The organism is Mucilaginibacter sp. (assembly GCF_028288205.1).
Lineage (GTDB): Bacteria > Bacteroidota > Bacteroidia > Sphingobacteriales > Sphingobacteriaceae > Mucilaginibacter.
On record NZ_JAQBOD010000041.1, the window covers coordinates 1 to 50,562 of the forward strand.

At 40.4% G+C, this 50,562-nt stretch carries 49 protein-coding genes; 28 read left to right on the plus strand and 21 right to left on the minus strand.

The window, feature by feature from the left end:
* The 3 genes from JWR23_RS09120 to JWR23_RS09130 all read left to right on the plus strand — a co-directional run.
* Positions 1-2,129 (plus strand): gliding motility-associated C-terminal domain-containing protein (locus tag JWR23_RS09120; RefSeq protein ID WP_299515485.1); only part of this gene is annotated, 2,129 nt, incomplete at its 5' end.
* A gap of 39 nt (positions 2,130-2,168) precedes the next feature.
* Positions 2,169-3,080, plus strand: a complete 912-nt coding sequence (locus JWR23_RS09125) for a PorP/SprF family type IX secretion system membrane protein (RefSeq protein WP_299515486.1) — start codon at positions 2,169-2,171, stop codon at positions 3,078-3,080.
* Positions 3,081-3,201: 121 nt separating this feature from the next.
* On the plus strand, positions 3,202-3,423 hold the full coding sequence (locus JWR23_RS09130) for a hypothetical protein (RefSeq protein WP_299515487.1): 222 nt from the start codon (positions 3,202-3,204) through the stop codon (positions 3,421-3,423).
* 44 nt (positions 3,424-3,467) lie between these two features.
* On the opposite strand, the gene JWR23_RS09135 is transcribed toward JWR23_RS09130, so the two are convergent.
* On the minus strand, positions 3,468-3,812 hold the full coding sequence (locus JWR23_RS09135; protein ID WP_299515488.1) for a four-helix bundle copper-binding protein: 345 nt from the start codon (positions 3,810-3,812) through the stop codon (positions 3,468-3,470).
* A gap of 159 nt (positions 3,813-3,971) precedes the next feature.
* On the opposite strand from JWR23_RS09135, the gene JWR23_RS09140 reads away from it, so the two are divergent.
* Both JWR23_RS09140 and JWR23_RS09145 read left to right on the plus strand, forming a co-directional pair.
* Positions 3,972-4,859, plus strand: a complete 888-nt coding sequence (locus tag JWR23_RS09140; protein ID WP_299515490.1) for an AraC family transcriptional regulator — start codon at positions 3,972-3,974, stop codon at positions 4,857-4,859.
* On the plus strand, positions 4,840-5,265 hold the full coding sequence (locus JWR23_RS09145; protein ID WP_299515492.1) for a DUF983 domain-containing protein: 426 nt from the start codon (positions 4,840-4,842) through the stop codon (positions 5,263-5,265). The genes JWR23_RS09140 and JWR23_RS09145 overlap by 20 nt, the downstream gene beginning before the upstream one ends.
* A gap of 191 nt (positions 5,266-5,456) precedes the next feature.
* On the opposite strand, the gene JWR23_RS09150 is transcribed toward JWR23_RS09145, so the two are convergent.
* The 3 genes from JWR23_RS09150 to JWR23_RS09160 are packed head-to-tail and all read right to left on the minus strand — an operon-like array spanning position 5,457 to position 6,878.
* Positions 5,457-6,362, minus strand: coding sequence for a prohibitin family protein (locus JWR23_RS09150; protein WP_299515493.1), 906 nt, complete (start codon positions 6,360-6,362; stop codon positions 5,457-5,459).
* Between the two features lie 12 nt (positions 6,363-6,374).
* Positions 6,375-6,560 (minus strand): DUF6358 family protein, encoded by a 186-nt coding sequence (locus JWR23_RS09155; RefSeq protein WP_299515494.1) that lies wholly within the window; start codon positions 6,558-6,560, stop codon positions 6,375-6,377.
* A gap of 3 nt (positions 6,561-6,563) precedes the next feature.
* Positions 6,564-6,878, minus strand: coding sequence for a rhodanese-like domain-containing protein (locus JWR23_RS09160; RefSeq protein ID WP_299515496.1), 315 nt, complete (start codon positions 6,876-6,878; stop codon positions 6,564-6,566).
* A gap of 273 nt (positions 6,879-7,151) precedes the next feature.
* Here JWR23_RS09160 and JWR23_RS09165 point away from each other — a divergent pair, with 273 nt between their 5' ends.
* Together JWR23_RS09165 and JWR23_RS09170 are read left to right on the plus strand one after the other, a co-directional pair.
* Positions 7,152-8,270: a DUF4407 domain-containing protein gene (locus tag JWR23_RS09165; RefSeq protein WP_299515498.1), complete on the plus strand. Its 1,119-nt coding sequence runs from the start codon at positions 7,152-7,154 to the stop codon at positions 8,268-8,270.
* A gap of 109 nt (positions 8,271-8,379) precedes the next feature.
* Positions 8,380-10,248, plus strand: a complete 1,869-nt coding sequence (locus tag JWR23_RS09170; protein WP_299515499.1) for a M61 family metallopeptidase — start codon at positions 8,380-8,382, stop codon at positions 10,246-10,248.
* A 193-nt stretch (positions 10,249-10,441) separates the two neighbouring features.
* Here the strand turns inward: JWR23_RS09170 and JWR23_RS09175 are convergent, their stop codons facing one another.
* From JWR23_RS09175 to JWR23_RS09190, 4 genes are all read right to left on the minus strand, one after another.
* Entirely contained in the window at positions 10,442-10,936 is a 495-nt protein-coding gene (locus tag JWR23_RS09175; protein ID WP_299515502.1) for a GNAT family N-acetyltransferase, read from the minus strand.
* 58 nt (positions 10,937-10,994) lie between these two features.
* A complete protein-coding gene (locus JWR23_RS09180) occupies positions 10,995-11,747 on the minus strand; it encodes an ATP-binding cassette domain-containing protein (RefSeq protein ID WP_299515504.1) in 753 nt (250 codons plus the stop codon).
* 2 nt (positions 11,748-11,749) lie between these two features.
* Positions 11,750-13,228 carry a DUF5687 family protein gene (locus JWR23_RS09185; protein ID WP_299515505.1) on the minus strand — a complete coding sequence of 493 codons (1,479 nt, stop codon included), beginning with the start codon at positions 13,226-13,228 and terminating at the stop codon, positions 11,750-11,752.
* Between the two features lie 123 nt (positions 13,229-13,351).
* The gene (locus JWR23_RS09190) at positions 13,352-14,632 is read right to left on the minus strand and encodes a replication-associated recombination protein A (protein ID WP_299515507.1); all 1,281 of its coding nucleotides are present in this window, start codon (positions 14,630-14,632) and stop codon (positions 13,352-13,354) included.
* Between the two features lie 152 nt (positions 14,633-14,784).
* On the opposite strand from JWR23_RS09190, the gene JWR23_RS09195 reads away from it, so the two are divergent.
* Positions 14,785-15,699, plus strand: a complete 915-nt coding sequence (locus tag JWR23_RS09195; protein ID WP_299515509.1) for an IS1595 family transposase — start codon at positions 14,785-14,787, stop codon at positions 15,697-15,699.
* On the plus strand, positions 15,696-16,622 hold the full coding sequence (locus tag JWR23_RS09200; RefSeq protein WP_299515511.1) for a KilA-N domain-containing protein: 927 nt from the start codon (positions 15,696-15,698) through the stop codon (positions 16,620-16,622). Before JWR23_RS09195 ends, JWR23_RS09200 begins: the two co-directional genes overlap by 4 nt.
* Here JWR23_RS09200 and JWR23_RS09205 read toward each other — a convergent pair whose 3' ends face one another.
* On the minus strand, positions 16,623-17,192 hold the full coding sequence (locus tag JWR23_RS09205) for a hypothetical protein (RefSeq protein ID WP_299515513.1): 570 nt from the start codon (positions 17,190-17,192) through the stop codon (positions 16,623-16,625).
* A 70-nt stretch (positions 17,193-17,262) separates the two neighbouring features.
* Here JWR23_RS09205 and JWR23_RS09210 point away from each other — a divergent pair, with 70 nt between their 5' ends.
* Both JWR23_RS09210 and JWR23_RS09215 read left to right on the plus strand, forming a co-directional pair.
* Positions 17,263-17,898 (plus strand): DNA-3-methyladenine glycosylase 2 family protein, encoded by a 636-nt coding sequence (locus JWR23_RS09210; RefSeq protein WP_299515515.1) that lies wholly within the window; start codon positions 17,263-17,265, stop codon positions 17,896-17,898.
* A 151-nt stretch (positions 17,899-18,049) separates the two neighbouring features.
* Positions 18,050-18,268, plus strand: coding sequence for a zinc ribbon domain-containing protein YjdM (locus JWR23_RS09215; RefSeq protein ID WP_299515516.1), 219 nt, complete (start codon positions 18,050-18,052; stop codon positions 18,266-18,268).
* 108 nt (positions 18,269-18,376) lie between these two features.
* On the opposite strand, the gene JWR23_RS09220 is transcribed toward JWR23_RS09215, so the two are convergent.
* Positions 18,377-21,742 carry a methylmalonyl-CoA mutase family protein gene (locus JWR23_RS09220; protein WP_299515518.1) on the minus strand — a complete coding sequence of 1,122 codons (3,366 nt, stop codon included), beginning with the start codon at positions 21,740-21,742 and terminating at the stop codon, positions 18,377-18,379.
* Between the two features lie 636 nt (positions 21,743-22,378).
* On the opposite strand from JWR23_RS09220, the gene JWR23_RS09225 reads away from it, so the two are divergent.
* The 5 genes from JWR23_RS09225 (at position 22,379) to JWR23_RS09245 (ending at position 28,112) form a co-directional block, all read left to right on the plus strand.
* Complete coding sequence (locus tag JWR23_RS09225; RefSeq protein WP_299515519.1) at positions 22,379-24,016, plus strand: PAS domain S-box protein; 1,638 nt, start codon at positions 22,379-22,381, stop codon at positions 24,014-24,016.
* 337 nt (positions 24,017-24,353) lie between these two features.
* Positions 24,354-24,752 carry a VOC family protein gene (locus JWR23_RS09230; protein ID WP_299515520.1) on the plus strand — a complete coding sequence of 133 codons (399 nt, stop codon included), beginning with the start codon at positions 24,354-24,356 and terminating at the stop codon, positions 24,750-24,752.
* 291 nt (positions 24,753-25,043) lie between these two features.
* Positions 25,044-25,373 (plus strand): hypothetical protein, encoded by a 330-nt coding sequence (locus JWR23_RS09235; protein WP_299515521.1) that lies wholly within the window; start codon positions 25,044-25,046, stop codon positions 25,371-25,373.
* Positions 25,374-25,732: 359 nt separating this feature from the next.
* Positions 25,733-26,689 carry a TIGR01212 family radical SAM protein gene (locus JWR23_RS09240; RefSeq protein ID WP_299515523.1) on the plus strand — a complete coding sequence of 319 codons (957 nt, stop codon included), beginning with the start codon at positions 25,733-25,735 and terminating at the stop codon, positions 26,687-26,689.
* A gap of 172 nt (positions 26,690-26,861) precedes the next feature.
* Positions 26,862-28,112, plus strand: coding sequence for an acyltransferase (locus JWR23_RS09245; protein WP_299515525.1), 1,251 nt, complete (start codon positions 26,862-26,864; stop codon positions 28,110-28,112).
* A 41-nt stretch (positions 28,113-28,153) separates the two neighbouring features.
* Here the strand turns inward: JWR23_RS09245 and JWR23_RS09250 are convergent, their stop codons facing one another.
* The gene (locus JWR23_RS09250; protein WP_299515526.1) at positions 28,154-28,627 is read right to left on the minus strand and encodes a ribonuclease H-like YkuK family protein; all 474 of its coding nucleotides are present in this window, start codon (positions 28,625-28,627) and stop codon (positions 28,154-28,156) included.
* 250 nt (positions 28,628-28,877) lie between these two features.
* Between JWR23_RS09250 and JWR23_RS09255 the strand changes: the two genes are divergently transcribed.
* Positions 28,878-29,999, plus strand: a complete 1,122-nt coding sequence (locus JWR23_RS09255; protein ID WP_299515528.1) for a mannonate dehydratase — start codon at positions 28,878-28,880, stop codon at positions 29,997-29,999.
* Positions 30,000-30,007: 8 nt separating this feature from the next.
* Here JWR23_RS09255 and JWR23_RS09260 read toward each other — a convergent pair whose 3' ends face one another.
* The 6 genes from JWR23_RS09260 to JWR23_RS09285 form a co-directional block, all read right to left on the minus strand.
* A complete protein-coding gene (locus tag JWR23_RS09260; RefSeq protein WP_299515529.1) occupies positions 30,008-30,454 on the minus strand; it encodes a KTSC domain-containing protein in 447 nt (148 codons plus the stop codon).
* 185 nt (positions 30,455-30,639) lie between these two features.
* Entirely contained in the window at positions 30,640-31,092 is a 453-nt protein-coding gene (locus JWR23_RS09265; protein ID WP_299515531.1) for a ubiquinol-cytochrome c reductase iron-sulfur subunit, read from the minus strand.
* Positions 31,093-31,135: 43 nt separating this feature from the next.
* Complete coding sequence (locus tag JWR23_RS09270; protein ID WP_299515533.1) at positions 31,136-32,068, minus strand: DUF5777 family beta-barrel protein; 933 nt, start codon at positions 32,066-32,068, stop codon at positions 31,136-31,138.
* 28 nt (positions 32,069-32,096) lie between these two features.
* On the minus strand, positions 32,097-32,639 hold the full coding sequence (locus JWR23_RS09275) for a YceI family protein (RefSeq protein ID WP_299515534.1): 543 nt from the start codon (positions 32,637-32,639) through the stop codon (positions 32,097-32,099).
* A 2-nt stretch (positions 32,640-32,641) separates the two neighbouring features.
* On the minus strand, positions 32,642-34,006 hold the full coding sequence (locus JWR23_RS09280) for a hypothetical protein (protein WP_299515535.1): 1,365 nt from the start codon (positions 34,004-34,006) through the stop codon (positions 32,642-32,644).
* Positions 34,006-34,644 (minus strand): RNA polymerase sigma factor, encoded by a 639-nt coding sequence (locus JWR23_RS09285; protein WP_299515536.1) that lies wholly within the window; start codon positions 34,642-34,644, stop codon positions 34,006-34,008. The genes JWR23_RS09280 and JWR23_RS09285 overlap by 1 nt, the downstream gene beginning before the upstream one ends.
* Positions 34,645-34,912: 268 nt before the next feature.
* Between JWR23_RS09285 and JWR23_RS09290 the strand changes: the two genes are divergently transcribed.
* From JWR23_RS09290 to JWR23_RS09320, 7 genes are all read left to right on the plus strand, one after another.
* Complete coding sequence (locus JWR23_RS09290) at positions 34,913-35,710, plus strand: glycosyltransferase family 2 protein (protein ID WP_299515537.1); 798 nt, start codon at positions 34,913-34,915, stop codon at positions 35,708-35,710.
* Positions 35,711-35,726: 16 nt separating this feature from the next.
* Positions 35,727-37,139 carry an oligosaccharide flippase family protein gene (locus tag JWR23_RS09295; protein ID WP_299515539.1) on the plus strand — a complete coding sequence of 471 codons (1,413 nt, stop codon included), beginning with the start codon at positions 35,727-35,729 and terminating at the stop codon, positions 37,137-37,139.
* A gap of 125 nt (positions 37,140-37,264) precedes the next feature.
* Positions 37,265-38,929 (plus strand): hypothetical protein, encoded by a 1,665-nt coding sequence (locus JWR23_RS09300; RefSeq protein WP_299515541.1) that lies wholly within the window; start codon positions 37,265-37,267, stop codon positions 38,927-38,929.
* On the plus strand, positions 38,919-39,878 hold the full coding sequence (locus JWR23_RS09305) for a glycosyltransferase (protein ID WP_299515543.1): 960 nt from the start codon (positions 38,919-38,921) through the stop codon (positions 39,876-39,878). The genes JWR23_RS09300 and JWR23_RS09305 overlap by 11 nt, the downstream gene beginning before the upstream one ends.
* 5 nt (positions 39,879-39,883) lie before the next feature.
* The gene (locus JWR23_RS09310) at positions 39,884-40,960 is read left to right on the plus strand and encodes a glycosyltransferase family 4 protein (RefSeq protein WP_299515545.1); all 1,077 of its coding nucleotides are present in this window, start codon (positions 39,884-39,886) and stop codon (positions 40,958-40,960) included.
* Positions 40,957-42,081: a DUF1972 domain-containing protein gene (locus JWR23_RS09315; RefSeq protein ID WP_299515546.1), complete on the plus strand. Its 1,125-nt coding sequence runs from the start codon at positions 40,957-40,959 to the stop codon at positions 42,079-42,081. The genes JWR23_RS09310 and JWR23_RS09315 overlap by 4 nt, the downstream gene beginning before the upstream one ends.
* Positions 42,062-43,321: an O-antigen ligase family protein gene (locus JWR23_RS09320; protein ID WP_299515548.1), complete on the plus strand. Its 1,260-nt coding sequence runs from the start codon at positions 42,062-42,064 to the stop codon at positions 43,319-43,321. Before JWR23_RS09315 ends, JWR23_RS09320 begins: the two co-directional genes overlap by 20 nt.
* A gap of 8 nt (positions 43,322-43,329) precedes the next feature.
* On the opposite strand, the gene JWR23_RS09325 is transcribed toward JWR23_RS09320, so the two are convergent.
* The 3 genes from JWR23_RS09325 to JWR23_RS09335 all read right to left on the minus strand — a co-directional run bounded on the left by JWR23_RS09325 (position 43,330) and on the right by JWR23_RS09335 (position 45,493).
* Positions 43,330-43,722, minus strand: a complete 393-nt coding sequence (locus JWR23_RS09325) for an HIT family protein (RefSeq protein ID WP_299515550.1) — start codon at positions 43,720-43,722, stop codon at positions 43,330-43,332.
* 107 nt (positions 43,723-43,829) lie between these two features.
* Positions 43,830-44,303 carry a transcription elongation factor GreA gene (gene greA, locus JWR23_RS09330; RefSeq protein ID WP_299515552.1) on the minus strand — a complete coding sequence of 158 codons (474 nt, stop codon included), beginning with the start codon at positions 44,301-44,303 and terminating at the stop codon, positions 43,830-43,832.
* Between the two features lie 251 nt (positions 44,304-44,554).
* Positions 44,555-45,493: a 2-hydroxyacid dehydrogenase gene (locus tag JWR23_RS09335; RefSeq protein ID WP_299515554.1), complete on the minus strand. Its 939-nt coding sequence runs from the start codon at positions 45,491-45,493 to the stop codon at positions 44,555-44,557.
* Between the two features lie 222 nt (positions 45,494-45,715).
* Here JWR23_RS09335 and JWR23_RS09340 point away from each other — a divergent pair, with 222 nt between their 5' ends.
* The gene (locus tag JWR23_RS09340; RefSeq protein ID WP_299515556.1) at positions 45,716-46,303 is read left to right on the plus strand and encodes a hypothetical protein; all 588 of its coding nucleotides are present in this window, start codon (positions 45,716-45,718) and stop codon (positions 46,301-46,303) included.
* 4 nt (positions 46,304-46,307) lie between these two features.
* Here the strand turns inward: JWR23_RS09340 and rsmA are convergent, their stop codons facing one another.
* Positions 46,308-47,087 carry a 16S rRNA (adenine(1518)-N(6)/adenine(1519)-N(6))-dimethyltransferase RsmA gene (gene rsmA, locus JWR23_RS09345; RefSeq protein ID WP_299515558.1) on the minus strand — a complete coding sequence of 260 codons (780 nt, stop codon included), beginning with the start codon at positions 47,085-47,087 and terminating at the stop codon, positions 46,308-46,310.
* A 145-nt stretch (positions 47,088-47,232) separates the two neighbouring features.
* Here rsmA and pdxA point away from each other — a divergent pair, with 145 nt between their 5' ends.
* From pdxA to JWR23_RS09360, 3 genes are all read left to right on the plus strand, one after another.
* Entirely contained in the window at positions 47,233-48,288 is a 1,056-nt protein-coding gene (pdxA, locus tag JWR23_RS09350; RefSeq protein ID WP_299515560.1) for a 4-hydroxythreonine-4-phosphate dehydrogenase PdxA, read from the plus strand.
* A 100-nt stretch (positions 48,289-48,388) separates the two neighbouring features.
* Positions 48,389-48,817, plus strand: coding sequence for a CBS domain-containing protein (locus tag JWR23_RS09355; protein WP_299515561.1), 429 nt, complete (start codon positions 48,389-48,391; stop codon positions 48,815-48,817).
* Between the two features lie 262 nt (positions 48,818-49,079).
* Positions 49,080-50,285, plus strand: coding sequence for a DEAD/DEAH box helicase (locus tag JWR23_RS09360; RefSeq protein ID WP_299515563.1), 1,206 nt, complete (start codon positions 49,080-49,082; stop codon positions 50,283-50,285).
* Positions 50,286-50,562 lie beyond the last annotated feature (277 nt).

The following is a 50,562-nucleotide window of genomic DNA, read 5'->3' on the forward strand; positions in this document are numbered from 1 at the left end:
CACCATATCAGTATAAAATCGGCAGCGGCAGCTTACAAAGCAGTCCTGCCTTTAGCAGCCTTGCAGCAGGAACGTATACCATTACAGTAAGCGATGCCAACGCAATAACTTCAACAGTAAGCGTAACCATTACCCAGCCGTCACCACCGACGACCTTAGCAGTAATCATCAGTTCACAAACCAATGTAACCGCCTTTGGTGTATCGAACGGTTCAGTAACCGTAGCGGGCTCAGGCGGCACAGGTCCATATCAATATAAAATAGGAACAGGAACTCTGCAAAGCAGCCCTACTTTCAGCAGCCTTGCAGCAGGTCCTTATACTATTACGGTAAGCGATGTAAATTCAATAACTTCAACGGTAAGTGTAACGATCACTCAGCCAGCAACGCTAGCGGTAACGATCAGCTCACAAACCAATGTGATCGCCTTCAGTGGATCAACAGGTGCAGTGACGGTAATCGGTACTGGTGGAGCTTCACCTTACCAGTATAAAATGGGAACAGGAGCTCTGCAAAGCAGCTCTACTTTCAGCAGTCTTTCCGCAGGTACTTATACGATTACGGTAAGCGATGCAAATTCAATAACTTCAACAGTAAGCGTAACGATCACCCAGCCATCATCAGCCCTTGCGGTAACGATCAGTTCACAAACTAATGTAACCGCCTTTGGCGCATCAACTGGTGTAGTAACCGTAGCCGGCTCAGGTGGCACTTCTCCATACCAATATAAAATCGGCGCCGGCAGCCTACAAAGCAGCCCAACCTTTAGCAGTCTTGCAACTGGGAGTTATATAGTAACTATAAGAGACGCCAACGGGGTGACCTCAACAGTGAGTATAACGATCGGACAGCCATCATCACCTCTTACATTAGCAGTAAGTTCCCAAACCAATGTGGCTCCTAACGGCGGATCACTGGGGTCGGTAACTGTATTGGCCACAGGCGGCACCGGGCCTTACCAGTATAAGATAGGTACGGGCAGCTTACAAAGCAGCCCTACATTTACAGGCTTTGCGGCAGGTCCTTATACCATTACTGTAACAGATGCTAATGGAATAACCTCAACAGTAACAGTTACGGTGGCGCAGGTTAGCCAACCAATCACCTTTGTGCAATTTCCATCAAAAACATATGGAGATGCTGACTTTGCACCAGGCGCCAACAGCAATAACAGCACTATACCAATAGTTTACAGCAGCGATAATAGCGCCGTTGCAACTATAATAAATGGTAATATCCATATTGTGGGTGCGGGTACGGCTAACATCACCGCTTCCCAGGCCGCTATAAGCATAGCCAGCCAGCTAACCGTTGCCAAGGCGCAACTAACCGTAAAAGCGGATAACAAGGGCAGGCAATATGGAACAGCTAATCCGGCATTAACTATTACCTATAGCGGGTTTGTAAACGGAGAGGATATTAACAAACTAACTACTCCGCCTATTGTCGCTACATTAGCCACCGCTACAACCTCGCCGGGCAATTATCAGATCACACCAAGCAGTGCAGCAGCGTACAACTATAGCTTTAATTATGTTGCAGGTACCCTAACCATTATACCGTTAACCAATGCAGTTGCGACTAATCTTACCATAGGTTCGGGCACCTTGTCGCCAACATTTGCAAGCGGAACATTTGCTTATACAATCTCGGTGGGATATAATGTAAATTATATTACGTTAACCCCAACCTTTGACCCTACCGCTTCGGCAACCATATATGGCACGCCGGTACCTAATGGCAGCCCAAGCTATAATATTGGACTGAATGCAGGCAACAACGTTATCACATTAGTAATAACAGCGCAGGACGGGGTGACCAAAAACACTTATACGCTAACCGTATACCGGGCATTACCGCCAAGCGCCATTATCCCAACAAATTTTTTATCGCCAAATGGTGATGGTAAAAACGATGGTTGGGTAATAAAGGATATACAGCTTTATCCGGGCAACACGGTAACAATATTTGACAAGGCTGGCAGGGTAATTTATACCAAACACAACTATAACAATGACTGGAACGGCACGATGAACGGGTCGCCACTGGTACAAGGCACGTACTATTATGTGATACAGCTGGGCCCGACGAGGCTGAAAGGCTATGTCACTATACTGAGAAGCCATTAAGGGATAGAAACAAGAATCAAGAAAAAAGCAAACAAGACAATGCAAATCATACCCAATATAACCAAAACGCTGCTGACAACGCTGTTGCTAACAGCTGCATCCTTAATCAGCCGGGCGCAGTTGAATCCGTTCAACGCGATGTATTACCAGAACCCGTATATGTATAACCCTGCCATGGCGGGCCTAAGCAGGGTGCTGACGATCAATACCAGTTACCGGCAGCAATGGAGCGGTTTCCCGGGCACGCCTAAGACCGGCTCACTAACGGCCGATTTCCAGCCGGCAGATAAAGTAGGGTTGGGCCTGAACATCAATGATGACCAGGCCGGGCTGATCCGCCAGACGCGGATCATGGGGACGTATGCTTATCACCTGTCGCTGAACGGCCAGAATCAGCAGTTGCACTTCGGGCTGTCTTTTGGCATCGATGACTCACGGGTAGACTATAACAATGTAACCGGGGATCTCTCAGATACCGAGATAGCCCTGTACAACCAGCTGAAACCGTATGTAGACGGCGACTTAGGTATAGGCTATACCGACAATAATCTGTCTGTTGGTGCAGCTGTACCCAACCTGAAGGCGGCCTTCTTTAAAAGCTCGGATGATAGGTTTGATGCCGACCGGATGCTGTTCATCACCACAGTTAGCTATAAGATCCCGATGCAAAACGACGACCGGAGCTTTATGCTGACCCCGCTGGCCGCTTTCAGGATGGTGAAGAGTTATAACAGCATCGTGGATGTGGGCATTAACTTTAATTTAAATAACTACGGGCTGTATATGCAGAGTATCTATCATAGTAGCCGTAGCGTGGGCCTGGGCTTCGGGCTTGACCAGGGCAGCTATGCGCTGAGCTTTAACTACAACCTGGAGACCGGCTCGCTGACCCAATACACCCAGGGTGCCTTTGAGTTTGGACTAAAGCTGAGGTTGTTGGATAAAAAATAAGCAAGGGTGAGTAAACCAGTTTATTACCGCCTTTATAATTACCGAAACGCTCAAGGTGCAGGTTGCCGCACACAATTAAACAATTTGAGATACCTGTTTGTAATACTATTAAACATAAGCTATGAGCAATAATAATTTGTATGTACAGGCTTTTTATAATGGTGGCATGACCGGCTTTGAGATCATACCACGTGGAGATCATTTTGATGTTGCCCGGAATGGTGAAATAATAGCAGCGTTACAACATGGGCAAACATGGCAGCAAATATCAGGCAAGCGGTTGCCCGATGAGGTTTTACAAAGTATTTACCAGCAAATAGAAAAGCCCGAAAGCCAGGCATAGATTAGGGATATTCCAATCTATGCCCTGCCAACCTATACCTGATATTAATCTTGCGTTATAGCATGGTGGTGCTCATGGCAGGCTTCTGCACAGGCTAAACAAGCCTTGGCGCATTGTTGGCAATGGTCATAATTGTGTTTTTTGCATTCTGCGCCACATGCTCTGCATATCTCTTCGCATATAACCAGGTATTGGTGCGCAATGTCCGATTCGCGTTGCAGTAACCTTGCAGCTTGATTGCATATATCGGCACAGTCCATATCCAGTTTAATACAAGCAGCCATCATGGCAATATCCGGCTCTTTTAAACATTGGGTAGCACAATTTTCGCAAGCTAAGGCGCAATCCAATAATTGTTGAATTAATGCCCGGTGATTATGATTATCCATAATTTATAATTTAATGATTAATCTATTTTTATAATAAGCAATACTTAACAAATGTTTTTTATTTTTTTTGAACTTATAAAATCACCCAATCAGTAAATAATACCACAATCGCCATAAACAATACCATTAAAGCTCATTATTACCATTTATCTTTGAGTAATGAAAACGAGCATCCCCATATATGACATTTGCAGCCTCACACAAAAGCAGCAGGATATATTGATAAGCCGTTTTGCGCCTTATTTAAAAAGCCATCGCAATTTACATTTGGCGCATAAGCATTCATTTTATCATTTAGTATTTTTTACTAAAGGCGGCGGCTCGCAAACTATAGATTTTCAGCAGATTCCGGTAAGGCCCAACCAAGTATATTTTATGATACCCGGCCAGGTGCATAACTGGGCCTTTGAGGGTGATGTTGATGGATATATTATTAACTTCTCCGTGCCGTTTTTTCAATCGTTCCTGCTAAAGGCTAATTATTTAGAAGAGTTTACATTCTTCGCCGGCATTATACAGGATGCTGTTATTGATATCCCTGCAGAGCTTCAGGGCAAGGTGATTGATCTTTTCGAAGAGCTTATACGCGAAACAGAAGAACCAAAGCCGTTGGAAATGGATATGGTCAGATCTATTATGCTGCAGTTATTTATCAGTATAGCGCGTTTGAGTTTAAATAAGGTAAATAAAACCATACCGTCTTATAACTACATGTTGTTGCGCAGTTTTCAAAAACTGATAGAGAAGAATTATACTACTATCAAACTGCCAAAGCAATATGCCGGGCTGCTTTACATTACCCCCAACCATCTCAACGCGCTTTGCAATGATGTGCTGGGTATTTCAGCCGGCGAAGTTATTCGAAACCGGATAGTGTTGGAAGCAAAGCGTTTGTTAATAAACAATGACCTGACCATACTGGAGATAGCCAACCAGCTCAATTTTGCAGATAACTCTTACTTTACCAAGTTCTTTAAAAAGCAAGCAGGCTTTACACCGGAGGAATTCAGGAAAAGCACAAACAATCATGAACACGTTATTAAATAACACCGAAATGGAAGTATCACAATTATCAGCAGCACTTCATGCTAAATGCCCTAAATGCCGCAAAGGCAATATGTTTGCCAATAGCATGTATGGTTTATCATCACAAAAAATGAACACGCATTGCCCGCATTGCGGCTTTACGTTCGAGATTGAACCGGGTTATTTTTATGTAGCCATGTTTGTAAGCTACGCCTTTAATATTGCTGAAATGGTGAGCCTGGCCGTAGCTATATATATATTAACAGGAAGCCATAATCCATGGGTATATGTAGGAGCGCTGCTGGGAATATCTGTTATACTTTCGCCGTTTAATTTCAGGTACTCAAGGGTAGTGCTGTTGTACTGGCTAACCCCCGGTATTAATTATGATCCGAATAGGTCGGGGGATGATTATAAGAGGTTATAAATCTAAAAGATCTGCAAAATCTTCCAAAAGCAAATAACGATTTAACACCATGTGCATTACATAGCTGGTTAATTTGTTCTATATGATCCTTCAATTCTTTCACAATGATCAAAGTTGAGAAAAATTAAAATGAAAGAGGCGAATTGCAATTCGTGCAATTCGCCTCAATTCGAAAAATTCGTGTTAGATTATTACTTATCACTCAACATAATCGGATTTCCCTTACCACCTCCAATTATAATAACCTTGGCATTGGGTGACAGCGCAATTTCCTTTTGAGCTTTAATGGTTTCGTATTGCAGTTGTTTATCAGACAAACCGGTTGATAGTATCTTCTGATAATCAGCTATACCCTGGGCTTCAACACGTTTACGGTCGGCTTCCTGGCGTTCTTTTTGCAGAACGAATTGCATTTTCTGCGCGTCCTGTTCGGCCTGTATTTTTGATTCTATGCTGGCGCGTACAGTTGCAGGCAGCGTTATATTACGTACCAGTATCTGCTGAACTTCTAAACCATTTTTAGCAAAGTTGTCGCTAATGGTTTTATTTATTTTAAATTGAAACTCTTGTCTTTTAGTAGAATACAGATCAACCGCCGCGTAACTAACCGCGTTATCACGTATAGCGGTGCGTGTAACCGGGCGCACAATCTTATTTACGTAATCATTGCCGATATTTTGAAGTATAAAAGGAGCTTTTGCCGGGTTTACCTTATATAATACCGAAAGATCAATGGTAACCTCTAACCCATCTGATGACAATACACGGATAGCGTCATCACCTTCTACAGGGCCCTCATTGCTTTTGGCGCTCATGGTATAGTTTTCTGTCTGGATGCTGAACGTAGTTACATCAACCAATGGATTGATAACGTGTAATCCGCTTTCCAGGATATTGTCTTCTACTTTACCAAACAGGGTTTGCACACCTACCTTACCGGGTTCAATAACTTTAAATGCCGAGGTCATGAGTCCTAAAACCAGGATAACAATACCAACAATTGTAACAGTACCACCAAAACGGTTCCCCGGTTCGGGCGAACGTTTAAGCACTGTACCCACAATAAGTACAATGACACCTAAGATTAAAATAAGCATATATTTTTTGAGTTAAGGTTTAAGCGTATTGCGTATTTCTTTAAGCAGCTTTATTTTTAGCACTACAAAAATTGCCCCGGCAAACACCGATGCTAAAATAAAATCATAGCGTTTGTTGGTAATCCCGGTCCATGCCAGTACAAGGCATAAAATAATGCATAAATTATAAAAAGTACTTAGCGCTATTTTTTTGCCCATGGCTTAATATACAACTATATCCGGATCGATCTCTGCTGCCCAGGCCAATATACCGCCTTTAAGGTTGGCTAAGTTGGTGTAACCCATTTGCTCTAATTGCATAATAGCTGCTGCGCTGCGTTTACCGCTGCGGCACATTACTACAACTGGCTTATCCTTGCTTATTTTATCTGCTTCAATAATAATGCCGCCTAAGGGTATTAATAAGCCGCCAATGTTTGATGTTTCATATTCAAAGTCTTCCCTAACGTCAATCAGTTGGAAATCTTCGCCACTATCTAATTTTTCTTTAAGTTCTTGTACGGTTATCTCTTGCATTTTATTTAATAATTTAATATATCAAATGTAGTTTTTTTCTCTATCAATATAGGCTTAACTACCCTAAATCTACGCTATAAACCTACACTTTTACTTATTAAAGACTTTAAGCAGATCGTTCTTACCGTCAGGAGATAAGAAAACCATGTTTTTCGTCCCTAATAAAGCTTATTTCGTCACGTCAGTTCTTTTAGCTAAAAACATTCTCTTATTTTGTAACAATCGTTACCTAAGTGCGTTTCATATATGTTTATCAATATTATAGTATAATTAATGGAAAAAGTTACCCGTTTTTTTTGGTTCTGTTCGGGCGCCCACATTGATACCTTAAAAAAATATCCTATCGAGCATAATAAATATGTAGGCATTGGCGCCACTATTTTTTTTACAGCGCTATTTGCATCACTTTCGGGCGGTTATGCTATGTATTTTGTTTTTAATGGTGATGCTTTCGCGGTAGGTTTTGCCATCCTGTTCGGCTTGTTATGGGGCACGGCTATATTTAATATGGACCGCTACATTGTATCCAGCATCAATAAAGAAGGCAGTACAAATCAGCAAATATTACAGGCATCCCCACGTATTTTACTGGCAATAATGATTGGGATTGTAATATCGCGTCCGTTAGAATTAAAAATATTTGATAAAGAGATCCGCCAGAAATTAAAGACTGCTTATCTAAAAGGTCAGCACAGCAAGATAGATACGCTGCAAAAAACCTACAGCGAAAAGTATGGCATGGAGCTGGCAAAAACCGCTGATCTGAAAAAAGAAAAAGACTCGCTCGAAAAAGACATTAACCGCTCACGCACCCAGCTGAATGAAGAGGTTTTTGGCGAAAAAAATAACCAAACATCAGGCATTGTGGGTTATGGTACCTATGCCAAGCAAAAGCAAACGGTTTTACAGGAAAAGGAGGATCGCCTGAAACTGGTAACCGGCAATGCCGATAAAATGGACCAATATCTTAGTCAGCGAAAGGAATATGAGGGGGTGAACGGTGTTAAAATGCTTAATGAACGCCAGTTGGATAGCCTGGCTAAGGTTGCCGGTTTTGCCGACCGTAACTGGGCACTGGGGCAGTTAACATATAATGAGAACGGCACCCGTGATGTGGATACTTACCTGGCCATATCCTTTATTGGCTACCTGTTTATTTTGTTTGAATGCTTACCGGTATTTGTAAAGCTGATGTCGCCCAAAGGACCTTATGATGTGGCAATAGCAAAGACCTTTGAAGCTAATGTTTATTATGCTGATCGGGATAAAGAGCGCGATATAACCGTTATTGACAGCGTATATAACGACCACGTGGATGAAGATATAAAGCGACGAAAGAAAACGCTGTCCACCCGCTCAGATTATGACCGGGAAAGGCATCGGTATGATTAGGTAAATCGCTATCCCTGGTCATTACTCACCCCGACATCGCTACGTTGTGCGCTCCCCGTTTGCTATTATTTATTTTTAATCGTATTTTGAGCGCAATTAACTGAACTAAATGAAAAAACTACTTCTTACCTTATTTGCTTTTGCACTGATTGCAAGCGCTACAGTTGCACAAACTGTACAAAAACCTATTTATTACGCTGTTTCATTCCCCAATGCCGCGCATCATGAAGCCGAATTTGTAATAACTATACCACAGGCCCCTGCGGCCGCGTTGCGCCTGCACATGAGCCGCTCATCCGCCGGCAGGTATGCCACGCATGAATTTGGCAAAAACGTTTATAACGTTAAGGCAGTTAATGTCGACGGCACCCCGCTAACCGTAAAACAAGTTGATGGTGATGTATATGAAATTGACAATCACGGCGATGTTGTAAAAGTAAGCTACACCCTGTTTGGCAATTGGACAGATGGCACCTATGCAAGCATCGACCCCAGTCACGCTCACCTAAACATGCCCGCTGCTTTCATGTGGGTTGCAGGGATGGATCAACGCCCCATAAAGTTTGAATTTAATGATCTGGATAAATATGGCTGGAAAGTAGCTACCCAGTTAAAGCATGAAGGTGCAAATATCTATAGTGCGCCTAATATGCAATATATGATGGATAGCCCCATCGAGCTTTCTGCTTTTAAAGAAACCAGCTGGGATGTAGCCAATCCCGGGGGCAAAAAGCAACGCATTAATTTAACCGTACACTCGGTAGATGACCAGGGAGTGATTGATAATTTTGGTAAAATGGTACAGAAAGTAGTACTGGAAGAGCAAGCGGTATTTGGCGAGTTGCCTGTCTATGATTTTGGCGAGTATACCTTTTTAGATGATGTTTACCCAACGGTTTCGGGCGATGGCATGGAACACCGTAATTCAACCTGTATTGCACAGCCTGCGGATAAAGTTGCCGGTAATGAAACCCGCTTACTGGGCACATTCGCCCATGAATATTTCCATAGCTGGAACGTAAAGCGTATCCGTCCAAAATCATTAGAACCATTTAATTTTGACCATGCCAACATGAGCAATGAGCTTTGGTTTGCCGAGGGATTTACACAGTATTATGGCGAAATGCTATTAGTACGCGCCGGATTTATTACTCCTGAAGAGTATACCCGCTCGGTAAGCGGCTTGGTAAACTCTGTTTTAAACTCACCGGGCGCGGCAAGATATCCGGCTGTAGAAATGAGCCGTAAAGCTGTTTATACCGATGCAGGTGTATCAATCGATCTGGCTAATTATGGAAATAATTTTTTAAGCTATTACTATTATGGCGGCGCCATTGCGCTGGCGCTCGACCTGCGTTTGCGCAGCGATTTCAACTTAACGCTTGATGATTATATGCGTGCGGTTTGGCTGGCGCAAGGCAAGGTGATGAAACCTTACACAGTTCCTGATCTGCAAAATGTATTGGGTAAGCTTACCAACCCTAAATTTGCTGCCGATTTTTACAGTAAATATGTTTACGGCATAGATAAAAACAATTATGAAGCATTACTGGCAAAAGCCGGGTTTGTATTGCGTAAAGCAGGAGCAGGAAAAGTATGGTCGGGCTTATCTGCAACACCAATACGTGGCCGTTCGGGCCAGGCACGCACCACCAACGAAGCCGGGTTTGCCATAACCACCAACACTACTATTGGCACGCCGCTTTATAAAGCAGGTATTGACGCGGGCGATATTATATTAAAAGCCGACGGAAAAGATATAACCGATGCCACGTCATTTAGCCAGGCAATTATTGATAAAAAGCCCGGCGATAAGATCACTGTTGATTATAAAAACCGTACCGGCGCGCATACAACTACAGTAACGTTAGAGGAAAATCCATTTTATGAAGTAGTAACTGCCGAAAAAGCAGGCGGGCAGCCCAGCGCAGAACAAACAGATTTCCGTAAAAGCTGGTTATCATCAAAAGTAAAATAGTTCTCACGAAAAAATTTCAGCAGTAACACCACAAGGGTAGCTAAATTAGAAAGATAATGAACAACGAAAATCCTCACAAAGCGATAAGCTAATTTGCGCAGCATATAAGATTCTTCACTATCATTACCTATGATGTGTTTGTATAAACCTTGTCAGATTTGCGAAGTTTTAAAGACTTCGCAAATCTGTTTATCTACAACTCCTTCCGCATTACATAATCATTCATCCAATAAGGCCCTATCGGAACATCTTCCTCATAAGTAATAGTAAAGCCCATCTTTTCATAAAAGCTTTTAGCATTATTTTGACGGTTTACATTAAGCTCTAATACGTGTTTGCCCGCCGCTAATACTTTTTCGTTTACTGCATTGATCAAAATTTTACCATACCCTTTTCCCTGAGTTGAAGGTAAGCAGTAAATTTTGTGTAATTTATATACCTCAGGGTTTTCTTCCCGAGGCGAATAGGCGGCAAAGGCAACAGGCTGTTCGTCCTCTGTTAATAATAAATAGGTTTGGGTGCCCTGCTCAATCTGATCCGTAATTTTTTCAGAAGAATAGATCTCGGCCAGCATATATTTTATCTGCTCATTTACAAGCAACGGCGAATAGGTTGGCCACCAGGTTTCCTCTGCGAGTCGCTGTATGGTTGCCACATCGTTTATGGTTGCTTCTCTTATATGATGCATGAATACTTAGTTCTCCATGTCATTTCGAACAAAGTGAGAAATGACAGTGGGTTATTAATTAATGATTCTCCTCCTCATCAACAATTGGTGCTGCCGGTACTTTTGGCGCAGCTACATCTCCAATGGCAAAGTATTGTTCAAGCTCTGCAAGGGTTGATGAATTGGTAGCCATATCTTTGATGATCTTTCCTTTTTCCATCAGTAATATGCGGTCGCAAACATCGGTAATATGGTTAAGGTCATGGCTTGATACCAGTGTAGTCATACCTTTTTTATTTACCTCCTTCAATATATTCTTTAAGCGAAACTGGGTAGTAGGGTCAATATTGGCAAAGGGCTCATCCAGCATTAAAAGTTCGGGTTGTTGCAATAAGCACGAGGCTATACCAACCTTGGTTTGGTTGCCTTTTGACAGATCGCGAATGTATTTACCCTTTTTTAAAATTTCTCCATTAAAAAAATCAGCATACCCTGCTAAAAAATCATCCACATGCGCGCGGGTTTGCCGGTGCAGGCCGCCTATGAAATAAAAGTATTCTTCGGGAGTAAGGTAATCTATCAAAAATCCTTCATCTAAATAAGACGCGGTGTAGTTTTTCCAGTTTTCATGCCCGGCAACAGGCTCGTTGTTTGATAATACTTCACCGGCTTCGGGGCGTATCAAATCCAATATCATGCGGAACAAGGTAGTTTTACCGGCACCGTTATTACCAACCAGGCCAATACTCTCACCTTTCCTTATCTCCAGTTGTGGTATGTTTACTACGATAACGCCGCTATAAACTTTTTTAAGATCTTTTATCTGTATCATTATTACTTGTTTCTAAAACCTTCGGTTATGGTAAATTTACGTTGGTAAAAATCTGCTTCTAATGTTTTTATCCAATAGCTGCGGGTAAGTACACCTATTATGCCAATTGCCGCCATTAATGCAAAGGCCAGGTTAGGGTAACCTAAAAATTTTAGTGGCGCATAAATAACAAATGGCGGTAACAATAACAGAAATGACAGCATTAACTGTGTTGCGCCAACACCTTCCCAGTTAAATGATGCTCCTTTACTCAAATCAATACGTTTGGCGTTGCGATTGGCAAAATATAAAACAATGTTGGCGGTAACGCCCAGGTTCCACAGGTACATTACAAAATGAATCATCAATATACGCCAGCCAAAATATACATATGGGGTCGTTAATATAAAAGCCAGTGTTGATACTGTTGTAAACAACAAGTACTTCCCTTTTAAAAAGTTGGTAAAGCTAACCTTGCTCACCATAAGGCCATCAAAATGCGATGCCTGCCAGCTATACATAAACTGCCCATAGTTAATAATAAAAAACCCCGTCATAAACATCCCCACAAAAACACGAGGGGCATCGCTATTCTTCATGCCGGGGTTAGCATAAAATATTAACCCATACAGCAAGAAGAATAAAGACATGATGAGCGCCGAACGCGGGCGTTTATTACGCAATATCAGCTTGATCTCGTTAGCTACCAAATCGCCCGTAGCGCCAAAGCTATTTAGTATCGGAAACTCGGTGCTGCTTTTATATTTTTCTTTTTTGGTGCTTAACTCTTCGAGGTAAAGGTTTTGTTTGAGGTAAAAAAAGTTTAAGTAATACATGCCGGCGCCAAGCAATACGGGCACTAAAGCTAACGCCGGGTGATTAATTAAATTACCAAAAAACAGGTAGGATATATTGCGGATAGATATAATGTGCCACATAAAATCAGACAAACCTATTAGCACCAATACAGCAGCAACTATTAAAAATATCCAGCCATTTAAGTTTGATTTACGCTTGATATATAAAGCCAGGTAATTATTAAAAATGGATATCCCTAATATAGAAATGATAAAAGCTAAGGCAACCAAACCACCCGCGTCATGCAGTATTACCTTAAAAATAAAAGGAAAGAAAAGTATAATTGGCCATAAATTAAACACCGAGAACAATGCGGTTAAAGCCAGGTAACCCACAATGCTATTCCGTTTAATTGGTAGCTGTAAATACGGCTGTACCCTTAGCGTAGGCAGCTCCTGCAGTTGCAGCCTGGAAAATAGTTCTGATAGATAATAGATCAAAATTATTCCGCAAAACGAAAATATCAATGCATCATTCGGGAAAACTTTTTTCAAAACCGTATCCATAAAAAAGCCCACTACCAGCATATTTAAGAACAGGTATAAAATCAGGATAGCCATTATTATGCGTACGGCTAAATTTTTACCGGTATTTTTTGAACGCCAAAAGGCTTTTAATTCGTGATTAAAAAAAGTTGAGATCATATATACCCGCTGTGACGAATGAGTTTAATTTACTGTAATTATAATTAAATAAATTTGGTTAACGTGTATATCTAAAAACTTCGCTTATACCTCCTTCTCACTTGGAGAAGGCCGGGGTGAGGCCTAATACTTATACCTATTGCCCCATAATTTTTTCAACTTTTCTTTTGACTCATGCTCTCGTGGGTTGTTACCGGGCTCGTAAATTTTTGTGCCTTTTATAGCATCGGGTAAAAAATCAAGGTCTACAAAGTTGCCCTCAAAACTGTGAGCGTATTTATAGTCTTTGCCATAGCCAATGTTCTTCATTAGTTTGGTTGGGGCATTACGCAGATGCAGTGGCACGGGGAGGTCGCCGGTTTGTTTAACTAAACCCATGGCTGTACCAATAGCCGTAGTGGCCGAATTACTTTTGGCCGATGTAGCGAGGTATATAGCAGTCTGTGAGAGGATCAACTGCGACTCGGGCATACCAATTACATTTACAGAATTAAAGCAAGCCTGCGCCAGTAAAAGGGCATTAGGGTTAGCATTGCCAATATCTTCTGATGATAGTATCAGCATGCGGCGTGCTATAAACAGCGGGTCTTCGCCCCCTGCAATCATACGCGCCAGCCAATAAACCGCCCCGTTAGGGTCGCTGCCACGCATAGATTTGATGAAGGCCGATATAATATCATAATGCTGTTCGCCGGCTTTATCATAAAGCGCCATATTTTGCTGTACGTGGTCCAGCACCGCTTTATTGGTGATCTCTATTTTTTTACCCTCGAAAGCGTTTACCAGCAGTTCAAATATATTCAACAGCTTGCGGGCATCCCCGCCTGACAGGCGAAGTAAGGCTTCATTTTCTTTTATGACGATGCTCTTTTTGCTCAGCACAACATCTTCTTTCTGTGCCTTATCCAGCAGGCTAAGCAAATCTTCTTCTTCCAAAGGCTGCATGATATAAACATGGCATCGCGATAGCAAAGCCGATATTACCTCGAACGAGGGGTTTTCGGTAGTGGCACCTATTAGTGTTACTATGCCACGCTCAACAGCGCCCAACAATGAATCCTGCTGCGATTTAGAGAAGCGGTGTATCTCGTCAATAAACAATATCGGTAAAGAATCGCCCTCTTCTTTTAAACGCGAAGCGGTTTCAATAACCTCGCGCACATCTTTTACGCCCGAGTTTATCGCACTTAGCGAAAAGAACGGCCGCTCAAGCGTTTGCGAAATAATATAGGCCAGCGTAGTTTTGCCCACACCCGGCGGCCCCCAAAACAGCATAGACGGCAACGCGCCACTCCCGATAGCTTTACGCAATACCGCGCCCGGCCCCACCAGGTGTTTCTGACCAACATAATCATCCAGATTTTTGGGGCGCATGCGCTCTGCTAACGGCGGTAGGTTATTCATATAGTAAAAATCTGAAAAGTTTAGGCCAAATCCTAAATTTTTTAGTATTTTTAAATAACAATTAAATGAGGTAATGATATATAAATTTACACCAATTTAATTGTTTCTTAATTTTATTATGTCGATATTTACACCAACAAACAACAATTGGTATGGAATTCGACTTCAAAAGTATCTTAGATTTAGTAAAGGCTTTCCCTGATGAAGCAACCTGTATTGCTTATTTAGAGGAAATGCGTTGGAACGGTGTTATAGTATCACCATTTGACGAAACCTCTAAAGTATACAAATGTGCAGGTGCTAAATTCAAGTGCAAAAATACAGGCAAATACTTTAATGCAAAGGTCGGTACTATCTTTGAAGATAGCAAAATTCCATTGATTAAATGGTACATGGCTTTGTACTTATTTTCAAGCCACAAAAAGGGCATTTCTTCCCACCAGTTAAGCCGTGATATAGATGTTACTCAAAAGACCGCATGGTTCATGTTACACCGCCTACGCTTCGCCTTTAATACCCCTGCTTTCAAGAAACAATTTGACGGAGTTGTAGAAGTTGACGAAACCTATGTTGGTGGCAAGGACTTTAATAAACATGAGCATAAAAGAAATGGTAAATCAGGAAGAAGTTTAGATGCTAAAGCCCCTGTATTTGGCATGAAGGATAGAAAATCTGGTAATGTAGTAGCAATGGTTGTTCCTAATGTTAAAAGAGAAACGTTAATCCCTATCCTACAAAACTTTATCATGCCCGATAGTATAGTTATTACTGATAATTTCAAAGTATATGATAAGTTGAATTTGTTATACTCTCATGCAAGAGTTAATCATAGTGCGAAAGAATATGTAAATGGTATATTCCACACAAATGGCATTGAGAATTTTTGGAGCCACTTAAAACGTGGGGTTGATGGGATATACCATTGGGTAAGTGTAACGCATTTACAGGCTTATGTAAATGAATATACATTGCGATATAATACTCGTAAATTTACTACATCAGGCAGATTTGATTTGGTGTTAGCTAATGTAGCAGGGCGTTTAACTTATAAAGAATTGACAAAATGAGCAAAATAACAGTTGATAATACAGAAATAACAGTTATCACAGAGGGTGGTAGGGATTTCATCTGTTTAACAGATATGATGAAATCCAAAGATGGAGATTTTTTTTTAACGGATTGGCTAAGAAATAAAAATACCCTCGATTATATATCCGTTTGGGAGAGGTTAAACAACCCTGATTTTAATTATGGCGAATTCGCCATAATTACATCTGGTGCGGGTCGTAATTCATTCAAGGTTAGCGTTAAAGACTTGGTTGAAAAATGCAATGTAAAGAGTATTACCTCTAAAGCAGGGAGATATGGAGGTACGTATGGTCACAAAGACATAGCTTTTCATTTTGGAATGTGGATTAGCGCAGAGTTTCAGTTATTATTAGTAACAGAATATCAGCGATTAAAAGAAGAAGAAACGAAACGATTAAATTCTGAATGGGACTATAGGAGGTTTTTAAGTAAAGCGAACTATTCAATCCATACAGACGCCGTTAAAAACCATGTCATACCTTCTTTGCATGTGGAAAAAGATAAAGAATGGATTGTATACGCAAATGAGGCCGATCTTTTGAGTGTGGCCGTTTTTGGATATACCGCTAAACAATGGAAAGAAGCAAATCCAAAATTACACCTCCAGGGCTTAAATATGAGAGATATTGCAGACGCACATCAGTTGTTAGTTTTATCAAATTTAGAGGGCTACAATGCTATTCTAATAGGCAAAGGAATTGATAAATATCAACGCCTTGTAGAACTAAGGAAAGCAGCTGTTTCGCAACTTGCTTCACTAAGAGCATCAATATATACAGAAGATAAAATAAGAAGCCCTTATTTACCGTCAAAAAAAACGACTGAACCCGTAAAGCCAACTTTCGGGGCTTTATTAGGTGCTGTTGCTAATGCTGGTAAACCACCTAAAGAGGATAACTAATTATTTATTTGGTTTAAGTTTTTTTTCATTTACAGTTATAGTGCCGAATGAAATATGGCTTATATGCCCTCCATTAGAGGCGTCGAGTTTTACTACTGAACTATTGTTTATTGGTACTATTTGGAATGTTTTAGTAATTCCAAATCCATTTGACCTTAAAGAAGATTGAACTTTTTGAAGGATACCATTGTCATAATTTATTTGCATAACCCTCTGCAAACTATCTCTTTTAAATAAACTGACATAAGAAATTTTATCGCTATCAATTTTACCGGTCAGGGTGGTAATTTTATCTTTTAGAAATTGAGTGTCGCCGTTTTGGACTGCTTTAGAATTATCTTCTCTAATAGCCTTCCATACTCCTGTGCAAAGGGATAAAAAACAAATCGTTATTAATATTTTACCTTTCGCATTCAACCCCTTTAAATCTACTCTTAGCAATCGCCCTTTCTTGTCTTTTATATCTTCTTTATTTTGAAAACCATTAAAGAATAAAGGCATTATTAATAATATAATTCCAAAAATTATCAACATGATATTTAATATTTCATCTAATGTTAAATCATTCATTATTTTGGCTTTAGACAACTAATATAAAACTATTTTTTAAATAGTGTAAATTAGTATATCATTGCCTTAAATGATAACTAAGTTTACCCAACCCAACTACCACCCCATCTGCGACGAGCTTGCGATGGCCGATGCTGAACTATCAGGCATCATCAAAACCCACGGTTACCCGCCGCTATGGAGCCGCCCCAATACTTTCGAAACTTTGGTGCATATTATCCTGGAGCAGCAGGTTTCGCTGGCATCTGCCCTATCAGCATTAAATAAATTGAAAGAGCGGGTACCGGAGCTTACGCCTGCCCGGGTATTACTGCTTACCGATGATGAGTTTAGGGCCTGTTATTGCAGTCGCCAAAAAACGGCCTATATAAAATATTTAGCCGAAGCCATATTAAGCCGGCAAGTTGATCTGGACTTATTTGAGCAATTACCTGATGATGAAATACGCGCGCAATTAGTAACCCTAAAAGGAATAGGTAACTGGACGGTAGATGTTTACCTGATGTTTGTTTTGCAACGGGCAGATATATTCCCCATTGGTGATTTGGCGGCAGTAAATGCGTTAAAGCGGGTTAAGGGTTTGCCCGCGGCTGTTACAAGGGAAGAGATAATAGTAGTTGCCGAACAATGGCAGCCTTACAGAACAGTAGCTACGATGTTGTTGTGGCACTATTATTTATCAGCACCCAAGAAAGGGGCAAAATAAAAATGTCATTTCCACATAGCGAAAAATCTACTCACCCTATATAATGTATAAATTCTTACTGCGTTACCTGTGACGTGTTTGTTTAATTGTGTGGCAGAGGCTGTCATAATTAAAGTTGTAACTTTGCCCCATAATAGCAATCACCTCAATAATGGATGAATTAATAGTAAAAGACAGCAACGGAAACCAACTGCATGATGGCGACTCGGTAACAGTTATAAAAAGCCTAAAGGTAAAAGGCGGCGGCACTACCATAAAACAAGGTACCACGGTAAAAAAGATACGCCTTACCGATAATGATGAAGAAGTAGATTGTAAGATTGATGGTATGAGTATTGTTTTACGGACGGAGTTTTTGAGAAAAAAGTAAAAGATTAGCTATTGAAGATTGGTTATTGAAGATTAAAGATTAGTTGATTTGCAAATACTAATCTTTAATAGCTAATCTTTAATCTTCAAGAGCTAATCTTGGTCAACCCTACATATTTCTTCTGTACTGCCCGCCAACCTCATACAGCGCATGCGATATTTGCCCAAGCGAGCAATACTTACAAGCTTCCATCAAGCTTTCAAAGATATTTTCACCGGCTATGGCGGTTTTTTGCAGGTTCTTTAGCAGCTGGCCTATTTGAGTATCATTACGTTCCTGGAACGCGTGTAATGCGTTTATCTGGTATTGTTTCTCTTCTTCGGTAGCACGTATCACTTCGGATGGCGTAATAGTGGGCGATCCTTTTTTGTTGAGGAACATATTCACACCAACAATAGGGTACTCGCCATTATGTTTTAGCGTTTCGTAATACAGCGATTCTTCCTGTATTTTACTGCGCTGGTACATCGTTTCCATCGCACCTAAAACCCCGCCGCGGTCGTTAATATTTTTAAATTCGGCCATTACCGCCTGCTCCACCAAATCGGTTAGTTCTTCTATGATGAAAGCACCTTGTATCGGGTTCTCATTCTTAGCCAAACCCAACTCGCGGTTAATAATCAACTGAATAGCCATAGCCCTGCGTACCGATTCTTCGGTAGGCGTAGTTATCGCCTCATCGTAAGCATTGGTATGCAGCGAATTACAATTATCATAAATAGCATACAAAGCCTGCAGCGTGGTGCGGATATCATTAAAATCGATCTCCTGCGCATGTAATGAGCGGCCACTGGTTTGAATATGGTACTTCAGCTTTTGCGACCGGTCATTACCTTTATATTTATTCTTTATCGCCTTGGCCCAAACGCGCCTTGCAACACGCCCGATAACTGAATATTCCGGATCAATTCCATTCGAGAAAAAGAAAGATAAATTAGGTGCGAAATCATCAATATGCATCCCCCGGCTCAGGTAATACTCCAGGTAGGTAAATCCGTTGGATAAGGTAAAGGCCAGCTGCGTAACCGGGTTGGCCCCAGCCTCGGCAATATGGTAGCCTGATATAGAAACCGAATAAAAGTTTCTTACCTTCTCATTAATAAAATACTGCTGCATGTCGCCCATCATCCGCAAGGCAAACTCGGTACTGAATATGCAGGTGTTTTGCGCCTGATCCTCTTTTAAAATATCTGCCTGTACCGTGCCGCGCACGGTGGCAATGGCATGGGCTTTAATTTTTTGGTAGACATCCGCAGGCAAAACCTGATCGCCGGTTAAGCCGAGGAGCATAAGGCCCAAACCATCATTTCCGGCAGGTAATTCGTCATCATGATATTTTGGCCTTGCTAATCCCCTATCCTCATAAACCTCCTTAAATTTCGCCTCGACCAAATGCTCCAGCTTATGCTCAGTAATATATTTTTCGCATTGCTGATCTACCGCCGCGTTCATAAAAAAGCCAAGTAACATTGGGGCCGGCCCGTTAATGGTCATGGATACCGAGGTAGCCGCATCACACAAGTCAAACCCCGAATACAGCTTCTTTGCATCATCCAGCGTAGCTATACTTACCCCGGCATTACCTATTTTTCCGTAGATATCGGGCCGCACATGCGGGTCCTCGCCATAAAGCGTAACCGAATCAAATGCCGTACTCAACCTATGCGCCGGCTGACCTAACGATACATAATGGAACCGCTTGTTCGTCCGCTCGGGGCCACCTTCGCCGGCAAACATCCGTGTAGGGTCTTCACCCTCGCGCTTTAGCGGAAACACCCCGGCAGTATACGGGAACTCGCCCGGCACATTCTCTGTAAGCAGCCAACGCAAAATATCGCCCCAGGCTTCATATTTAGGCAAGGCGATCTTTGGTATCTGCAATTGTGAGAGCGACGTATAAAACAACGGTTGCTTAATTTCTTTATTTCTAACCTTATAAATAAAATTTTCGGCTTTATATTTCAAAACCGTATCGGGCCACTCAGCAAGCAGACGTTTGCAATCGGTGTGTAGTTGTTTTTCTAAATGTTTTTGTACATCCGCTAAACCCGCAACCATGTTGCTGTCTTGTTTAGTTAATAACTCGATAGTTCCTTTTAGTTGGAACAATTGCTGCGCCACTCCGCACTGTTCATTCACCCATTTGGTATAGGCCTCGCTGCTTTCGGCAATCTCTGCCAAATATCTTGTCCTATCGGGCGGAATAATATATATCTTCTCAGCTTCGCTGCCATCACCTAAACTGGCTATGTCTTTTAATTCAAATGCAACCCCCGTTTTCACCGTTATCTTTTTCATTAGCGCCGCAAACAGGGCGTTCATACCCGGGTCGTTAAACTGCGATGCCATGGTGCCATAAATTGGCAGGTCATCGTCCTTAGCGTCGAATAGTTTATGGTTGCGTTTATATTGTTTGCGCACATCGCGTATGGCATCCAAAGCGCCGCGTTTGTCGAATTTATTCAGGGCCACCATATCGGCAAAATCCAGCATATCTATCTTTTCCAGCTGAGTTGCCGCGCCAAATTCGGGGGTCATAACGTAAAGCGACAGGTCGCAGTAATCGGTTATCATCGTATCACTTTGGCCAATGCCTGATGTTTCTACAATAATCAGATCATACCCTGCCGCTTTGCAAATATCTACAGCGTCCTGTACGTGTCTGCTCAGCGCCAAATTAGCTTGCCGTGTAGCCAAACTGCGCATATAAACCCGCGGATTGTTTATCGCATTCATCCGTATCCTGTCCCCCAGTAAAGCTCCGCCTGTTTTGCGCTTGCTTGGATCTACCGAAACTATGGCCAGCGTATTATCCGTCTCCATCAAAAAACGGCGCACTATTTCATCTACCAGCGATGATTTACCCGAGCCGCCCGTGCCGGTGATGCCTATCACCGGGATAATTTTAGTAGCAGAGGCAGTTGCAGTAGCAGGTATGGGGATAGCTGCGCCATCTTCGGCCAGGGTTATTAAATTTGCTATGGCGTGGGCATTCTTATCGCCTAAATGTTTTAGCTGACCGTTTAGATGAGTTACTGTTTTAAAATCACACTGCCTCAGCATATCATTTATCATGCCTTGCAAACCCATGGTCCGCCCATCATCGGGCGAGTATATTTTGCTGATGCCGTAGGCCTGCAGCTCGGCAATTTCATGGGGCAGGAACACCCCGCCACCGCCACCAAATATCTTGATATGGCCCGCGCCGCGTTCGGCAAGCAGGTCATGCATATATTTAAAGTACTCTACGTGACCGCCCTGGTAGCTGGTAAGGGCAATGCCCTGCACATCTTCTTGTATGGCGCAGTTTACCACCTCGTCTACACTGCGGTTATGGCCCAGGTGTATCACTTCGGCACCACTGGCCTGCAGTATGCGGCGCATAATGTTTATGGTAGCATCATGCCCGTCAAATAACGACGCGGCGGTAACAAAACGTATCTTATTGGCACTTTGGTAACTGGCGCTTTCCATAACTCACATTGGTATACAACAAAATTAATAAAATAGTTTGGGGTAAATACTATGCACGCATAATAAACCGGGTGCAAATGAATAAATAAACGCGTGCCGTTTACTCACCCCGACATCACTACGTTTGTCGACCTTCTCTTCGCTGCGCGCAAAGAGAGTAATCCTATACTTCCACGCGCCGGGTCGGTACACGCCGACACAAGCTGATCTTTAACCGGCAATCTCTAACCACTAACCTTACAATAGTCCTTATTATCAAATCATTATCCCAAATCTTATCCCCCAAATAAAAATGAACAAAATGAACAGCGCGCTTTATTCTTTTTACACTTATCTTTAAAAATATCTTAAACCCTATCACATCTTAATGTACTTGCCAGTTTTGGGGTTAAAATTGGTTACATTATTTAGTTAAGTTGGTTACAATTAGCCGGTGTAGTTGCATAACTGCACCGGTTTTTTTATTTGGCTCAATTGTATACCCCATAATGTCTTTAAGCTAAAAAAACTACTTTAAATTTCACCTTTCTTATTGCTATTGTAAAAAACATATTACAAAAGCTCTTAAATTACTTTGCTTTAAATTAAACATACTTGCCTGCCACCTGTTACCAATAAATAATTTAGCTTTAACTGATGGTTGAAACGGTTAAAAAATGGTGGCTGAAATATACTGCGACAATTGAAACCAGGCTTTCTTTACGCGGGCAGTCCGAACAAAAAGACCTGCACTTTTGGCAAAACCAATTGTTTTTTAATTTCCTTATCTACTGCCTGCCCGTTAGCTTAATAGCGCTGCTTCCCGGCGTAATTGCAGCCATGATAAATGGTTACCATGTTACTGCAACGGTTGATATGCTAAGCTTCCTTTTAATTGTATTTGTTACTTTTTTTAAACCGTTAACCCCTGGCGCCAGGAAAGTTTACATTATTGGCATATTCTATTTTTTATCCGTTTATTTAATAAACGCGCTGGGTTATATGGGGCCGGGCGTATTTTATTTGTTTTTTACCACAGTGCTTATTGCACTGGTATTGCCCATACGCTACGCTTACTGGTCGGTTTTGTTAAATACGGTGTTGCTGTTAGGTTTTGCTTTAATTATCAAATTCAGGCTTTTTAACAGCGCGCTCATCCCCAATTATGATGTGGGCCAATGGATAGCCTTTAGCTCTAATTTAGTTTTTGCAAGTATTGTTATTGTATCGCTCATCCACCGCATTTTTGAAAAACTACAAACAACTATAACAAACAAGAGTCATTTACAGGAAAGGTATAAAAGCATTTTTAACAATAGCCCCTTGCCTATGTGGATATTTGATGCCGAAACCCTAAAGTTTTTAGATGTAAACGAGGCCGCTTCCAAACGCTATGGTTATACAAAGGAAGAGTTTTTGTTAATGACGATAAAAGATATCCAATCGCCCGAAAAAACTGCAGAAGTAGAAATGATAGTAAAAACCAATAATGAAACCGGCAATTACTACGAAGGCAGTTCGCGGCATATTACAAAAAACGGCGACTATATTTATGTAAGTATAGAAAGCAATCTTTTATATCTGGATAACCGCCCGGTAAGGCTGGTGCTGGCCACAGATATTACCCAACAGGTAAAACACCAGTTAGAAATATTTGCTACTAATAAAAAGATCAAAGAATCAGAAGCTAACTTACGGGCCGTGTTTGATAGCGCCATTGATGGTTTTGTGCTTTTAGATACACAACACCACATTAAGTTATTCAACTCCAGGGCCACGGCATCTATGCGGTTTAATAAGGACCAACGTGAACTGGAAATTGGCCGCTGTATCTTCGAGTTTGTAGAAACCCCGCAGTTAGTGTATTTTGAGCGATTTATAAAAAAAGTATATGCCGGCGAAGTAATTGATTATGACAGGAAATACCGTACCGACAAAGGAACTACCAACTGGATACGTTATACCCTTACACCGGTTTACGAGGACCATGTAATTACCGGGGTATTCATTACCGGGCGCGATATTACCGCGCGTAAATTGTATTTAAAAATGGTAGAAGATCAGAATAAGATCTTCCGCGAAATTTCATGGGCGCAGTCGCATTTGGTGAGGGGCCCGCTGGCGCGTATAATGGGCCTGGTGCCCATGCTTGGATCTGCCACCAGTAAAGCCGAACAGCGGGAAATATTAAAGTATATAACCCTATCAGCCAACGAGCTTGATGCCATTATCCGTGAGATATCTCAAAAATCAAATGATATTATTGATAAACATCCGGTGCCTGTTAATGCTTAGATGTAGTGTTTCACAAATTAATGAAACACATGAAACACTCTTTTAGGTTAACTTATTGATATATAGAAATTTGACAAAATGAGTGAAACACTTTGAAACAGTACAAAAGCTTCAGGTGAACTAAGATAAGTATTTTATAATAAGCATTTTATGCTATTTCACCGATTTTTGCAAATTTAGGGTGAAACACCTGATGTGAAACACTTTTGAGAACGCAGAGGAAACTTATTTTTAAGAATTTAAAACAGCGCAATCTTTGTTCATTTGCACATTTGGCACTTAAACTTTATCATTTCAAGATAAAAATTTTGATAATATTGTTTCAAAATTCAACAGTATGAAAGCGAAAAAAATATGGGCTAATTTTAGTGTAAAAGATGCAAAGCGCACCAATCAATTCTATACACAATTGGGTTTTACTCCCAATAAGCCAAACACCGATCCTAAGCTAGCTAGTTTTCTTTTTGGTGATGATGATTTTGTGATTCATTTTTTTGAACAGGGTTCAAAAATAGATGAATATTTAACACCCGGGTCAAAAACTACCAACGAAATTATTTTCACACTTTCTGCAGAAACAGAGGCGGAAGTGAATGAATTGGCAGAGAAGGTTAAAAACGCTGGCGGTAATATTTTTCACGAAGTGGGGAGAGATGAAACCAATTATTATGGTTTTGCCTTTGCTGATCCTGACGGTCATAAATTTAATGTACTATTAATGGATAAATGGATGTGATTAAATCTTGGGTATTCGAGAAAATTACAGCCACGCCCAACATCCTATATGGTGTCTTGTATGCAGTCAAATTACTGCCTTTAATCCTGTTTGATTATCTTTAAACAAAGATATGAGTATGCAGCCCTTGCTACAGCAAACGCCTATTGTTGTTCGAAGTCGTTGGTGGAATTTAAAGATTGGTCTGGTAGCTTTTATTAGTGCCTAAACTAAAGCAAGTTACCCCCACCATCTATACATATTTCCGCCAAATAAATGGTGACGCTATTTTGCCAGTGTATACGGGTGTATATGGTGTATATACTTACCATATACACCTACACCCTAAACCAAATGCCCCGCCGCTTGTTACCTTATAAAACACCCCGGGTTATGGTACAATACAATATTATTTATATGCAGGCGGGCCACCCGTACCTATGGAACGGCCACAGCTTTGACAAACTGCAAAGCACCGACCGTAAGAACCTGCACTACAGCGGCCCCATTACTAACGATGATAACCTGCTGCAAACCCTGCAAAAATGCCGCGAAGCGCTGCAGTCGGTTTTCCCCCATGATGCAGCGGCCGAGCTGGAGGTTGTGGAGGTTGATATAGTTTCGGCCAAAGGGGTGAAGTAGTGGGGGTGTCATGGCATGGGTGATTGGATGCTAACTAACTTTGTTGTATGTCCCCGAAGCTTATTTGCTGACACTTTCTTCATAGAACCTACAATATTGGTATTAATGAGCAATGAAAAGAGGGCAAAGGCCTGCCGGAAAACGCGGGCCTGGGAGTCTGGCCTTGTGCGCGGAAGGATTTTTCCGGCTTGATGTTTGGTTACTTTGCATCTAAGGTAAAGTAACTAGGCCTTAGCGGCCATGAGCGTCACCAAGCGATAAGTTACGACGCTACCTTATCAATTTGCAAGTGCAGAGATTGTCACGCTACGCAATGGCGCGGAGAGATATGTGCATAATTCCCTATCTTTGCCCCCACAATGCAATTAACAGACACATCGGCAGCTATTTGGGAGAAGGGTTATAACAACTACGGGCCGTGGCTCAAGGAGAAATACCCCGGGCACCGTGTGTTTAAAGTTATTGTTGATGGTAATTTTACCTGCCCCAACCGTGATGGCAGCAAGGGCTATGGCGGCTGCACGTATTGCAATGTAGATTCGTTTACGCCGTCGGTTAGTCGTAACGCATCTACCATCAGGCAGCAGGTTATGGAGGGCATGGAGCGTGCGCGCAAGGGCAACAAAGCCGATAAGTTTATTATTTACTTTCAGCCCAATACCAACACCTACGCCCCTGTGCATTACCTTAAAGCACTGTATGACGAGGCGCTAAGTTATTGTACCGAAGATATTGTGGGCCTGAGCGTAGGCACCCGCCCGGATTGTATCGACGCCGAAAAAATAGCCCTGCTGGAAAGCTATACCGACAGGTTTGACGTGGATCTGGAAATGGGTATGGAAAGCATTTACAACGAAACGCTGGACCAGATAAACCGCGGCTGCAGTCATGACGACCTGCTTGCCGCCCTTAAACTTGTAGAGAACAGCAAACTTGATATTTGTGTGCACACCATCTTCGGTTTCCCCTGGGAAACTAAAGAAATGATGCTAAAGTATGCTGCCGAAATAAACCGTCATCCGCAGATAAAATTTGTAAAGTTTCACCACCTGCATATTGTGGAGGGCTCTGTTATGGGTGTTAAATACAAACGCGAGCCTTTTAAACTTTTCGGCCTTGATGAGTATGCCGAATTTTTATGCGAACTGCTACCCCTTGTCAGGCCGGATGTGGTGATACAACGCCTCTTCGGCCTAAGCGACCTGGACCTGCTGATTGCACCCAACTGGGGCCTCAAAAAATCAGAGATACAGTATTATATTGACCAAAAGATTTTGAATAAAGGCGTGGTGCAGGGGAGTGCTTGCCCCCTCTAAATCTCCCCCGGAAGGGGAGACTTTTGATTTGTTTAATTAAAACCCTTTACAAAAATTAATAATGCTGCTTGGCGCGATGGGTAAGTCTTCCCTACCGGAGGAGATTTAAAGGGGGCTTTGCACTTATAAAGTATAAACAAGTATTTTAGGGGAATAAATCAGGGAGAGCCTTTTGTCACAAAAACATTTACAAAACTATATTCCGGCATTAACCGGGGTGCGCGCGCTGGCGGCTTACCTTGTTTTTATATCGCACTATTGTTATGTTTTTGGCGATGTTTTTCCTCACATTGTGCAACGCTTTTTTGGCGAGTTTCACATTGGGGTATCTGTATTCTTTGTGTTGTCGGGGTTTTTAATAACTTTTAGGTACTATAATAATTTTCATTTAACTACCAATTGGTTTAGGCAATACCTTAAAAACCGCGTGGCGCGCATATACCCCATGTATGCCCTGCTTACCATTTGTGCCTTTGTTTATTACTTTATTACTAAAGACCAAAGTATAACCCAAGGTTACCAAAACCCAATTTGGTTAATGGTGCTGAATATTACGTTTATGCGCGGGTTCTTTTATAGGTTTTGGGATACGGGCATAGCCCAGGGATGGTCGCTTACGGTTGAAGAATGCTTTTATTTTTCGGCGCCTATTATTTTTTTGATCGCCAAAGAATATAGTAAGTTTTATATACAGCCGTTGGTACTAACCGCCTTTGCTATAGTAATGGTGCTAATTTTTAGCCATGTAAATTGGTATGGTTTTTTCGGGAACTTTCCGTTTGTTATGCTGTTTACCTTCTTTGGGCGCTGTTTTGAGTTCTTTGTAGGCGTGCAGCTGGCGCGAATTGTTTTGCACCAGGGCTTTGCGCGCACCAATAAAATAGTGTACACCTATTTAGGTTTTATGCTGATGTTTCTTTGTGTGCTGGCGATGGCTTTTCAGCCGATACCTAAAGGCTGGGCGGCCGGGGTTGAAAGCCCCGCGGGTATAATTATCAATAATTACTTTTTATGTATTGCGGTGGCATTTTTCTTTTATGGGATATTGACCGAGGCCACCGTTTTAAAGAAGGTACTGGCCACTCCGTTTATTGAGCTGCTGGGCAAAAGTTCGTATATATTTTATCTGGTACATTTGGGCTGGATGTACAACCTGATACATACCGCAACCGACTGGTTAAATGATTGGGTATTTGCCTTATATGATAAATGGGGCGTTACATGGCACTCGCCTTTTGAGTATGATAAATTAAACCTGCTATATGCATTCATCATACTTAATGCCATATCGGTTTTGTTGTTTAAAACCATTGAAGAACCGCTAAATCATTACGTTCGTAAATCAAATTTCCTGATTAAGAATAAACCAGGTAACCCGGATAATGAATCGAACGTGAATAAAGGAGGTATGGCTATAAAATGAAAAAACTCATTAAACGCGATCTGATAAATTTATTAAACCGGCTACTGCACAATTTTATTAGCACAATAAGAGCTGGCAAAAGCCTCTGGTTTGGCTTTAAATACAAAACCCATACTTAATATGTAGCCCATAGCCTCGTGCAATGCAGCGTTTGATTTAAACATTGGGTTGGTATTAATATCGGCGTGCACTTCCAGGCTAACATCATACAGGTCAAGCAGGTCGCAAAGTTTGTAAGCTATATCGATAGATTTTTGCACCTCGAAAAGCATCCGTTCTTTAATGCTCATTTTTTGCGAGGTGCGCTCCTGATGAATAAACATAAACCCCCCTCTTGCTTCGCGCAAAAACACAATTACAGTAGCAAAATCAGTTACGTTTCCCTTAACCTGCGAATCTGTTCCTATACAAACTTTAAGCTTGTTGCCCAACAGGCTTTCTCTTTCAATTGCTTTTTCTACTTCTTCAATAATTGGCGATTGAATGATTTCGCCGCTAAACTTTCTCCAGGTCATAAAGTCGTTTTTTGAGTAGTCCGTTAATGCCTACACTAAAGATAAAGCATAAGCTTACATATAAACGTAAAGTGTGTGTGATTTATTTGTTAACATTTAATTATATATCAACAGGTTAACAACAGTATCAGGTAAGATTAGGTTTGCTATCTTTTAAATGTTTTAATTCAAAATCATAAAAGGTATTTAAAAATCAAATCCCTATCTTAGAACAACCAATATAACCATATAACCTCTTTTTTTCTGTATTATGAAAGATAACCGCAGACTTTTTATTAAAAAGAGCGCCTCGTTGGCAGCCGCACTTTCTATTGGAGGAAGTATTCCGTCAATAGCTAATACACGCCACGAAACGGCTAAACAGCAAGCCGAATTTGTTCGGGATGCCGGCATGCAATTATGCGAAGCTTTTTTTACAGGCTATGAAAAGCGCAAAATAACCTTATGCCAGCAAATGGATGTGTTGGGGGCGGTGAGTGGCATTACAACCAGTCTTGCAGGGCCCGATGCCAAGCCTTGGGAGTATAATACTATTGCCGCTAATGTTGATTACTGGAACAAAGCAGGCATGAAGCTGCGGGTAATTGAAGGGCCGCCTGCATTAGGCGAAAAAACTAAGTTAGCATTGGCAGGGCGCGATGAAGAGATAACAAACTTTATCACCTTTATGAAAAACCTGGCAAGGGCCGGCGTTGATACCATATGCTATAACTGGATGCCGGTTATTGGCTGGTATCGTACTGATATGGCCAAACCCGGCCGTGGCGGCGCATTAGTTACCGCTTTTGATTATGAAGACATTAAAAACGCGCCTGTAACCCAATATGGCGAGATAACAAAAGAGGCCCTATGGAAAAACCTGGAATATTTTTTAAAAGCCGTTGTACCCGAAGCCGAAAAAGCCGGTATTAAACTGGCCATGCACCCGGATGATCCACAGGTGGACAGTATAAAGGGGATAGCACGCATTATGACCACTGTGGATAATTTTGACCGTTTATTAAAACTTTATCCAAGCCCCAATAACGGCATCACAATGTGCCAGGGCAATTTCTCTTTAATGGGGGCCAATATACCAACCGTAGTTAATCATTTTGGAAAGCAAGGCAAAATACACTTTGTGCATTTTAGAAATGTTAGGGGAGGCAAAGTAAAATTTGAAGAATGTTTTCATGACGAAGGCCAGATAGATATGCATGCGGCCATGAAAGCCTACTATAATATTGGGTTTAAAGGCCCCATACGCCCGGACCATGTACCTACCATGGATGGCGACAGTAACGCCCACGCAGGCTACAGCACTATTGGTACTTTATATGCGCTGGGATACATAAGAGGTATAATGGAATCTGTTAGCAAGACCGGGGTATAGCCCCGTTTTTAAGCAGTAGCTACCAATTTACTCAAACTCCGGTAAACATATTCGTTATAAATATGTCTGCGGGCAAATCTGCCTGGCGAATCGGCATTGATCAGCTTTATATAAACAGCTTTGGGTACATCAAAATACTCGTAAGCACTGCCATCTAAAAAAGTTATTTTAAGTACCTGCGATTTAAATTCAAAATCGGCAATATTAGAAGTGGTAGTGGTAGCTGTGTATTCAGCTAACGACTGATTTCTTGTTTCGGGCGCAATACTCACTAAAAAATGATAAGCTTCAATAATGGTTTTGCTTTTTTCTTCAGCATCTGATTTTTCATTAACATCCTGAAACTTATCCGGGTGCCAAACTTTCATCAAGCCTCTGTAAACAGATTTTAATTCCTGCAGCTCGGCAGCTTCCGTAACTTCTAAAAGTTTCCTGTAATCAACAATTTTTTTCATCGTGTTCTTTGTAATTTATTGTCGTTGAAGCAGAAAGCAATGAAATTGTGAACGCTTTATTCAAGAAAATAATTTTGCAAAGGTACAGAATATTTTGATTCGATTAAAAAGATTGTACTTATCTGAGCCATGATCCTTTTTAGAAAAGATTAGCTTGATTATAAATTTCTGGTTCAAACAAATGTTTACGCCGTTACAGTAAGCGTATTCCCACTAATTGCTACAGTATATTTTTGCAACGCGGCAAGCGCCGGGCCCTGTATAACAGATCCGCTTGTACTAAATTCACTGCCATGCAGCGGGCAAATAAACAAACCCTGGCCGCTATTATAATTTATAGAGGCGCCTTCATGCGTACATCTTACCTGTACAGCTGTAAAAGAGCTGGCTACATTACCCGCGGCAATTCTTACCAATATTATGCCATTTGATATTTTTGAATCACCAATAGCGGTAAGTGAGGTGCTCAAATCTGTACTAAATGTAGTACCCGACCCTGTTGCCGGAGGAATTGGCGCAGTACCCGCCGAGGCCGGTGTGGCATCACTACCTTTACCGCCACATGCTACCAGGCTGCAACCCATGCATACTGCCAGTGCGCCTATTCCCAATTTCGATAAAAATTCTTCGCGTTCCATATTTGCTGTTTAATAAACTTTGTAAATCTTATCTTGTGTGTAGCTAATATTTTTTCTCTTCTTTTTTAGCCCTCGGGTTAAAATCAAACATTCTTGATATGGTAAAACCTATACGGTATTGCCCCTTTGAAAATCGTTGCTGCGAATTGCTAAGCATGTTCATCTCTGAAACAGAATTTGCATTGGTAATGTTTACAGTAAATACGTGGCCGCCGGTTTCCACCTCGTAACCAAAACCCATCGGGTCCTGAAACGTATCTGTATTGTTTCTAAAAGCAGAGAAAGGGTGCGCGTAATCCAATATTACACCTGAGTGATTGGTTAGCTTAATGCGCGCTGAAGCCTGCATTGCGAAAAAGCTCTGCTCATTACCCGGTAATATTGGAAAAGGTGTGTTATCACGCACATAAGTTGGTGCCACCTGTAAGGCAAAACCCGGCGAAAATTTACGGGCAAATATGGCTTGCATCAAATGAGAAAGCCTGCTGCTAAAAGTTGGGAATGCAGCATAAGGCTTTGCACCGATTTCGCCAAGCAGGGTTATAGCAATAGGCGAGCTGCCATTAGTTGTTTGGTGCAATACCGCCCATTTTAATTCCAGTTGTACTAATTGCCCAATAGTGCTCCTGCCCAGGTCGACGTTAAAATTATCGCTAATACCGTATTCAAAGCCGAAGAAAACATCATTAACCCGGTCAATACCAAATGCGGTTTGGGGGCCGCCATTACTGCCGGCAATATCACCAAACCGGTGTATTATCTGGAAATTTAAATTATTCCTTTTTATCATTTCGGTAGTTTGTGATAACACCAGCCTGGTTGATTTAAATATGGCCACAGGTCCGGGTTTTTCATCAACACCCATTAAATTCATTAAAGAATCTGCTGCCGAAATTCCTTTTTTAGTATCCGTTTGCTGTGCCTTTACATTCAGGCTTAACGCTATAATAGCTAATAGTGCGATGTGCTTTTTCATGTTTGATAATTTAGTGTATAATTAATTTCTATTTAACTGCTGCATATGTAGCAGAAACGTTCATTTTAATACTCTCTGCAATGTTGTGAAATACCAACCGCGGTATTGCAATATGATGATCGGCACATTTTACCATAAACTCCGAGGTTAGCGTTAACACGCCATTATTTACAGTAAGCGTGCCCGGGATAGTACGGGTTTGCTTAACATTATGTACATCCAACTCGCCTACCGCGGTTACCGGGTAAGTACCATTTTTAGTAAGATCAGGATGCTCTTGTATTTTGCCTTTAAAAGTGGCGCGCGGGTATTTATCACTTTCTAAATAATCGCTGTTAAAATGTTCCTGCATTAAAGCTTTAGGGAATTTGAATGTGGTTATAGCCACGCCAAATACCAAATCGCCTGTGGCCGGGTTATAAACCGATGTTCCGGATGATGTTTTGGCTGCTATATCTTCAATTGGCGCGGTAGAAAACAAGCTTATCTGTGCGTTTTTACAAGCATAGAGGGTCCCGCCTGCCTGGAAAATGCTCATCCAGGCAAGTAAAATAATACTGATATGTTTCATGTTTACTTAGGTTTTGTTAATGAATTTATGTTCCAGTTTAGCCCTACAGCTAAACCTGCTGTTTCTACCTTGATCTGGCTGTACCCTATATTTGACAGCGGCACTTTTAAATAAGGCTGTAAACTTATTCCAACCTTTGAATTAATTTGACGTTGATAAGTTGCCTCCAAATTCATGATGCTAAACAAATACTTGCCACGTGTTTTAACAGCATAATAGGATGGCCCGTACAGGGTTGCTGTATTACCATAATCATATGTATAGCTTTCATGCATCATGATGTATGATGATAAGCCTGTGCCCACAGTTATTTTGTTACGATGGTTATTATATACCTGGTAGCCAATGTTAATAGGTATATCTAATACCCGGCAATCAGCCGATACATATTCGGGTGCGTTTTTAAACTTATAGGTGGTATGATAATCTGCAAACGGCAGGGTGTATGGTTTAAAAGAATAATTTACTCCTGTGGTGATTGTAAACTTCTTAACCAATTCTGCCGAGAACAACAGTCCATAATTATACCCTTTAGTAGGATTCTGTAACGAGCCGACTCCATTTAACTCTGATGAGGCCAACGCACTCAAAGCAAATTGAGGGCGGAATGATGATGCCGTTTTCTTAATTCCGATCTTACCGGATTTTGTTTGTACCAAAGCATCAGGCGCTTGCGGCAAAATATTAATTGAAGCTATAGCCAGGGTACCCAAAGTATTTGAGGATGTAATACCCGGGGCTTCACTAACTGCGGCTAATGCCTCATAATCTCTTGTATTGGAAACAGGATTATGATCGCTGCCAATTTTTTCGACGGCATTGCCGTTATTTTGCCCATTAAGCGGCCGCGCATTTTGTGGCAAATTATTATTGCCATTATGCCTGCCCACCCTATAGTTATTTTTTGCTATATACTCCTGTTGTGTCTTTTTGTGTTGCGGCTGCCCCACCAATGCGTTTCTTGTTTTAGGGGTCGCGGCTGTTGCGGCCGGCTGTGCAGTCAACTTCTCTCCTGTATTTTCTGCCGATTGTTTTGTCGCTGCTATTTGTTGCTGCGCTTTTTGTGTTGTAGTAACGGTTATTGCCGGCTGCTGTATTGTTTGTTGCGTTTTATTAACTGCTACCTGTTGCTGTATTTTTTGCTCATGGTTTGTACCCTGTGGTTTAAACATTAGCCAGCCAAATAATATCAATATAGCTGCCGCAACGCTACCTAAAATAGGTAACCAAAAAATGCTTCCCGATTTTTTATTCTTATTAAGCATCTGCTCAAATGCATCCCAATCATCTTCCCGATACGCGGCTTCATCAACCGGGTCTGCGAGGCTATGCTTGAAAATCGTATCTATATTTTTCTCTTTTTTCATTACTTATCAATACCATTTTTATTATAAAACACCGGTTTTATAGCTGCGCCATTCATGGCTACTACCGGGTTAAAATCTATTCCTTTATTATAATTATCAGACGAATCTGCATCGTGTATCATTTGTTTTAGCTTTTGCCTAGCTTTAAAAAGGTTAGACTTTGATGTGCCAATATTTATATTCAGCATATCTGATATTTCTTCGTGCGAGTAACCATCAATTGCAAAAAGGTTAAATACCGTTCTGTAACCTTGTGGCAACCGTTGCACCATAGCCAGCAGATCATTATAATTTAAATTATTATCCGCTGATGTGCTTATATCATACACATGCTCCGCAGTTTCCAGATCCTCGGCATAAGCCATTTTAAGATTGGCCCGATAATAATCAATGGATACATTCATCATTATCCTGCCCAGCCAGGCTTTAAATGGCCTGCCGGCATCGTAAGATTCTATTTTGGTAAAAACCTTAAAAAAGCCCTGATTCATCACTTCAGCGGCCTCATCCCTATCGCCCGCATACCGTAAACATATTGCCATAGAGAAGCCATAGAAAGCCTTGTAAAGCAATTTCTGGCTTTTCCTGTCTTGTGTTATACAGCCCCTGATCAGTTGATGTAACTCTTCCTCGCCCATATGGGTTATAAAATAGTTGCTAATGTGATATTACCCGTTTCTATATCCATCACGTAAATTGTTGTGTAATGGTTGCCCGGAAGTATAAATTTAGTTTAAAATAATGATAGTCCGGGTCATTTTTATTGCTCTTATAAATTATTCCAATATTTCAACATGTTTATTGTTAGGTTTTTATGTAATTTTTAATGGGTAAAAGCAACCTTTTAGGTTTATCATTCGTGTATTAAGTAATCAATCTGGTTTAAACGTATAAATTATTATTTACATGATCCCTGTTTCGATAGTTATTATCACCAAAAATGAAGCTGAAGTTATAGCCGACTGCATAAACGCGGCTAAGATGATAACGGATGATATAATTATAGTTGATAATTATAGTACAGATGAAACTTTCAATATAGCCCGGTTATTAGGTTGCCATATATACCAAAAAAACTGGGATGGCTATGGTGCCAATAAAAATAAAGGCATAGGGTTGGCTAAGTACGATTGGATATTAAGCGTTGATGCTGATGAAATTGTTGATCTTGAACTTGTACTATCTTTACATAGCCTTAAACTGGATAATACGGGTATTGTTTACGACATTAAGTTTAAATCATACTTCGGCAAAAAGTTGATACGCCATGGCAATTGGGGGCGCGATCATCATATACGTTTATTTAATCGTACAGTAGTAAAATGGTCTGAAGCAAATGTGCATGAAACTTTAATGCTTCCCGAGCAAGTGCAAATTGAACGGTTAGATGGCTGCATGCACCACTATTCGGTAAAAGACAGTAATGAGTGTAACAACAAAGCGCTTTACTACGCACATTTAAGTGCCGAAAAATATTTACAGACCGGTAAAAAGGTAAATCCTGTTAAACTATATATATCGCCAATTTTTAGCTTTATTAAAAATTATATTGTGTTTTTGGGATTTTTGGATGGCAGGGAAGGTTGGAGCATTGCAAAAATTACTTATAAAAACAAATGGCTTAAATACCATTATTTAAACCGGCTGGAAAATAACGCCAAGAAAAAGCCATACATAAAAGCTAATTTAGCGGTTGAATATTAACCGCTTAGCAGGCTAAATGAAAAGAAAACTGCTCCAAAATCTTTCGGTAAATGCCCTGCAGCTTATTATCAATCAACTTTTTGCTTTAGTTATATTTTATATACTATCAATTAGCTTAAGCAAAGATAGTTTTGGGCAAATAAACCTTGCACTGGCTATATTGCTTGCTGTATTTAATATACTCTCTTTTGGTATTGACCAGGTTATTATTAAAAAAATAGCCGCAGGCGATGACGCGCAATCTGTACTATCGCTTTATATAAGTCATGTATTAATTACCGGCCTGTTGTTTTACGGGTTGTTGTTAACGGGTTTCGCCCTGTTTCCACATCAATCTGTTTACAATTTACTATTATTGATTGGTATTGGTAAGCTGATGATTTATTTCTCTACACCATTTAAACAAGCCGCAAATGGTTTAGAATTGTTTAAGCTGGTAGCCTACCTATCAGTAATATCTAATTTTGTGCGTTGCATATGTTTAGTAGTTGCCGCCCTACTACATGCCCTTAATTTGCCCGTTATTGTTGCTATTTTTATTATTGGAGATACGCTGGAGCTGGTTATAGGGGTTTACCTTTTTAAACGGATGGCTAAAATCCCGTTAATTAATAAATGGAACAAAGCCAATTATATTAACCTGGTGCGCGAGTCGTTGCCACAAATGGGTGTGGCATTAATTACATCGGCCCTGGCCCGGTTTGATTGGATATTTATAGGCTTTATATTATCAGCAGTAAAACTGGCCGAATATAGCTTTGCTTATAAAGTGTTTGAAGTTTCTACACTGCCCCTGCTGGCTATAGCCCCGTTGCTAATTCCGCATTTTACAAAATTGTTTAAGCAGCAAAATATTCATATCCCAAATTTTAAAACTTTAATACGGATAGAAATGGTTGTAGCCGGGTTTATTGGCCTGGTATTAAATATGTGCTGGGCTCCTGTTATTGATGGCCTAACCGCGGGTAAGTATGGTGCAATAAATGTTAACACCATTTTTATTTTATCATTATGCATGCCATTTTTATACCTGAACAATTTTTTATGGACGATGTACTTTGCACAAGGGCGATTAAAAATGATATTAACTGCATTCATCATTACCCTGATTGTAAATGTTGCCGGCGATATTATATTGATACCATTTTATAAAAATGAAGGCGCGGCGTTTGCCTTTTTAATAGCATGCACAGCACAAGCAATATATTTCCTGAAAAAGAATGAAATTGCCGGGCTTAACACTATCTGGCACCCATTGGTAATTTGTGTAACCTGTGCAGTATGCAGCGGCTTGATAACTAAGATCCTCCTTTTAAACACCTGGGTTGCTGTACCCGTTGCGGTGGCTATTTACCTGGTTTTATTATTAGCCACCACACAAGTAAAACTTACCGACCGGAAAAACTTAGGCCGGCTGCTTAATTGGTAAAATAAGTTCATTTCCGCCGCTTCTACAAGGCAACCATTTTAATTTTCAAACCGTAACGTTTAAGAGAAAATTAAAACAATTACCCATGGTTTCCACCTATGGTAGTTTCAACACGATTAAATTTAATGAATAACGGCACAAAAGTTTTAAACTTAAAAAAACTACTTATTTACGTAGATTGGAAACTGCTGTTGTTTTTGCTGTTATTTTTAAATGTAAAATTGGCTGTAAAAATTCCAGCAATTGTTCTTATCTATCTATTACAATTTGATTTTAAATTTGGTTTCAGGCTAAAGAACTCAAGGCTGCCGCTGTTTTATCCATTAATAATTGGCATTGGTATTATTGGCTTTATCATCAACAGCAATTATTTTAATATAAATTACAATATAGTTTTTGCAACCGGAATTGGCTTTTGGGTTATTTGCATACTGGCCATCCACCAGGTTAAACTATCGGTAGAAAGAAATAATACCGAAGTAATTCACAACACAATAGTGGTTTTCTTTATTATTAATGCAGTTGCTTCACTGCTAAACCTGGCCTATATTGTTTGGGTAACTCACGCTATTAATCCATACACCTACCAGGGCGAATATCAAAAATATTTTGTCAGTACCGGCGATTTTATAAAAGGACTCACATTTGATACCTCGACAACCAACGCTGTTTTAAATGCCTTTGGCATTATTTATTTTTTAAGTAAAAAAAATGCAGGCATGACGTTGTTATGCATGGCCGTTTTAATTCTTACAGCCAGTAATTTTACTAATGTATTTATATTGATTATACTGGCTTATCTGTTTGCTTTTAATAGTACCCGCGATCAAAAAAGTGTAATAATTGTTTGCCTGGTGTTTTTAGTTGTATTTATGGCAAAAATATCGCCACAGAATAATGACTATGTGATAAACACGGTTAAAACTTTCTTTTATAAGAAAAGCATAATATCACCATGGCCCGGCAACAACAAAATACCGGTTAACTTAAGGCCAGACAGCACGCTCAGTCCCGAAGAAAAAAGACAAAAGATTGCGATACTTTATTTAGATAGTATTGAAAAGGCACATAAGGCCCCTATCGCACATTTAATTCTTCCGCCAAACGTGCCGGCAACCGCTACAGGTAGAATATTATTGCCTAAGCCCGATGTTAATTTACCGGTTTACCAATGGCTTAAAACTACCCCGCCAGAGCAAAAACAACTGGTTGATTTTGTCAACGTGCACCAAAAGGAGCTGCCTATTTCAGGCCATCCACACTGGACATCTGTGCCGGGTAAAATTACAGGGCTGTTGCAAACAGTAAATTTTTTTAAACAACACCCCTCAAAAATAATAGTAGGGGATGGTGTTGGCAATTTTTCTTCGAAACTGGCTTTCAGGGCAACGGGCTTAAAGTTTACCGGTGGCTATCCGGCTAAACACATTTACATTAATCACAACTTTTTAATTAACCACCTTGATATTTATTTGAACTTTTTTAGCAAGTCTGCAAGTTCACATTCATTAATCAATAGTCCGTTTTCTGTATATGACCAGTTACTGGCCGAATATGGCTTAGCCGGGTTGCTGGCTCTTTTTGTTTTTTATATAGGATTTTTTGCAAAGCATTATGTAAACCTTACTTACGGCATACCCTTGCTGCTATTTGTACTGGCCATTTTTTTTATTGATTACTGGTTCGAGCAATTATCAATAATGATAATGCTTGAGCTGATGCTTTTTTTAAATATTAAAGAGGGACAGGGTTTAGTTAAAAATAAAAATTTACGCACCAATGAAAACTAACCCCTGCATAACCGTTTTAATGCCCGCTTATAATACCGAAAAGTATATAAGTGAGGCTATTGAGTCTGTTTTGCAACAAACGCACACCGATTTTGAGTTGATAATAGTAAATGATGGCTCGACAGATGGCACCAAAGCCATTATCAATTCTTATAAAGATGAGCGGATAATTTTAATAGACCAGCCTAACATGGGGGTTGCCGCGGCGTTAAATACGGGCCTTAAATATTCAAAGGCCCCATACATAGCAAGGTTTGATGCTGATGATGTGTGCCATCCGCAACGGCTTGAAAAACAAATAAAATTTTTGCTTGAAAACCCTGAATACATTTTAGTTGGAAGTGATGCCGATTATATTTTAGAGAATAACGATTTCCTGTTCCACTTTCAATGCATTGCGCATTCGCACCAGGAGATAATGGAAAAACTATACTTCTATTGCCCCTTTATGCACCCTACAGTAATGTATAAAAAGGCCAATGTAGCCAATGCCGGAGGATACCCTACTGATGCCCATAATTTTGAAGATTATTTATTATGGACAGCAATAGCCAAAGAGGGCAAGTTTTGCAACCTGGCGGAACCATTAATAAAATACAGGTTAAACTCAGCCTCGGTTACTATTGATGAGCGGTGGCGCGGTAAGCGCTTTCGCGAATTAAAAAGAGATGCTATTAAACGCGGGCATATAACGGCAGAAGAAGGCAATGAATTATTAGCCATTATTAAATCGCAGGACGTTAGAAAAATAAAAGAGGGATCATACCACGCGCTATGCGGAAAAAAATTCCTGGCTAATAATTATCAGCCCGAAAAGGCACGTGAACATGTAAAAAAGGCAATAAGCATATGGCCGTTAAGATTAGATAACTACTTATTATATACCGTAAGCTATTTGCCCGAAAAATTTATTTTATGGCTGCATAAAATGAGTCCAAACAAACTGTAACACAGATGAAAGTAGCCATCATAACAAGATCAACTTTATACAGTGTCCCCGGCGGAGACACCGTACAGGCTATGGAAACAGCCCGCCACTTAACAGATATGGGCGTGCAGGCCGAGATTAGGCTTACCAACGAGGCTATTGATTACGTTAATTATGATCTGTTGCATTTTTTCAATATTATTCGTCCGGCTGATATTTTGCACCACAGTAAAAAGGCCGGTAAGCCATTCGTGGTATCTACCATATTGGTTAATTACAGTGAGTATGATAAACATTACCGCAAAGGTGCGGGTATGGTGTTTAGCCATTTATCATCAGATACTATTGAGTATATAAAAACCATGGCACGCTGGGTTTTGGGGCGCGATCATTTATCGAGTTTATCCTACATCTGGAAAGGACAACGAAAAAGCATTGTTGAAATATTGGACCATGCTGACTCTATCCTGCCAAATTCCGAATCGGAATACAGGCGGGTGGTTAAAATGTACCCAAGTACCGTAAAATACAGCGTTATACCCAACGGTATTAATGCAACCCGCTTTACTTATAATGATACTATAAAAAAAGATGACGAGTTGGTGCTGTGCGTAGCAAGAATTGAAGGAATTAAAAACCAGCTTAATTTAATAAAAGCGTTAAATAACACACGGTTCAAATTGTTGCTTATAGGCAATCACAGCCCTAATCAAACAGCTTATTATAACGAGTGCCGCAGTATTGCCGCGGCCAACATCAGCTTTATTGAACATTTGCCGCAGGATGCCCTGGTAAATTATTATCAACAGGCAAAAATACATGTATTACCAAGCTGGTTTGAAACCACCGGACTTAGCTCTGTTGAGGCCGCGGTAATGGGCTGCAATATTGTAATAACCGATAAGGGAGATACACGTGAATATTTTGAAAACGACGCCTTTTACTGTGATCCCGCGCAACCCGAAAGCATATTAGCCGCTGTAGAAAAAGCAAGCACTACCAATTTTAACAGCCATCTGCGCGAAAAAATATTAGATAAATATACCTGGGCAAAAGCTGCCATACAAACTCTTAAAGCATATCAAACAGCCATTGTATCATGAAACTTAAAATAGCCATATTAGGAACAAGGGGCATACCAAACCATTACGGGGGATTTGAGCATATATCAGAATATGTATCAGTTGGTTTAGCCAAGCGGGGGCATGAAGTGAGTGTATATAACTCGCACAATCACCCCTACGCCGGGGATAACTGGAACGGTGTTAACATTATACATTGTTATGACCCCGAATATTTAATTGGTGCCGCGGGACAATTTGTGTATGATCTGAATTGCATACGTGATGCCCGAAAACGCAATTTTGATGTTATTTTAATTATGGGCTATACCAGCAGCTCTGTTTGGGGGCATTTGTATCCCGAAAAGAGCGCCATTATAACCAATATGGATGGCTTGGAATGGAAGCGTTCCAAATACTCAAAACCTGTACAGAAATTTTTGAAATATGCCGAGAGGCTGGCCGTAAGGCATAGCCAATTTTATGTGTCAGATTCTATGGTAATTAAATCATACCTGGCCCGTAAATATGACATAAACAGCCGTTACATCCCTTACGGCGCGGATATGATAACTAAGCAGGAGAGAGAGCAGATCACTCCCGAGGAGGCATTAAAAGAAGATTACTTTTTACTAATGGCCCGTATGGAGCCCGAGAATAATATTGAAACTATTTTAGAAGGGTACAACAATAGCAACTCGCCAAAACCATTTAAAGTTTTGGGCGATACCAGTAACCGGTTTGGAAAATTCATCACCCATAAATTTCAAAAAGATAGCCGCATACAGTTTAAAGGGTCAATTTTTGATACCGCAAAAGTGCGCGCCTTACAAAACAACTCTTACCTGTATTTTCATGGGCATAGTGTTGGGGGTACTAACCCTTCATTATTAGAAGCAATGGCCAGCGAGGCTTTAATAGCCGCGCATAACAATCCTTTTAACCAGGCAGTATTAAGCACCGATGCTTTTTATTTTTCTAATCCAAATGATGTAAAAAATTTAGTTGAAACCGTACAAAGACAGGAAACTGAAAAAACAATGGTGACCAATAACCTGCACAAAATAAAACACCTGTTTAACTGGGAGAGCGTTGTAGATGGCTATGAAGAATATGCTATAGAATGTTATTTGAATTATAACAATGGAAGAATTATTTCTTAAAAACGATACCCTGGCCAATAGGATCAGTTATTATCATTTAATGCTGTTCATGGTTAGCTTGCCGTTTGATCTTTTTTACAGCCATATTATCTTAATAAGTTTTATTATACACACATTAATACAACTTAACAAGAAAGATATTAAACCAATTTTTACAGTTAGGACTCTTGTACTGCAATCGGTATTTTTTGTAACGCTGCTTAGTACTATTTACACTATCAACCGCCCTGAAGCTTTTAATGAATGGGGAAAGCATTTGGCCATATTGCTATTCCCGGTGGCATTTTGTTTAACCTCTTTTGATATTCAAAAATATCGTTCAAGGCTATTACTGGCATTTTCATTGATCTGTACAGCAATTGTGGCCTATTTGTATTTAGACGCTTTCCGTACCATTAAGTATTACTCGTTACCTTATTCTGCTATTGTATCGGCGGCATTCACTAACCATAATTTCTCTGAGCCGATTGCCATGCACGCCACATTTTTTTCCTTACAGTTAGCAATTGCACTGGTTTATCTTTTAGGAGTGTTCATAAAAGAACGGTCGGCTCCTTACCGTTTATTTTATGCCGCCTGTGCCTGTATCCTTTTAGCAGGGATTGTCCAGCTATCTTCAAAATCTATTTTTGCAGCCTTGTTTTTGGCTATCAACCTGGCTATTCCTTATTTCTTGCTGCAAGGAAAAAAACGAATTAAATTCATAGTGATTGCAGCATCACTATCGGCTTTAATTGTTGCGGGCATATTTACATTGAACATTTTAAAGGTCAGGTATATTACTGATCTTAAATACGACCTTTCACTAACCACACCCGATAAAAAATTTGATTCACGTTTAGACCGATGGGGCACAGCTACCGGACTTATTGCTAAATCACCCATTACAGGCTACGGTGCAGGCTCAGAACTTGGTTTGTTGCATGAAAGCTTTTATGCTAAAAAATATTACAACTCATTCCTTAATAACCTGAACTCGCATAATGAGTATCTAAGCTTTTTATTAAAATCGGGCATAATAGGTTTGCTCATCTACCTGGGTACTTTATGGTTTGGTTTTAAAGAAGCCATAAAAAGAAAGGACTTGTTGTTTTTTACTTTTATGCTGCTGATAGCATTTGTTTCTTTCTCAGAAAACCTATTGGATGTAGATAAGGGAATAATATTTTACGCTTTCTTCTTTTCGTTCTTTGTATTTTCGGGGGATGATAAGAAGACTTACAAAGTTTCTAAAACTTAAGTCTTTCACTACAATTCCGCACGAATCTTATCCGCAGTGGCCCGAAACTCTTCAGGAGTGAATTTTAATTTTGGGTTAGAAAAATTCATATCACCAACACCATTTATAGGTATTAAGTGGATATGCGCATGCGGCACTTCCAGCCCTATAACGGTTACGCCAATTCTATTGCATTCAATAGCCTTTTTCATTGCTGTAGCAACAATTTTAGCAAAGATCAGTAAGCCGGTATACGTTTCATCATCCAGGTCGAAAAGATTATCAACCTCCTTCTTTGGGATAACCAACAAATGACCTTCTGCTAAAGGCGCGATATCTAAAAAAGCTAAAAACTCATTGGTCTCTGCCACTTTATAAGCGGGTATATCACCGGTAACTATTTTTGAAAATATGCTTGACATAGTTTAATGAATGAATTTTGATTGAGTGATTGAGCGAATGAAAACAAATAGCTTTGAATAAACAATAAACATTTACTCATTCAAAACTCACTCATTCACTCATTGAATTATCTGCTTACTTCTAATATCTCAAATTCCATTTTGCCCGCCGGTACAGTAATTTCGGCAATATCACCTACTTTTTTACCCAATAAACCTTTGGCAATAGGCGATATCACAGATATTTTGCCTGTCTTCATATCAGCTTCGCTTTCGGCTACCAACTGGTAGGTCATAGTGGCGCCGTTACTTACGTTTTTTATCTTAACAATAGACAATGCCAATACCTTTGATAAATCCAGTTTTGATTCGTCCAACAAACGCGCGTTGGCCAAAGTTTCCTGCACCTGGGCTATTTTGGCTTCGTGTAAACCTTGTGCCTCTTTAGCTGCATCGTATTCTGCGTTCTCAGACAAGTCGCCCTTATCGCGTGCCTCTGCTATAGCCTTCGTTATAGTGGACCGCCCTGTAGTTTTTAGTTCTTGTAATTCTTGTTTTAATTTTTCTAAACCTTCTTTGGTAAAATATGCTACCTCTGCCATAACTCACTAATTAATTTTTATTTATCTAATTGGTTTGCCAAAAAAAACCGCCCTCCCTATTTAAGAAGGACGTAATGACTTTAAAAACAAACAAGACTATGCAGGCGTGCCCATATAGTCTTGTTTAGTGTAAAACGAAGATAAGATATTTAAGTTTTAAAATCCAAATTTTTGTTTACTGAAACAACAAAAATTTAGTGGTCAGAGGTTAGAGATTAGTTGAACAGCATACAAGCCTAATCACTAATTAACTATTCTCTAATTATTAAGCGTAGCTTCTCAGCCATTACCTCGCTAATTTTACGATACGAGTCGAACGTCCAGCCGGCAACATGTGGCGTTAGTATTATTTTACCCGATTTTTTCAGGTCATCAAACCATTCCTGCTCACCCAATGCCGGAAACTTTTCGGTCTCCAGTACATCTAATCCTGCACCCAGTATTTTGCCCTGCTTAACCGCATTTACTATTGCCCTAACCTCGGCCACCTTACCCCGTGATGTATTAATAAAAAATATGGGCTTCTTAAAATGGAACAAGTACTCCTCGTTAACCAAGCCTTTTGTTTCTTTGGTTAAGGGTATATGCAGGCTCAGCACATCGCTCAGTTTAACAATTTGTTCCATACTTACCTCGCGGGCATATTGGTCAGAGAAACCGGTTTTATATTTATCATAAGCAATAACATCAACCCCAAAACCAGATAGTTTTTTGGCAAAGCTTTTCCCCATAAACCCATAGCCTATTATGCCTACCGTTTTTCCTTTTAGCTCATAACCACGATTGGCCTCGCGTTTCCACTCGCCATTGCGTATTTCGGCATCAGCAGTAATAAAATGGTTCATCAACGACAGTAATAAGCCAACGGCATGCTCGCCTACGGCGTCCATATTACCTTCGGGGGCATTGATCAGGGTAATATTCTTTTCGGCGGCATAAGCTTCGTCAATATTGTCCATGCCGGCACCTGCACGGCAAACAAAACGCAGGTTATGGGCGGCATCCATTACCGGTTTGTCAACATTGAATTTAGAGCGGATAACCAATCCGGCATAATCGCCAATAATTTGCAGCGCCTCATTCGGTTTTATTAAGGGTTGATAGTCGCATACATAACCCATGGCTTCTGCCTGTTCAATAAATATGGGGTGGATATCGTCGACGATGAGTATTTTATTGTTTGTGTCCATTATTTGAAGAAAGCCCAAATATCAATATTTATTTTTCTTTGGGTCCATCCGATTATCCCAAAATGACAATAAATAAACTTCTGATTCATGTACAAGATAAAATAATGAGTTTTGCTTACCAAGTACCGCCTTTCTGATACCTGCGGATAAACTTATTTATTAAACTAATACTTGGATAAACATGCTATTATTTTAAATTTAGACAATTATTAATTTGACTAAATGACTGTAAAAGAAGCATTAATTGGTTTCTATAAATTCAACAGGCTAAATCTCACTGAAGATTTTGAATCTCATTGCGTAAGAGTTTATATTGGCTGCATACTGGCACCGGTTCCGAACATCAACGCGAGAAAAAAATATTTAAAATTTCATGACTTGCATCATATCATGTCTGGCTATGGGATTGATAGAATTGGCGAAAGCGAAATAAGCGCCTGGGAGCTTGGGTCAAGAAGCTGCCGAAAACCATTAATATCCATCATGAATCTGTTTGCTTTATCAACTGGCTTTATACTTGATCCGACTAAAGTAATAACTGCTTTTTACAGAGGCTGCAAGAGTAAAAACTTATATTATTTAGCTGAAAACATAAGCGAAGCAGATATCGATCAATTAGATATGGTACAAACCAAATCAAACCATTTAGAGATACGTCCAACTATAAAATATAGATGGTTAAGAAAGTTAGAGTTTTGCGGCTATATTTGTATGTCGATGATAATCCATGTAATAATGTTGGTTGCAGGGAAAATGCTGCTGACAGCAGAGTGGATCAAAAATCAATTCGTAAAAGTTAAATCCGCTTAGTTCATTATCTATAAACAGTTATCTGCTTAGTAATCTTCACAAAATCATCAACAGTCAATCGTTCTGCCCGTAGGTCAAGCAGTGGCTCTTCGGTCATTTTTTCTTTGTTGATGAGGGATGATAAAGCATTACGCAAAGTTTTACGGCGCTGATTAAATCCTGCTTTTACAACCTGCCAGAAAAGCTTTTCATCGCAATCTAATTGCGCCACTTCATTACGTGTTAATCTAATTACTGCCGATAGCACTTTTGGAGGCGGGTTAAACACCCCGGCTTTTACGGTAAATAAATATTCTACCTTATAATAAGCCTGCAAAAACACGCTGAGTATACCGTACTCTTTACTTCCAGCTTTAGCGGCACAACGCTCGGCTACTTCTTTCTGGAACATACCTACCACCTCAACTACCTGCTGCCTGTTATCCAGCACCTTAAAAAGTATTTGCGACGATATATTGTATGGAAAATTACCAATAATGCCTAACGGCCCGGTAAAGGTTGCCGCAAAATCCATTGCCAAAAAATCGGCATTGATAAGCCTGGCACCTAATTTGGGATATTTCTTTTGCAGATACTCGTACGACTCTCTATCAATATCGATCAGATAGGTGTCGTATTCCGTTTTCTCCAGCAAAATATCCGACAGCACACCCATACCCGGCCCAACTTCCAGCACTTGCCGGTACTTGTTTTCGGGGCGCAGGCTATCCACTATTTTAGCCGCGATATTTTTATCAGTAAGAAAGTGCTGACCTAAATGTTTTTTTGCTCTTACTAATGTCATTATTAATCAAAATATTTGAGCAAATTAAGTCATATTTGTGCTTTAATCAGGAACTCTTAGCCTAAAATCTTTTATTTGCAGTAATTTTAAGGTAAAAGGTTGTAATCGATGTAATCATAAACCATCGGTGTAATCAAATATAAACATGAACGAGAAACTTAAAGTAGGCATTAGCATTGGCGACGTAAACGGTATTGGTTTAGAGATAATTATCAAAACACTTGCCGACAGCATGATCTATAATTATTGCACGCCTATTGTTTATGGCCATACCAAAGTGGCATCATTTTATCGCCGGGTTACCGAGGTAGGTGAGCTGAATTTTCAAGTGATAGATCATCCGTCAAAAGCGCAGCCTAAACGTGCCAACATGATCAACTGTTGGGAAGAGGATGTAAAAATTGAACCCGGTATACCCAATAAAGAAGTAGGCAAATACGCTTTTGCATCATTAGAACGTGCCACAGCCGATTTACTAAGCGGCGCTATCGACGCGCTGGTTACCGCCCCTATAAATAAAGATACTATACAAAGCGAAAGCTTTAACTTCCCCGGCCATACAGAGTATTTGCAGGACCGCGACGGCGCGGCCGAATCATTAATGTTTTTGGTTAGCGATACCTTACGTGTTGGTGTGGTTACCGGCCATATACCCGTTAACAAAATAGCCCAAAGCCTTACTACCGAAAAAATATTAGCTAAACTAAAGCTGATGAATGCCAGCTTGCGCGATGATTTCTGGATACGCAAACCCAAAATTGCTGTATTAGGATTAAACCCACACGCCAGCGATAATGGCCTGATAGGCCATGAAGAGCAAACCACCATTATACCGGCTATTGACGAAGCAAGAGCAAACGACATATTGGCTTTCGGCCCTTATGCTGCCGATGGCTTTTTTGCTAACGGCACTTATTTAAAGTTTGATGGGGTACTGGCCATGTACCACGACCAGGGTTTAATTCCATTTAAACAAATTGCTTTTGAATCGGGCGTTAATTTTACGGCAGGGTTAAAATTTGTACGTACCTCGCCTGATCATGGAACGGCCTATGATATTGCTGGAAAGAATTTAGCATCAGAAATATCTTTTCGCGAAGCGATATTTACCGCTTTGCATATTGTAAAACACCGCAAGGAGGGTGCAGAGCTAAATGAAAACCCGCTGCTATTTAGCAAGCTAAGCCGCGACAGGGACTAAGATTTCCACAATTGTTAATATAAAAGCCTCATCTATAGATTTTTTTTGATTGATATTGATTATATTTGGTATAACCTGTATCCATTAAACCCCTATTGTTATGAAAAAAGTTTCAGATATACTAACCCGTAAGGGTAGTAGTGTTGTTGCTATTGATGCCAACGCACTGGTTTTAGATGCTTTGAGGCTAATGGCCGAGAGAAATATTGGTTCAGTTATAGTTACAGAAGATGGCGAATATGCAGGTCTGCTTACCGAAAGGGACTATGCGCGTAAGGTTATCCTGGAGGGACGATCATCTGATGGTACAACCGTGCGCGAAATTATGAGCACCGGCCTGCCCAGGATACTTCCAAACAGCTCCATTGAAACTTGTATGCATATTATGAGTGACAGTAATATCCGCTATCTGCCTGTTTTTAGTTATGATAAGCTATGCGGTATTATTTCTATTAGTGACGTTGTTGCAGAAACCATACTATTTCATGAAGCTACTATTGAGCATTTAAAGAGCTATATACAATCGTAGCAAACTGCTACCGTTCATGAAAATCAAAGGGTAAGCCTGTGGTGACAGGCGTAGCTATCCTTGAAATATATTATATTCATCCGGCCCTCCACGGTAACCGCTACCAACCATAATTGCAGCATTCGCATAAATACAGAACCGGATTTAGTTTACAAATGACAAACGAAATTAGTTGCGGCAATTCAATCTCAGCGTCAACATTAGCTATAAATACTGCTAACACAACAATTTTGCTTATCTTGTACCACATCAAAAAAATATAGTGACATTTCAGGATTTTAATTTCAACGAACACCTAACAGAAGGCATTACCAGCATGGGGTACACCACCCCAACACCAATACAGGGAATGGCCATTCCGATTATTTTAGAAGGTAAGGATATTATTGCCTGCGCCCAAACAGGTACAGGTAAAACCGCTGCATTTTTATTGCCGGTATTACAGCATATCAGCCATACGAAAAAAAACCATACAAGCACCCTAATATTAACGCCAACACGTGAGCTTGCCCAACAGATAGACCAGCAAGTTGAAGGACTTGCTTATTTTACCGGCATCAGCTCCATCGCGGTTTTTGGCGGGGGAGACGGGCACGTTTATGAACAGCAGCGCCGTGGTATTCAAAACAATGTAAACATTATTATTGCTACACCAGGCAGGCTGATAGCTCACCTAACATCGGGCGTATTAAAGCTAAATCAAATAAATCATTTGATATTGGACGAGGCCGACCGTATGCTGGATATGGGTTTTCAGGATGACATTATGCGCATAATAAGCCATCTGCCTAAAGAGCGGCAAACCTTATTGTTTTCGGCTACTATGCCGGGGCGCATACGTAATTTGGCTAAATCGGTATTAAAAAATCCTGAGCAGATAAATATTGCCTTATCACAACCGGCAGTTGGTATAGATCAGCAGATTTATCGTTTACACGATCAGCAAAAAACACCATTATTGCAGCATTTGCTAAAGGATGGCAACTTTGTAAGCACCATTATTTTTGCCTCAAGAAAAGAAATAGTAAAATCACTATATAAAGAATTAAAGGGCATACAGCTTAAAGCCGAAGCTTTCCACTCAGACCTGGAACAAAAGGAAAGGGAAGAGATCCTTTTAAAATTCAAGAACAGGCAGTTGCCCATTATTATTGGTACCGATGCACTTTCGCGCGGTATTGATGTGGAGGGGATTGACCTGGTGATTAATTATGATGTGCCGGGCGATGCCGAAGATTATATTCACCGTATTGGCCGTACCGCAAGGGCCGCTACTACCGGTACCGCTATTACCTTTGTTAATCATCGTGATGAGCGCAGGTTAAAAAGTATTGAAGAATTGATAGATAAAAAGATAACCCAACACCCGCTGCCAGAGCATTTAATAAGCATTGTCGAAGTTAAGCATGAACCCAAGCCTAACCAAAACAGGGGCAACAGGAACAAAAAACGGGTCTGGAAAAAATAAGCTTTATCCTACCATAAAATAATCATAGCGATCCTTGCTTTTGTATCATAATGTCTCGCTTGTCTTGTAGTGTCTTATCTGTCTTGTAAAATAAATTACAAGACAGTTTAGGACAGTACAAGACAACTTGTTTCCTCAGCCCATTACCATGCCGTCATTGCGAGGAACGAAGCAATCTCTACATAAGCTAATCAGTTATGAAGTATGTTTTATTTAAGCAGGGCTCCTATTTCTATTCCAACAATACGTTTTGTTGATTGTCCTACGTAGAGATTGC

Bases quoted from the DNA above. Each gene is read 5' to 3' on its own strand.
- JWR23_RS09125 (WP_299515486.1), top strand. From the start codon at position 2,169: ATGCAAATCATACCCAATATAACCAAAACGCTGCTGACAACGCTGTTG.
- JWR23_RS09130 (WP_299515487.1), top strand. From the start codon at position 3,202: ATGAGCAATAATAATTTGTATGTACAGGCTTTTTATAATGGTGGCATG.
- JWR23_RS09135 (WP_299515488.1), bottom strand. From the start codon at position 3,812: ATGGATAATCATAATCACCGGGCATTAATTCAACAATTATTGGATTGC.
- JWR23_RS09140 (WP_299515490.1), top strand. From the start codon at position 3,972: ATGAAAACGAGCATCCCCATATATGACATTTGCAGCCTCACACAAAAG.
- JWR23_RS09145 (WP_299515492.1), top strand. From the start codon at position 4,840: ATGAACACGTTATTAAATAACACCGAAATGGAAGTATCACAATTATCA.
- JWR23_RS09150 (WP_299515493.1), bottom strand. From the start codon at position 6,362: ATGCTTATTTTAATCTTAGGTGTCATTGTACTTATTGTGGGTACAGTG.
- JWR23_RS09155 (WP_299515494.1), bottom strand. From the start codon at position 6,560: ATGGGCAAAAAAATAGCGCTAAGTACTTTTTATAATTTATGCATTATT.
- JWR23_RS09160 (WP_299515496.1), bottom strand. From the start codon at position 6,878: ATGCAAGAGATAACCGTACAAGAACTTAAAGAAAAATTAGATAGTGGC.
- JWR23_RS09165 (WP_299515498.1), top strand. From the start codon at position 7,152: ATGGAAAAAGTTACCCGTTTTTTTTGGTTCTGTTCGGGCGCCCACATT.
- JWR23_RS09170 (WP_299515499.1), top strand. From the start codon at position 8,380: ATGAAAAAACTACTTCTTACCTTATTTGCTTTTGCACTGATTGCAAGC.
- JWR23_RS09175 (WP_299515502.1), bottom strand. From the start codon at position 10,936: ATGCATCATATAAGAGAAGCAACCATAAACGATGTGGCAACCATACAG.
- JWR23_RS09180 (WP_299515504.1), bottom strand. From the start codon at position 11,747: ATGATACAGATAAAAGATCTTAAAAAAGTTTATAGCGGCGTTATCGTA.
- JWR23_RS09185 (WP_299515505.1), bottom strand. From the start codon at position 13,228: ATGATCTCAACTTTTTTTAATCACGAATTAAAAGCCTTTTGGCGTTCA.
- JWR23_RS09190 (WP_299515507.1), bottom strand. From the start codon at position 14,632: ATGAATAACCTACCGCCGTTAGCAGAGCGCATGCGCCCCAAAAATCTG.
- JWR23_RS09195 (WP_299515509.1), top strand. From the start codon at position 14,785: ATGGAATTCGACTTCAAAAGTATCTTAGATTTAGTAAAGGCTTTCCCT.
- JWR23_RS09200 (WP_299515511.1), top strand. From the start codon at position 15,696: ATGAGCAAAATAACAGTTGATAATACAGAAATAACAGTTATCACAGAG.
- JWR23_RS09205 (WP_299515513.1), bottom strand. From the start codon at position 17,192: ATGAATGATTTAACATTAGATGAAATATTAAATATCATGTTGATAATT.
- JWR23_RS09210 (WP_299515515.1), top strand. From the start codon at position 17,263: ATGATAACTAAGTTTACCCAACCCAACTACCACCCCATCTGCGACGAG.
- JWR23_RS09215 (WP_299515516.1), top strand. From the start codon at position 18,050: ATGGATGAATTAATAGTAAAAGACAGCAACGGAAACCAACTGCATGAT.
- JWR23_RS09220 (WP_299515518.1), bottom strand. From the start codon at position 21,742: ATGGAAAGCGCCAGTTACCAAAGTGCCAATAAGATACGTTTTGTTACC.
- JWR23_RS09225 (WP_299515519.1), top strand. From the start codon at position 22,379: ATGGTTGAAACGGTTAAAAAATGGTGGCTGAAATATACTGCGACAATT.
- JWR23_RS09230 (WP_299515520.1), top strand. From the start codon at position 24,354: ATGAAAGCGAAAAAAATATGGGCTAATTTTAGTGTAAAAGATGCAAAG.
- JWR23_RS09235 (WP_299515521.1), top strand. From the start codon at position 25,044: ATGGTGTATATACTTACCATATACACCTACACCCTAAACCAAATGCCC.
- JWR23_RS09240 (WP_299515523.1), top strand. From the start codon at position 25,733: ATGCAATTAACAGACACATCGGCAGCTATTTGGGAGAAGGGTTATAAC.
- JWR23_RS09250 (WP_299515526.1), bottom strand. From the start codon at position 28,627: ATGACCTGGAGAAAGTTTAGCGGCGAAATCATTCAATCGCCAATTATT.
- JWR23_RS09255 (WP_299515528.1), top strand. From the start codon at position 28,878: ATGAAAGATAACCGCAGACTTTTTATTAAAAAGAGCGCCTCGTTGGCA.
- JWR23_RS09260 (WP_299515529.1), bottom strand. From the start codon at position 30,454: ATGAAAAAAATTGTTGATTACAGGAAACTTTTAGAAGTTACGGAAGCT.
- JWR23_RS09265 (WP_299515531.1), bottom strand. From the start codon at position 31,092: ATGGAACGCGAAGAATTTTTATCGAAATTGGGAATAGGCGCACTGGCA.
- JWR23_RS09270 (WP_299515533.1), bottom strand. From the start codon at position 32,068: ATGAAAAAGCACATCGCACTATTAGCTATTATAGCGTTAAGCCTGAAT.
- JWR23_RS09275 (WP_299515534.1), bottom strand. From the start codon at position 32,639: ATGAAACATATCAGTATTATTTTACTTGCCTGGATGAGCATTTTCCAG.
- JWR23_RS09280 (WP_299515535.1), bottom strand. From the start codon at position 34,006: ATGAAAAAAGAGAAAAATATAGATACGATTTTCAAGCATAGCCTCGCA.
- JWR23_RS09285 (WP_299515536.1), bottom strand. From the start codon at position 34,644: ATGGGCGAGGAAGAGTTACATCAACTGATCAGGGGCTGTATAACACAA.
- JWR23_RS09290 (WP_299515537.1), top strand. From the start codon at position 34,913: ATGATCCCTGTTTCGATAGTTATTATCACCAAAAATGAAGCTGAAGTT.
- JWR23_RS09295 (WP_299515539.1), top strand. From the start codon at position 35,727: ATGAAAAGAAAACTGCTCCAAAATCTTTCGGTAAATGCCCTGCAGCTT.
- JWR23_RS09300 (WP_299515541.1), top strand. From the start codon at position 37,265: ATGAATAACGGCACAAAAGTTTTAAACTTAAAAAAACTACTTATTTAC.
- JWR23_RS09305 (WP_299515543.1), top strand. From the start codon at position 38,919: ATGAAAACTAACCCCTGCATAACCGTTTTAATGCCCGCTTATAATACC.
- JWR23_RS09310 (WP_299515545.1), top strand. From the start codon at position 39,884: ATGAAAGTAGCCATCATAACAAGATCAACTTTATACAGTGTCCCCGGC.
- JWR23_RS09315 (WP_299515546.1), top strand. From the start codon at position 40,957: ATGAAACTTAAAATAGCCATATTAGGAACAAGGGGCATACCAAACCAT.
- JWR23_RS09320 (WP_299515548.1), top strand. From the start codon at position 42,062: ATGGAAGAATTATTTCTTAAAAACGATACCCTGGCCAATAGGATCAGT.
- JWR23_RS09325 (WP_299515550.1), bottom strand. From the start codon at position 43,722: ATGTCAAGCATATTTTCAAAAATAGTTACCGGTGATATACCCGCTTAT.
- greA (WP_299515552.1), bottom strand. From the start codon at position 44,303: ATGGCAGAGGTAGCATATTTTACCAAAGAAGGTTTAGAAAAATTAAAA.
- JWR23_RS09335 (WP_299515554.1), bottom strand. From the start codon at position 45,493: ATGGACACAAACAATAAAATACTCATCGTCGACGATATCCACCCCATA.
- JWR23_RS09340 (WP_299515556.1), top strand. From the start codon at position 45,716: ATGACTGTAAAAGAAGCATTAATTGGTTTCTATAAATTCAACAGGCTA.
- rsmA (WP_299515558.1), bottom strand. From the start codon at position 47,087: ATGACATTAGTAAGAGCAAAAAAACATTTAGGTCAGCACTTTCTTACT.
- pdxA (WP_299515560.1), top strand. From the start codon at position 47,233: ATGAACGAGAAACTTAAAGTAGGCATTAGCATTGGCGACGTAAACGGT.
- JWR23_RS09355 (WP_299515561.1), top strand. From the start codon at position 48,389: ATGAAAAAAGTTTCAGATATACTAACCCGTAAGGGTAGTAGTGTTGTT.